Annotated in this window: 53 protein-coding genes and 1 pseudogene (1 of these 54 running past the window's edge); 31 read left to right on the forward strand and 23 right to left on the reverse strand. The window is 56.7% G+C overall.

The window, feature by feature from the left end:
- From B5F39_RS03230 to B5F39_RS03260, 5 genes and pseudogenes are all read left to right on the forward strand, one after another.
- Window positions 1-129: citrate lyase subunit alpha (locus B5F39_RS03230; RefSeq protein ID WP_087367049.1), on the forward strand; the 129-nt coding region annotated here is incomplete at its 5' end.
- A 990-nt stretch (window positions 130-1119) separates the two neighbouring features.
- Entirely contained in the window at window positions 1120-1410 is a 291-nt protein-coding gene (locus B5F39_RS03245; RefSeq protein WP_087363831.1) for a transposase, read from the forward strand.
- A gap of 35 nt (window positions 1411-1445) precedes the next feature.
- Window positions 1446-2306 (forward strand): IS3 family transposase, encoded by an 861-nt coding sequence (locus B5F39_RS03250; RefSeq protein ID WP_239391093.1) that lies wholly within the window; start codon window positions 1446-1448, stop codon window positions 2304-2306.
- Between the two features lie 31 nt (window positions 2307-2337).
- Window positions 2338-2982 (forward strand): annotated as a pseudogene (locus tag B5F39_RS03255) (IS256 family transposase); the annotation flags it as partial.
- A 130-nt stretch (window positions 2983-3112) separates the two neighbouring features.
- Window positions 3113-3562, forward strand: coding sequence for a branched-chain amino acid ABC transporter permease (locus B5F39_RS03260; RefSeq protein WP_255376005.1), 450 nt, complete (start codon window positions 3113-3115; stop codon window positions 3560-3562).
- 309 nt (window positions 3563-3871) lie between these two features.
- Here B5F39_RS03260 and B5F39_RS03265 read toward each other — a convergent pair whose 3' ends face one another.
- Together B5F39_RS03265 and B5F39_RS03270 are read right to left on the reverse strand one after the other, a co-directional pair.
- Window positions 3872-5617, reverse strand: coding sequence for a PEP/pyruvate-binding domain-containing protein (locus B5F39_RS03265; protein ID WP_087364362.1), 1746 nt, complete (start codon window positions 5615-5617; stop codon window positions 3872-3874).
- Window positions 5614-7350, reverse strand: coding sequence for a PEP/pyruvate-binding domain-containing protein (locus B5F39_RS03270; protein WP_087363843.1), 1737 nt, complete (start codon window positions 7348-7350; stop codon window positions 5614-5616). Before B5F39_RS03270 ends, B5F39_RS03265 begins: the two co-directional genes overlap by 4 nt.
- A 239-nt stretch (window positions 7351-7589) precedes the next feature.
- Here B5F39_RS03270 and ppk1 point away from each other — a divergent pair, with 239 nt between their 5' ends.
- Window positions 7590-9671: a polyphosphate kinase 1 gene (ppk1, locus tag B5F39_RS03275; protein WP_204245024.1), complete on the forward strand. Its 2082-nt coding sequence runs from the start codon at window positions 7590-7592 to the stop codon at window positions 9669-9671.
- Entirely contained in the window at window positions 9668-10570 is a 903-nt protein-coding gene (locus B5F39_RS03280) for a hypothetical protein (protein WP_087363846.1), read from the forward strand. The genes ppk1 and B5F39_RS03280 overlap by 4 nt, the downstream gene beginning before the upstream one ends.
- An 85-nt stretch (window positions 10571-10655) precedes the next feature.
- Here the strand turns inward: B5F39_RS03280 and mscL are convergent, their stop codons facing one another.
- From mscL to ftsZ, 3 genes are all read right to left on the reverse strand, one after another.
- Window positions 10656-11096 (reverse strand): large conductance mechanosensitive channel protein MscL, encoded by a 441-nt coding sequence (gene mscL / locus B5F39_RS03285; RefSeq protein WP_087363849.1) that lies wholly within the window; start codon window positions 11094-11096, stop codon window positions 10656-10658.
- 731 nt (window positions 11097-11827) lie between these two features.
- Window positions 11828-12328 carry a putative metallopeptidase gene (locus B5F39_RS03290; protein ID WP_087363853.1) on the reverse strand — a complete coding sequence of 167 codons (501 nt, stop codon included), beginning with the start codon at window positions 12326-12328 and terminating at the stop codon, window positions 11828-11830.
- Between the two features lie 349 nt (window positions 12329-12677).
- Window positions 12678-13922, reverse strand: a complete 1245-nt coding sequence (gene ftsZ, locus B5F39_RS03295; protein ID WP_087364366.1) for a cell division protein FtsZ — start codon at window positions 13920-13922, stop codon at window positions 12678-12680.
- Window positions 13923-14074: 152 nt separating this feature from the next.
- Between ftsZ and B5F39_RS03300 the strand changes: the two genes are divergently transcribed.
- Together B5F39_RS03300 and B5F39_RS03305 are read left to right on the forward strand one after the other, a co-directional pair.
- Complete coding sequence (locus B5F39_RS03300) at window positions 14075-15184, forward strand: AI-2E family transporter (protein WP_087363856.1); 1110 nt, start codon at window positions 14075-14077, stop codon at window positions 15182-15184.
- A gap of 6 nt (window positions 15185-15190) precedes the next feature.
- A complete protein-coding gene (locus tag B5F39_RS03305; protein WP_087363860.1) occupies window positions 15191-15745 on the forward strand; it encodes a manganese efflux pump MntP family protein in 555 nt (184 codons plus the stop codon).
- 302 nt (window positions 15746-16047) lie between these two features.
- Here B5F39_RS03305 and B5F39_RS03310 read toward each other — a convergent pair whose 3' ends face one another.
- Window positions 16048-16542, reverse strand: a complete 495-nt coding sequence (locus B5F39_RS03310) for a methylated-DNA--[protein]-cysteine S-methyltransferase (RefSeq protein WP_087363862.1) — start codon at window positions 16540-16542, stop codon at window positions 16048-16050.
- Window positions 16543-16913: 371 nt separating this feature from the next.
- Here B5F39_RS03310 and B5F39_RS03315 point away from each other — a divergent pair, with 371 nt between their 5' ends.
- The 3 genes from B5F39_RS03315 to B5F39_RS03325 all read left to right on the forward strand — a co-directional run bounded on the left by B5F39_RS03315 (window position 16914) and on the right by B5F39_RS03325 (window position 19790).
- Window positions 16914-17852 carry a M14 family metallopeptidase gene (locus B5F39_RS03315; RefSeq protein ID WP_087363865.1) on the forward strand — a complete coding sequence of 313 codons (939 nt, stop codon included), beginning with the start codon at window positions 16914-16916 and terminating at the stop codon, window positions 17850-17852.
- Window positions 17853-18087: 235 nt separating this feature from the next.
- Complete coding sequence (locus tag B5F39_RS03320; protein WP_087363868.1) at window positions 18088-19140, forward strand: inorganic phosphate transporter; 1053 nt, start codon at window positions 18088-18090, stop codon at window positions 19138-19140.
- A 26-nt stretch (window positions 19141-19166) separates the two neighbouring features.
- Window positions 19167-19790 (forward strand): DUF47 family protein, encoded by a 624-nt coding sequence (locus B5F39_RS03325; protein WP_087363871.1) that lies wholly within the window; start codon window positions 19167-19169, stop codon window positions 19788-19790.
- A gap of 270 nt (window positions 19791-20060) precedes the next feature.
- On the opposite strand, the gene B5F39_RS03330 is transcribed toward B5F39_RS03325, so the two are convergent.
- Window positions 20061-21038: an AraC family transcriptional regulator gene (locus tag B5F39_RS03330; protein WP_087363874.1), complete on the reverse strand. Its 978-nt coding sequence runs from the start codon at window positions 21036-21038 to the stop codon at window positions 20061-20063.
- A 144-nt stretch (window positions 21039-21182) separates the two neighbouring features.
- Here B5F39_RS03330 and B5F39_RS03335 point away from each other — a divergent pair, with 144 nt between their 5' ends.
- Genes B5F39_RS03335 through B5F39_RS03345 form a run of 3 tightly spaced genes read left to right on the forward strand, consistent with a single transcriptional unit; the run spans window position 21183 to window position 22656 of the window.
- Window positions 21183-21641, forward strand: a complete 459-nt coding sequence (locus B5F39_RS03335; protein WP_143330643.1) for a rhodanese-like domain-containing protein — start codon at window positions 21183-21185, stop codon at window positions 21639-21641.
- A gap of 48 nt (window positions 21642-21689) precedes the next feature.
- A complete protein-coding gene (locus tag B5F39_RS03340; RefSeq protein ID WP_087363876.1) occupies window positions 21690-22283 on the forward strand; it encodes a sugar O-acetyltransferase in 594 nt (197 codons plus the stop codon).
- Window positions 22267-22656: a MerR family DNA-binding transcriptional regulator gene (locus B5F39_RS03345; RefSeq protein ID WP_087363879.1), complete on the forward strand. Its 390-nt coding sequence runs from the start codon at window positions 22267-22269 to the stop codon at window positions 22654-22656. Before B5F39_RS03340 ends, B5F39_RS03345 begins: the two co-directional genes overlap by 17 nt.
- A 159-nt stretch (window positions 22657-22815) precedes the next feature.
- On the opposite strand, the gene B5F39_RS03350 is transcribed toward B5F39_RS03345, so the two are convergent.
- The 12 genes from B5F39_RS03350 to B5F39_RS03410 all read right to left on the reverse strand — a co-directional run bounded on the left by B5F39_RS03350 (window position 22816) and on the right by B5F39_RS03410 (window position 35559).
- On the reverse strand, window positions 22816-24084 hold the full coding sequence (locus B5F39_RS03350) for an amino acid permease (protein ID WP_087363883.1): 1269 nt from the start codon (window positions 24082-24084) through the stop codon (window positions 22816-22818).
- A gap of 223 nt (window positions 24085-24307) precedes the next feature.
- Window positions 24308-24991, reverse strand: coding sequence for a carboxymuconolactone decarboxylase family protein (locus B5F39_RS03355; RefSeq protein ID WP_087363886.1), 684 nt, complete (start codon window positions 24989-24991; stop codon window positions 24308-24310).
- A gap of 16 nt (window positions 24992-25007) precedes the next feature.
- Window positions 25008-26045, reverse strand: coding sequence for an aldo/keto reductase (locus B5F39_RS03360; protein ID WP_087363889.1), 1038 nt, complete (start codon window positions 26043-26045; stop codon window positions 25008-25010).
- Between the two features lie 26 nt (window positions 26046-26071).
- Window positions 26072-26611, reverse strand: a complete 540-nt coding sequence (locus B5F39_RS03365; RefSeq protein WP_087363892.1) for a flavodoxin family protein — start codon at window positions 26609-26611, stop codon at window positions 26072-26074.
- A 261-nt stretch (window positions 26612-26872) separates the two neighbouring features.
- The gene (locus B5F39_RS03370; RefSeq protein WP_087363895.1) at window positions 26873-28183 is read right to left on the reverse strand and encodes a Na+/H+ antiporter NhaC family protein; all 1311 of its coding nucleotides are present in this window, start codon (window positions 28181-28183) and stop codon (window positions 26873-26875) included.
- 519 nt (window positions 28184-28702) lie between these two features.
- Entirely contained in the window at window positions 28703-30448 is a 1746-nt protein-coding gene (locus tag B5F39_RS03380; RefSeq protein ID WP_087363901.1) for an NADH-dependent [FeFe] hydrogenase, group A6, read from the reverse strand.
- 31 nt (window positions 30449-30479) lie between these two features.
- Complete coding sequence (gene nuoF, locus B5F39_RS03385; protein WP_087363903.1) at window positions 30480-32270, reverse strand: NADH-quinone oxidoreductase subunit NuoF; 1791 nt, start codon at window positions 32268-32270, stop codon at window positions 30480-30482.
- Between the two features lie 24 nt (window positions 32271-32294).
- The gene (locus tag B5F39_RS03390) at window positions 32295-32675 is read right to left on the reverse strand and encodes a (2Fe-2S) ferredoxin domain-containing protein (protein WP_087363906.1); all 381 of its coding nucleotides are present in this window, start codon (window positions 32673-32675) and stop codon (window positions 32295-32297) included.
- Between the two features lie 20 nt (window positions 32676-32695).
- A complete protein-coding gene (gene nuoE, locus B5F39_RS03395; RefSeq protein WP_087363909.1) occupies window positions 32696-33169 on the reverse strand; it encodes an NADH-quinone oxidoreductase subunit NuoE in 474 nt (157 codons plus the stop codon).
- Window positions 33170-33431: 262 nt separating this feature from the next.
- Window positions 33432-33830: a hypothetical protein gene (locus B5F39_RS03400; protein ID WP_087363912.1), complete on the reverse strand. Its 399-nt coding sequence runs from the start codon at window positions 33828-33830 to the stop codon at window positions 33432-33434.
- 52 nt (window positions 33831-33882) lie between these two features.
- Window positions 33883-34431 (reverse strand): phosphoribosyltransferase family protein, encoded by a 549-nt coding sequence (locus B5F39_RS03405; RefSeq protein WP_087363915.1) that lies wholly within the window; start codon window positions 34429-34431, stop codon window positions 33883-33885.
- A gap of 15 nt (window positions 34432-34446) precedes the next feature.
- Entirely contained in the window at window positions 34447-35559 is a 1113-nt protein-coding gene (locus tag B5F39_RS03410) for a guanine permease (protein ID WP_087363918.1), read from the reverse strand.
- A 365-nt stretch (window positions 35560-35924) separates the two neighbouring features.
- On the opposite strand from B5F39_RS03410, the gene B5F39_RS03415 reads away from it, so the two are divergent.
- The 15 genes from B5F39_RS03415 to ilvA all read left to right on the forward strand — a co-directional run bounded on the left by B5F39_RS03415 (window position 35925) and on the right by ilvA (window position 51437).
- Complete coding sequence (locus tag B5F39_RS03415) at window positions 35925-36383, forward strand: MarR family transcriptional regulator (RefSeq protein ID WP_087363922.1); 459 nt, start codon at window positions 35925-35927, stop codon at window positions 36381-36383.
- A 33-nt stretch (window positions 36384-36416) separates the two neighbouring features.
- Window positions 36417-37145 (forward strand): L-2-amino-thiazoline-4-carboxylic acid hydrolase, encoded by a 729-nt coding sequence (locus tag B5F39_RS03420; protein ID WP_087363925.1) that lies wholly within the window; start codon window positions 36417-36419, stop codon window positions 37143-37145.
- An 18-nt stretch (window positions 37146-37163) separates the two neighbouring features.
- On the forward strand, window positions 37164-38972 hold the full coding sequence (locus B5F39_RS03425; RefSeq protein WP_087363928.1) for an FAD-binding protein: 1809 nt from the start codon (window positions 37164-37166) through the stop codon (window positions 38970-38972).
- Between the two features lie 15 nt (window positions 38973-38987).
- Window positions 38988-39296, forward strand: a complete 309-nt coding sequence (locus B5F39_RS03430; protein WP_087363931.1) for a 2Fe-2S iron-sulfur cluster-binding protein — start codon at window positions 38988-38990, stop codon at window positions 39294-39296.
- Between the two features lie 33 nt (window positions 39297-39329).
- Window positions 39330-40586 (forward strand): divalent metal cation transporter, encoded by a 1257-nt coding sequence (locus B5F39_RS03435; RefSeq protein WP_087363934.1) that lies wholly within the window; start codon window positions 39330-39332, stop codon window positions 40584-40586.
- A gap of 82 nt (window positions 40587-40668) precedes the next feature.
- On the forward strand, window positions 40669-41412 hold the full coding sequence (locus tag B5F39_RS03440) for an SDR family oxidoreductase (protein ID WP_087363937.1): 744 nt from the start codon (window positions 40669-40671) through the stop codon (window positions 41410-41412).
- A 9-nt stretch (window positions 41413-41421) separates the two neighbouring features.
- On the forward strand, window positions 41422-42588 hold the full coding sequence (locus B5F39_RS03445) for an amidohydrolase (RefSeq protein ID WP_087363940.1): 1167 nt from the start codon (window positions 41422-41424) through the stop codon (window positions 42586-42588).
- A gap of 13 nt (window positions 42589-42601) precedes the next feature.
- On the forward strand, window positions 42602-43447 hold the full coding sequence (locus tag B5F39_RS03450; RefSeq protein ID WP_158095916.1) for a nitroreductase family protein: 846 nt from the start codon (window positions 42602-42604) through the stop codon (window positions 43445-43447).
- Window positions 43448-43667: 220 nt separating this feature from the next.
- Complete coding sequence (locus B5F39_RS03455; RefSeq protein ID WP_087363945.1) at window positions 43668-44984, forward strand: L-serine ammonia-lyase, iron-sulfur-dependent, subunit alpha; 1317 nt, start codon at window positions 43668-43670, stop codon at window positions 44982-44984.
- Between the two features lie 220 nt (window positions 44985-45204).
- Complete coding sequence (locus B5F39_RS03460) at window positions 45205-46062, forward strand: DUF3737 family protein (RefSeq protein WP_087363947.1); 858 nt, start codon at window positions 45205-45207, stop codon at window positions 46060-46062.
- 299 nt (window positions 46063-46361) lie between these two features.
- On the forward strand, window positions 46362-47075 hold the full coding sequence (locus B5F39_RS03465; protein ID WP_087363949.1) for a helix-turn-helix transcriptional regulator: 714 nt from the start codon (window positions 46362-46364) through the stop codon (window positions 47073-47075).
- Between the two features lie 399 nt (window positions 47076-47474).
- Window positions 47475-47948: a hypothetical protein gene (locus tag B5F39_RS03475; protein ID WP_143330644.1), complete on the forward strand. Its 474-nt coding sequence runs from the start codon at window positions 47475-47477 to the stop codon at window positions 47946-47948.
- Window positions 47949-47973: 25 nt separating this feature from the next.
- A complete protein-coding gene (locus B5F39_RS03480; protein WP_143330645.1) occupies window positions 47974-49548 on the forward strand; it encodes a YadA-like family protein in 1575 nt (524 codons plus the stop codon).
- A 175-nt stretch (window positions 49549-49723) separates the two neighbouring features.
- Window positions 49724-50173, forward strand: coding sequence for a hypothetical protein (locus B5F39_RS03485; protein ID WP_087364370.1), 450 nt, complete (start codon window positions 49724-49726; stop codon window positions 50171-50173).
- 10 nt (window positions 50174-50183) lie between these two features.
- The gene (ilvA, locus tag B5F39_RS03490; RefSeq protein WP_143330646.1) at window positions 50184-51437 is read left to right on the forward strand and encodes a threonine ammonia-lyase IlvA; all 1254 of its coding nucleotides are present in this window, start codon (window positions 50184-50186) and stop codon (window positions 51435-51437) included.
- A 142-nt stretch (window positions 51438-51579) separates the two neighbouring features.
- Here the strand turns inward: ilvA and B5F39_RS03495 are convergent, their stop codons facing one another.
- From B5F39_RS03495 to B5F39_RS03510, 4 genes are all read right to left on the reverse strand, one after another.
- Window positions 51580-52038, reverse strand: a complete 459-nt coding sequence (locus B5F39_RS03495) for an Lrp/AsnC family transcriptional regulator (protein ID WP_087363961.1) — start codon at window positions 52036-52038, stop codon at window positions 51580-51582.
- 235 nt (window positions 52039-52273) lie between these two features.
- Window positions 52274-53416, reverse strand: coding sequence for a saccharopine dehydrogenase C-terminal domain-containing protein (locus B5F39_RS03500; RefSeq protein ID WP_158095917.1), 1143 nt, complete (start codon window positions 53414-53416; stop codon window positions 52274-52276).
- A gap of 26 nt (window positions 53417-53442) precedes the next feature.
- Complete coding sequence (locus tag B5F39_RS03505; protein WP_087363967.1) at window positions 53443-54867, reverse strand: amino acid carrier protein; 1425 nt, start codon at window positions 54865-54867, stop codon at window positions 53443-53445.
- Between the two features lie 485 nt (window positions 54868-55352).
- Window positions 55353-56093: a gamma-glutamyl-gamma-aminobutyrate hydrolase family protein gene (locus B5F39_RS03510; protein WP_087363970.1), complete on the reverse strand. Its 741-nt coding sequence runs from the start codon at window positions 56091-56093 to the stop codon at window positions 55353-55355.
- Window positions 56094-56680: 587 nt separating this feature from the next.
- Here B5F39_RS03510 and yedE point away from each other — a divergent pair.
- Window positions 56681-57671: the 5' portion of a YedE family putative selenium transporter gene (gene yedE / locus B5F39_RS03515; RefSeq protein WP_087363973.1), read on the forward strand. The gene runs 92 nt beyond the window's last position; 991 of the gene's 1083 nt are visible here — the first part of the coding sequence; its start codon is at window positions 56681-56683; the stop codon falls past the right edge of the window.

Here is a 57671-nt window from a genome sequence, read left to right on the forward strand (position 1 = left end):
GAGCTTGCCGCGCGCGCGAGGAAAATGTCCGGCCCGACAGACCCCGTAGCGACGACCGACAGAATAATCGGCGTCGTCGAATGGCGCGACGGCACCGTCATCGATGTCGTGAGACAGCTCAAAAAGTAAAAAAGTCCGAAAAAACGAGACAATCAGAACCACCGGCTAAAAAAGTGAAGTGAAGTGAAGCGAGTCTCATAACCTAGACAAATTTAAATAAGCCCTCCAAGTATGACAACGCTTAAAATTGAAGTAATACAAGGAGGGCTTATTCTATGGGCAAAAGAAATACTGAAAAACGAATCTAGGCGATTGATCTTCACAAGCAGGGATTTTCCAGAAAACAGATTGCGGAACAGCTCGGTGTGAGCCTAGATTCAATTAAAACGTGGACGGCTATGTACCCAAACGACCAGAAAGGCCTGCTGGCGGACAGGCCCAATTCGAAGACTTACAGCCGAGAGCAGAAGTTGGATGCTGTGCAGGCACATATCCGAGACGGCAGGACGATAGCAGAAGTAACGGCGTCATACGGCATATCAGATCCATCTATCTTAAAACGATGGTGCCACGAATACCGCGAGACAGGCTGTGTATCATCTTCCCGCCGCGGACGGCCTGCCAGCAAATCACGGGCAGACGACCCCGCCAAGAGGATCCGTGAGCTTGAAATGCAGGTAGATATATTAAAAAAGTATTGGAATTGCAAAGGAGGGGATAACACAGGAGAACAAATACAGAATCATATCAGAACTTACTGGCAAATATCCCGTAACGGCAATGTGCAGATACTTGTCCGTGGCGCGTTCCTCATATTACTACTGGATCGGCAGCAATGACAGTAACGGCGATAAAGACGCGCCGCTGATAGAATCGATCAGAGATGGACAGAGTGTAAGTCATGGCACATATGGATATAGAAGAATGACCATATGGCTCAGCCGGACATACGGAATTACAGTCAACAATAAACGAGTAAGGCGCATTATGAAAAAGGCCTGGCTTCAGTCTGCCGTTAGGAGGAGAAAGAAGAAGTTGGACTGCTATCATAAAAGTTGAGTCCTATAGTGCAAGGACGAAGGGTAAAATGACAACAATAAACAATAAGGAGGACTCGGCATGGCAAAAAAGTATACAGCAGAGGAGCGCTGTGAGGCGCTGAAACTGGCGGGAGAGATCGGTGCAGCATCAGCGGCGAGGAGGCTTGGTATCAACGTGGATACTATGTACAGCTGGCGGACTCGGGAGAAAGAACAGGCCGCCGTACTGGATGCCGCCATAGGAGGCCGGAGCGAAGCCGATCTTGTCAAGGAGAATAAAGAGCTCATGGAGCAGCTGAGGCAGGCGCGGCAGGATGTGGAGATCCTCAAGGAGGCGCTTGGTTTTTTCGCCAAGAGCCGGAGGCCGTAACCCCAAACCGGAAACACTGCTTCATCCGGACACATCTGGGCCGGTGGCCTACGGCAGTAATGTGCCGGGCGCTTGGCGTCAGCGAACAGGGATACTACCGCTCCCTCCGGCGGCCGGAAAAGGGCCGGCATGATAGGCGGCTCTTACAGCAGATATATGAGTGCCTTCGCGAGGATGAAGAGAACGGCGACAACTACGGCGTCAGGCGTATCACCGCCTGGCTCAGGCTGCACCGAGGCTATACCGGCGGCAGCCTGAGGATATACGGCATTTGCCATGAGCACGGCCTGGTCCTACGTCCCAAACGCAGCTCCAAGGGGGTCACGAAAGCCGACAGGCAGGCTGAAAAGTCTGAAAACCTCATCAAACGCGATTTCACGGCCTCAAAACTGAACACAAAGCTTCTGACAGACATCACAGAGATCCCGTGCCGCGGCGGAAAACTCTACCTCGCAGCGGTATTGGACTGCTTCGACGGCAGCATACAAGGCCTTCACATGGACGACAACATGAGGGCCGGGCTATGCGAACAAGCCCTGGAAAACGTCTGCCGCAGCAACGACGTGGCAGGGGCACTCATCCATTCCGACCGTGGCAGCCAATTCACCGGCCATACATTCCGCGCAGCCCTTACGCGTCACAAACTCATCCAGAGCATGAGCGGCGTCGGCCGCTGCTATGACAACGCCAGAATGGAGAGCTTCTTCGCCACGCTGAAAAAAGAGAAACTTTATCGAATTGATACAGCCATGATGGAACGTGAAGAAGTGAAGAGCGTGGTATTCCGCTATATCCATTACTACAACCTGCGCCGCATTTCATCCATCACCGGAGGCCTGCCCCCGCTGGTGTTCAGAGAGCGGTTTATGCGCTCGACCTGCCAGGAAGCAGCGTAGCTATGAACAACAGCAAAAATCCCTTGCATATGTGGACTCAACTGTTATTGACAACTCCAAAGTCCGTTCAGGCGGCAGAGTCGTGAGCATGGCGGTGTTGGTGATATGCGGAGTCAATGAAGAGGGGCGCAGGGAAATACTTGCTGTAGAACCAATGGCGGAAGAGTCGGAAGCGTCGTACACCGAAGTATTCAGGAAGCTGAAAGAACGCGGTATTGGTACGCCCAAGCTGGTCGTCTCAGACGCGCACAGCGGGCTGGTTTCGGCGATACGCCGGGAATTTCCCGGGGCGTCGTGGCAGAGATGCAAAGTACATTTCATGAGAAACATACTGGCTCACGTGCCGCAAAAAGGCAAAGAAACGTTTGCTGCGGAACTCAAAGAAATATGGCAGGCGCCCGACGGCGGGGAAGCGAGAAAAAGGGCTGAAGAATTTATCGCAAAGTATGAGAAGAAATATCCCAACGCGATAAAGTGTCTGGAGGACGGGCTTGAAGATTCCTTGTCCTACTACGCCTTTCCACAGACAGAGGCAAAGAAAATATCGTCGACAAATATGCTGGAACGGCTGAACAGGGAGATACGTAGGAGAACGAGAGTCGTAGGGATATTCCCGAACGAGGGTTCGTACACGAGACTCGTTACGATGCACCTGATAGAGTATTCGGAAGACTGGTCGGTAAACAGAAACGGATATTTCGGTCCAGGTTCGATACAAGCCATGTTGACGCAAGCCGGTGTATGAACGCGAGGCATATTTGTACTGAAAACAGATGTTTTTGCGAACATAGCTTGACACTAGGGGAGTGCCTCGTCCGTCGCCGATAAATATTCTTGGGCTTAACATAGTTTTTGAGTCGCGTATGCAGTATTACTATCTCGGTCTTGTGTTCGTTGCCGTCGTCGCGGCTTTTTTCTACCGCATTACGACGTTAAGGCTGGGCGATAATCTGATCGGCGTGCGCGGGAACGAAGAGCTTGCGGAATCGCTTGGCATTGACACTATGAAAAACAAGGTTTTTGCATTCACTGTCGGCGGCATGCTTGCTGGATTTGCCGGTTCTTTCTATGCGCACTACATTTTGTTTATAAGCCCGGTTACTTTTACTATCACAGAGTCTATCAACATTCTGGTTATGGTAATTTTTGGCGGAATGAGCACGATGCTCGGGCCGATTCTTGGTGCGATGGCTCTGACTGTGTTGCCGGAATTTTTGCGGACGGCAGGAGCGTTGAGGCACGTTATAGCGGATTAACTAAAACAGCAAACATTTATGTATGTCATTTCGGCAATCTTTTGGCTGGAGTCTCCATCCATAACACCGCAGCTGGATAGAACGGAATAGACGTGAAAGGCTGTTGAGTACTGAATGGAGGCTCCGCCTCACTGCGGGGCGATGTGCTTAAAAGAAGTGAATCGGGGATGTCTGTGAAGGGGCAGCTTGGAGAACTGGCGCAGAAATAAACGGCTTCCAATAAAAATTTGACAGATTTTTTCTAGCATAAGAAGCGGGGCGTTTTCACTAAGAAAACGCCCCGCTTCTTACTGTCTTATCCTATTTAGCCTATTTCACGTTTGCGCTTTTCTCCACTATAACCCCTCTGTTCTTCTCGCCGTCCATGTAGGCGGCGAAGTCGCCTTTGTAGACTCTTATGGTGTCGTTGCCCCAGGGGGTCCAGGGAGTGCGTTCGAACCATTTTAGGTTGAAGATGTTGCGGTCTTCGCCGGCGAAGACGGGCATGTAGAGTACGCCGTCCACCTCGAGGTCGGAGAAGAAGTGCGTGCCGTAGGAGAGTTCGGGCATGTAGCCGAGGCGCGGGATGCCGAGTTCGACCATGCCGCGGCAGTTGGTGAGCTCGCTGTACTGCACCGGGACGCCGAGTTCGGGGTTGCTTGAGCCGATGCGTCCGGGCGCTACGAGTATGTACGGCTCGCCGCCGGAGGCCTCGTTCAGCTCGCCTATGAGCCGCGCGGTGCCGTAGAAGTCGCGGCGCTCGAAGTAGAGGTTGTAGTCCACGTAGACGATTTTGTGTATGTCTGGGATCGCTCCGTGCGTGACCATGCGGTCGGCCTGGAGGATTATGCTTTTTTCGTCTATTTCGGGCATTCCCTCCATGTCGGAGGCGTTCGTCCAGAAGGGGCGCGACTGTATGAGGCAGAAGGAGTCTTCGGTCGGCTCGTAGGCGAATTCCATGTCGGCGGGGACGCCCATCTGCGCCTCGAGGAATTTCAGTATTTTTTTCGCGCGGCGGTAGAATATCGGGTATTTGCGCGGGAAGTTCTCGAAGGTGAAGCATATTTTGCTCCCGGGGCCGAGCTGCGCCATGTTCTTCATTATCGAGGTGAAGGCGCCTTCGCCGTCTTCGCGGCTGAAGAGCTGCGCGTAGGCGGAGAAGTCGGGGTGGTATTTGAGTAGCTGCTGCCATTCGTCGTTTATGTCGAGCGTCGTGAGGCTGTTCGGGTGCTGCGCGTCTATGACGTGGAAGTGTTCCTGCGCGATGCCCGATATTTTTTCGGGGGAGAAGCCCTCGGGGCGCAGTATCGGGTTGGTCAGCGAGACGGTGCGCGCGTAGCCGCGTTTCGTGCTCATGGTGCCGAGGCCGAATACCATGCGAACGAGGCCGTCGTCCTGACGCACGCGCGTCGTCCAGCGGCGGAAGTTCTGCGAGTAGCCGACGCCGCCCATGGTGGGGTAGTAGTATCGTCCTCGCCAGCGTCCCGCCATGCGGATGATTATTATCCCCATGTCGTCGCCGCCGAGCTTGTGGCGCTTTCTGTAGTCTTCTGCGGCGGGGAAGAATGTGCGCGAGTATATGCGGCGCACCTCGTCCTCGACGCCGCGCGCGCGCTCCTCGAGCGTGCCGGTGTTGTTGCCTAGGAAGGTGCTGAGGTACTTGCCCGCGAAGGAGTGCTTCACGTCGTCCTCGAGACGGCTGGAGCTCCTTATGACCACAGGGTCGTGCATGTCGGCGAGGAAGTTCCGTATATAGAGCGAAGCTTCCTCTGGCAGCGGCGTGCGCATGAAGGCGCACTCGATTTCGGACGGCTCGCCGCATTTGAGCAGGCTGTCGAGCGACGGCACGTTTTCGAGAAATTTATGAAATATTTCTATGCTAAGGTATATCGAGCGCGGCACTTTGACTCGGTTCATGTCCGGGTCGTCGCTGCCCCGCAGCCTGCGCAGCGCGAAGAGCAGCGACCGCCCCTTGCCTCCGATCGTCCCCTTGCCGCATATCATCGGCGCGAATTCGGGATCGTCGTGGGGCTGCCACGCGAAATATTCTTCCTTTGCCTTTTCGGCAGAGGTCATCGGCATTCACCTTCCCCGTCGGTTCTGTCTATAACAATTCCCGTTTCGGTGTCTCCGTCGAGGAGCACGTCGAAAAGACCCTCGTAGTGCCTTACGGCGGGGTGGGACGTCTTTTTCCATTTATGGCTCTCGAACCATTCCCTGTTGTAAACGTTGTTCTTCGCGCCGTCGAATACCGGCAGGTAGAGTATATTGTCGCAGTCGAGGTCGAGGAAGAAGTGCGTGCCGTAGGAGAGCTCGGGGGCCATGCCCTTCTGCGGTATGCCGAGCTCTACGAGGCAGCCTGAGTTGGACAGTTCGTCGTAGCGCACCGGGACGCCGAGCATCGGGTTCGAGCTTCCCCAGCGTCCGGGGCCGACGAGGATGTAGCGCTCTCCGTCCAGCTCGTCGTTCTCCTCGCCGACGGCGCGGGCCACGTCGGAGAAGTCGGCCTTTTTGCCGTATATCTCCGGGTCTACGTAGATTATGTGTTTCACGCCCTCGAGCCTGCCGTTGGCGACCATGCGGTCTCCGCGCAGAATCGTGCGCTCGAGCGGCACGTCGGGTATCTGTACGCGCCCCTTGTCGTCGTAGACGGAGAGCGGGCGCATCTGGACGAGCGTGAAGCGGTCGTCCGAGGCCTCGTAGGCGAATTCCATGTCCACGGGGAGCTGCAGCTCCTTTTCGAAGAGCGGCAGCAGCTTCCGTATGCGCGCGAAGAGCTTCGGACAGCGGCTCGGCAGCTCCGAGAATGTGAAGACGGGGCGCGGCGCGTTCATGTTGCTGGTGTCTGTGTGTATCCAGTGGAATGAGTTGTCGTCGAACCACTGGAGGTAGGTCTGCGCCATGCGGTGCTTTTTGATGATGTCTTTCACCGTGTAGGCGACGTGTTCGGAGGCGAAGCCCTGCTTCTCGAGGTCCACGTAGTCGTAGTGTTCCTGCGAGTGCGTAACTATCTCGTGCGGCTTCGTCCCCTCCGGGCGCAGATTCGGGTTCGTCAGGTAGAAGGTGCGCGCGTAGGCCCTGTCCACCGTGCGCGTGCCGAGGCCGAAGCATATGCGCACGACGCCGTCGTCCTTCTTTATGCGCGGCGACGGGCGGCGGAAGACCTTCGAGAAGGCCGTGCCGGCAAGCTCGGGATAGAACATCTTGCCGTACTGCCGTCCCGCGATGGGCTGGATCAGCACAGCCATCCGCTCTCCGCCCCATTTGATGCCGTGCTTGCGCTTATATTCGCGCGCGGCGGGGTTGTAGGTGGAGGCGTAGACCTCTTTTATAGCGGCTTCGAGCTGGCCGCGGCGCTGCTCGCGCGAGCCGGAGTTGGACGAGAAGCATGTCGCGTACTTGCCGGCGAAGGAGAGCTTCACGTCGTCTTCGAGCGTCGAGGACGAGCGCACGCAGAGCGGAGCCTGTATCAGGTCGAGAATTTTTTCGAGAGGCTCGTCGAGCGAGTGCGGCAGCTTCGCCTCGGCGCAGGCCTTGTAGATGATGGGGCCGTCCGTGTGCGCGCGCAGGTTTTCGAGCTTTTCCCAGAAGTTGTTGATCTCCATGAACTCGTTGAAAACCGAGGTCGTTATAACGAAGGAATAGTCCGGCAGATGCACGTCGTCCGACAGCCCGTTTTTCTCGAGGACGAAATTAGCGAAGGAAAGGCCCTTCGCCTTTCCGCCGATGCGTCCGTCGCCTATGAGCCAGCCGCGCTCCTCATAATAGGGGTAGGGGTCGAAGCTCTTGTAATACTCGCCGTAATCCATAAAAACACCCTCCTGCCTCCGGGCCTTCGCCGCGGGCCGAATCAAAACATATTTTTTTAATTATATAACTTTTTTAGGCGCTTTGGAGCGGCCTGCCGCGCATGAAGCCCGCCGGGCGCGGCGCGATTTTGTTACAAAACTGTAACAAACGTTTATGCAAAAATTGCACAACTCCGCCCGTTAGCTGTTAGTATTTATGCGGGATATAGTAACCTGACGAACTTACGGGGGAGAACGATATGATAATGAACAACAGAGAGCTGAGCTGGCTCGTTTTCAACGACCGCGTGCTCCAGGAGGCGCAGGACAAGAGCGTGCCGCTCATGCAGAGGCTCCGGTTCCTAGGCATATTTTCAAACAATCAGGACGAATTCATAAAGGTGCGCGTCGCGAAGCTCATCCGCCTCGGACAGCTCCGCGGCCTCAAGCCCTCGCAGCAGGCGAAGCGCCGCGAGGCCGTCGAAGTGCTGCCGCAGCTCTACGCGCGCATGGCTGAGTCGCAGGAGAAATTCGACGCCACATACAACAGCATCCTCGCCGAAATGGCGCAGGCCGGCATCAACGTCGTCAACGAAACGAAGCTCACCGAGGAACAGCAGAAATTCTGCCTCGACTATTACTCCTCGGTCGTCAGCGAGCGCATGGTGCCGTTCCTCGTGCGCAAGACGACGAAGATGCCCTTCCTCAGCGACGGCGCGATATACCTCGGCGTCAAAATGACGGGCGAAACGCCGAAAAGCACGCGCTACGCTATAGTGCAGATACCGGTCAGCAGCGCGTGCCCGCGCTTCGTGGAGCTGCCGCCTTCGGCCCCCGGCCGCCGCGACATAATCTACCTCGACGACATCATACGCCTCTGCCTGCACGAGATATTCTTCATGTTCAAGTACGATTCCATCAGCGCGCACACGCTGAGAGTCGTGCGCGACGCGCAGATAGACATGGACGACGACATCTCGAAGAGCCTGATGGAAAAGATGGAGGAGGGCATAGTCAACCGCAACTACGGCGACCCCGTGCGCATAATTTACGACAAGGAGATGCCGGAGGACCTTCTCTCGCTCATCGTCACCAAACTGACGGCTAAGAAGGGGCACGGCCCTTCGCTCGACCCTGGCCGCCGCTACCACCTCAAGCGCGACCTCATGAAATTCCCGCGCGTCCGCCCCGACCTCGAGGAAAAGCTTCCCGCGCCGCTGCGCCACCCGCTCATCAAGCCGTTCGCGAGCATCCTCGAAGTCGTATCCGGCCGCGACATAATGCTGCACTTCCCGTACCATACATTCAACCACGTCATAGACTTCCTGCGCGAAGCCGCGATAGACCCGAAGGTCGAGAGCATCTTCATCACGCTCTACCGCACCGCGGAGCACTCCAAGGTCATCAACGCGCTCATAGGCGCGGCGAAAAACGGCAAAAACGTCACCGTCGTCATGGAGCTGCTCGCGCGCTTCGACGAGGGGCAGAACATAGAATACGCCGACATCCTCCAGCGCGCCGGCGTGCGCGTCATTGACGGCGTGGCGGGGCTCAAAGTCCACTGCAAGCTCATACTCGTCGAGCGCCGCGAGCGCGGGGGCACGCGCGGCTACGCCTACGTCGGCACAGGCAACTTCAACGAATCGACGGCGAAGATATACTCCGACTTCGGCCTGCTCACCTGCCGCCGCGAAATAGTCGCCGACGCGCGCGGCGTATTCGACTTCATATCCTCGCACAGGCCGCTCGAATGCCGCGAGCTGCTCGTCGCGCCCTACAACATGCGCTCCTCCTTCGAAAAACTAATAGAAGACGAAATAAAGAACGCGAAAAAAGGCAAAGAAGCCTACATCAAGGCGAAATTCAACAGCCTCACCGACGAGGATATGATAAACTTGCTTTACAAGGCCAGCCGCGCCGGGGTAAAAATAAGCCTCATCGTGCGCGGCGCCTGCTGCCTCCAGCCGGGAGTGCCGGGCCAGAGCGAGAATATCCGCGTGATCAGCATCATCGACATCTACCTCGAGCATGCCCGCATGGCGATATTCTGCGCGGGAGGCCGCGAAAAGATATACATAATGAGCGCGGACTGGATGACGAGGAACCTCAGCCGCCGCATAGAGGTCGGCACGCCCGTCTACGACGAGGAGATACGCGGACAGCTCAGAAAAGTCTTCGAGCTCCAGTGGAACGACAACGTAAAAGCCAGAGACATGGAAGTATTCGGGGCCAACAACTACTCTTCGGGAAACGGCGGAAGCGAAAAATGCCGCTCGCAGCTCGCGCTCCACGAATTCTACAAAAAAGCGGCGGAGGAAGAAAAGGAAGAGAGCGCGAAATGAAAAACATGAACACCATCGCGGCGGTAGACATCGGAAGCAACGCCGTAAGATTCCTAATAAGCAATATCGAAGAAGATTCCGACAAAAAATGCCGTAAGGTAGCCTTCCTGCGCGTTCCCGTGCGCCTCGGCGAAGATGCCTTCACCAGCGGCGCCATAAGCCCCGAGCGCCGCTTCAAGCTCTGCGAGGCGATGCAGTCCTTCGAGCATCTGATGAAAGCCTTCGGCGTGCGTGCGTACCGCGCCTGCGCCACCAGCGCCATGCGCGAGGCCTCAAACGGAGCGGAGGTTATAGCCGAAATAAAAGAAAAAAGCGGCATCGACGTCGAGATAATCTCCGGCGAAAAGGAAGCCGAGATAATCTACGCGGCGGCCCAGCCGTTCATAGCTTCGTCCGGAGGCGGCGGAGAAAAGAACGCGCTCCACGTGGACGTCGGCGGCGGCAGCACCGAGGTCGTCGTCTACGCCGAGGGCCGCGTCGCCGAATCGCACTCCTTCCCGCTCGGCACCGTCCGCCTGCTCAACAAGGCCGTCTCCGGCGAGGAAAAGGACGCCTTCAAGGCCGAATTGCGCGAGATAGGCGGCAAATACTCGATACAGCGCATAATAGCCTCGGGCGGCAACATCAATAAGGCGCAGAAGCTGCTCAACAAGCGCGAGGGCGAGCCGGTAAGCTACATCGAGCTCAAGATGCTCTACGACATGCTCAAAAAAATGACCTTCGAAGAGCGCATCAAAAACTTCAAGCTCAATCCCTACCGCGCCGACGTCATCATCCCGGCGCTCAAAATATTCCTGACGATAAGCAAGCTCTGCGGCGCGCCGAACCTCATAGTCCCGCAGGTCGGCCTCGTAGACGGCATAATAGCCAAGCTTTACGCCGAAAGAGCCTGCCGCTGATCCCAACCCGCTAAAACCGCACAACGCAAGCCGCCGCGCCCAAAACGCGGCGGCTTTTTCGTTGTTTCTCTCTGTTGAGCCCGCTTTACAGCTCCGAGGTGCAGTGCGGGCATCGCGTCGCCTGTTCGGGGATTTCCGTGCAGCAGTAGGGGCAGAGGCGAGGGGCGGGCTTCGGCGGTTCGGGGGTGGGTTTGCGCAGTCTGTTGGCGAATTTCACGACGAGGAATATCGCCCACGCCTGTATGAGAAAGTTTATGACCGTGTTGACGAACACCCCGTAGGCTATTACCGGCAGGTTCTGCGCCTTCGCCTCCGCCAGCGTCGCGGCGGGCGTTCCGGAGAGGTTGATGAAGAGGTTTGAGAAGTCTATGCCGCCTGCGAGCAGCCCTATCGGCGGCATCAGTATATCGTTTACGAGCGACGTCACGATTTTTCCGAAGGCCGCGCCTATTATGACGCCGACCGCCATGTCCATAACGTTGCCGCGTACCGCGAATTCCTTAAATTCTTTGATCCATCCCGTCATGTCGCGCCTGTCTCCCGTCTTTTGGTTTATGTTCGGTTCCCGACGTTATTATAAGGTAAAAAGCCGCGGCGGTCACACGGCGTGCCGCTTTTGCTCCGCGTCCGACGTACGGTGAGACGGAGCGGGCTTCGCCGCGGCGTTTCTCGGCTGACGCGGCGTCCGGCGTCCTCGGATACCGCTGCGCAGCGCCGGTTTTAAGTTAAACGGCGCCGCATGACGGCCCATCGATGCGAAGCATGGGAATGAGCAAATCCATGCCGCCGGCTGTCTTTTATTTTCGCAGCGAGTATATAGGCCGCCGGGCGCGCGGCGCGGAAACGCGGAGCTCCCGGCTTGCGTCGGGAGCTCCGCGTTTCCTTAGGGTCGTATTGGCAGCAACGTTTCACAGATTTTCGCGTCGGGCTGCTTTTTTCCGCTTCGCGCAGCGCTTTGCAGGGCGCCGGCTTCGCCGGCAGCGCGGCGTTTCGCTTGTCTGCGCGCCCGACGCCGCGCTTCGCGCGGCGGGAGGGTCGGTCTCACGTCCTTTCTTTCGGATTTATCGGCGTTACTCGGTTCCTTCTATGGCTAACCCGAAGGCTTGGCCTTTCGGGGAGTTTCTTGCGCGCCCCGGCGGGTATAAAAATTACCTTCACTCGCCCGCCCTTTCTGGGTAAGAGTATAACGTGCGGGTGTGAAGGTATTGTGATAGTTTTATGAGGTTTATGTGGGTGAAATGTGTGTTTTTTGTGGCGCTACTGTCCGTCGTGTATCTCCTCGTAGTAGGTTCCCATGAGCTTTTTCCAGTCTACGTTGTCGTCGAGGAGGTTGGGGCACGTCGCGTCCGGGTAGAACCACTTGCGCCCGAGGCCCATGAGTATCTGCCACCAGTCGTGTACGTCGGGCGTGAGCAGCTCTCCCTCTGGGCCGATGCGGCGCAGCTCGCGGTAGACGAGCGCCACCATCTGGCTTTCGTCCATCGCAGCCGTGGTCTTGGCGTAGAACTCTATCATGTAGAAGTATGAACACGCGCCGAGCTGGTAGAGCAGCTCCGTCCATTTCGGCGAGATTTTCGTCGTTTTCGCCAGAGTCATCTGTTTTTTGCTTCCGGCGCTCTTGTGGTTCACGACAAAGAGTATTTTGTCCGGGTCTATGTGGTGTAGCTCGTCGTATTTCTTTATCAGGGCCTCCGCTATGGGCCTGATTTTGTTTGAGCATATTTCGTAGTCGAATTCCGCCTCTGTTCTCGCGGGCATTTTGTTTTATTCCTCCGTTTTCCGTGGGCTTCCGCAGTCTTTTCCTGCCGCTTTTCATTATACCATTACGGCGCGCCGGGCCGCGAGGAGGCATGGAAAGAGCATAAAAAGAGCGTTATTCTTTTGATTTTAACTGACCTTTAGCGCGCGCGGACTGACGGCGGAGGAGCCGTTAAGTCCCACGCGCGCTGACGGCCTGCGGTGCCGGATACACGCCGGGACGACGCGCATGGTCGGGCGCGGCGCTTTTGCCAGTGCGGCTGACGCCAGTTATAAAACGAGGGACGCACCGTTTTTCTTCGGCGCGTCCCTGTCGTTTTCGGTTTTGTTGATTTTTTCCGGCCTGCGGTTATTTTTTCAGCGAGCGGCCTTTTCTTTCGAAGGCGGGGCGTTCGTAGGCGTCGTAGGCGCTGCGGCGTCTGCCGGCGTAGGGCTCTTCGCTTTCGCTCTCTTCCTCTGCCGGGGCTTCTTCGAGCAGCCACGCGGGGGTGCGGACTTCGGCGTGCGGCGTGAGGTGTTCGCGCTGGGCCGGCGCTGCTTCAGGCTCCGGCGCTTCTGCGGCGCGCGCTCTCTCTTCGTGTCCGCCGCGTTCGGGAGCGGCGTTCTTTGCAGCCGCGCACTTAACGGCCCCGACTTCGTCGAAGCCGGCCGCGACGATTGTGACTTCGACTTCTTCTTCTATCGACGGGTCTTCGGCGCAGCCCCAGATGAAGTGCGCGTCGGGCGATTTCACGTCCTCGATGATGTCGGCCGCGAGCCCGACCTCGTAGAGCGCGAGCTCTTTTCTGTGCGTGATGTTCATAAGCACGCCCTTCGCCCCCTGCATGGAGCATTCCATGAGCGGGCTTTCGAGAGCCATGCGCACGGCCTTTTCCACGCAGTCCTCGCCGCTGGCGGCCCCGACGCCCATGACGGTGCGTCCCGCGCCGCGCATGACTGTGTTGAGGTCGGCGAAGTCCACGTTGACGAGGCCGGGGCGCGTAACGAGGTCTGTGACTCCCTGCACGGCCTGGCGCAGAACTTCATCGGCGAGCGAGAAGGATTCGGTCAGCGGCGTGTTTTTCTGCGCTATCTCGAGCAGCCTGTCGTTCGGCACGACGATGAGCGCGTCCACCTCGGGGAAGAGCTTTTCTATGCCCTCTTCGGCGTAGCGCCGGCGCCGCTTGCCTTCGAACGTGAACGGCTTCGTCACGACGGCGACTGTCAATATCCCCATTTCGCGCGCGGCGCGCGCTATGACCGGCATGGCCCCGGTCCCTGTGCCTCCGCCCATTCCCGCGGTAAGGTACACCATGTCGGCGCCTTTCATGTAGCGACGTATCTCGTCGAGCGATTCCTTCGCGGCGCGCTCGCCGACCTCCGGCATAGCTCCGGCGCCGAGCCCCTTCGTAACGCTTTCGCCGAGGACTATCTTCGACTCGCAGAGCGAGCTTCCGAGCGAGCGCACGTCGGTGTTGACGGCGAGGGTGTCCACGTCCTTCAGGCCGTGGGATATTATATGGTTGAGGGCGTTTCCGCCGCCCCCGCCCACCGCTATGACTTTTATGGCCTTGCGGAATATTTCCTGAGGCGCGGCCTCTTTCGTTTCCGCCATGTCTTCGTCCGACCGCCCGGAACGGGCTGGGCGGCCGATGTACTGTTCGTAATATGCAAATTCCTCTGCCGGCACGGAGCGACACACCTTCTTTGACTGTTGATGTATAATATTCCGTATGTTTTATTATAGCATCGAGAGGTGTTAATTTTATGGCTTCCGGCGGAGGATACGCCAATTTTTTCAGCGGCAACGTGCCGTTTATGATTTTCTTCGCGTTCTTCGCGCTTCTCGCGTGGGACATAACCTCGCCTATGGCTACGTCCATCATCTGGGCCGGGATGCTGTCGTTCGTGGCGTCGCCGCTGAACAGGAGGATTATGAAACTGCTGGGGAACGGACGCTATCCGAGCGCCGCCGCCGGGATAACTCTGACGGCGCTGCTGCTGCTCTGCTTCGTGCCGGTGCTTTGCGCGCTGTCCACGCTCGGCAGCGAGGTCGCGAGCCTCGGCAGGATATTCGCGCAGCTCTTCGTCAAGATACAGCACGTCGCTCACAACGGCGCTGCTATAGAATTCCCGGATTGGATGCCGAAGTGGATAGCCGATAACATCAGAAGCTTTATGGCGGACTCCGACTCGCTGCGCAGCGCCGCGCAGAACGTCGTGCAGTGGGCGACGCGCTTCCTCAGCTCCATATCGGCGCGGCTTATCGAGCAGGGCTCGTCGTTCCTGCTGAACTCGGTCATCACTCTTATGGTCTCTTTCTTCTTTATACGCGACGGCGAAAAGATAGTAAATTACGTCATGAGCGTAACGCCTCTTGAAGACGGCGAGAAGCAGCGTTTTTTCAGCCAAATTTCGGGGATTCTTAACTCCATAATATACGGTATAATTCTCACCGTCGCCGTCCAGGCCGTGCTCGGCGCGGTCGGCTGGTGGTTCGCCGGGCTCGGGAACCCCGTTTTCTTCGGGATGCTGATGTTCTTCTTCGGGATGTTCCCCGCGGGGACGGCGGTCGTCTGGGTGCCCGGGGCGATATATCTCGCCTTCACCGGCGACCTTAAGCACGCGGCTATCCTTTTTGTGTGGGGGGCCGCGATAGTCGGAACGATAGACAACCTGCTGCGCCCCTACCTGATAAGCGCGGGCGGCAGGGGCGGCGTCGAGATATCGACGCTCGTCATAATACTGGGGCTCTTCGGCGGCGTGATGAAGTGGGGATTTCTCGGCGTGTTCGTGGGGCCGTTGCTGCTGGTGCTCTTCATATCGGTCTGCGGCCTTTACAGAAAGCGCTGGCTCGAAAGTGTTGGAGGAAGATGATATTCGATGCTCGCAGAATTCATAGCAACCGCGGCCACCGGGGCTTCGCTCGCGATGGACGCCTTTTCCGTCTCGATCTGCATAGGCCTCTGCCATGACCGCATAAGCGCGAAGAACGTGCTCACCGTCGGCGGGGCCTTCGGCCTGTTCCAGTTCTTCATGCCGCTCGCGGGCGGCGTGATAGCTGGACGCCTTTCCGGATTTTTCAACTCATGGACGCCGTGGCTCGCCGCGGCGCTCATCGTCTGGGTCGCCGTGAATATGATACGCGAGGCCGGCAAGGAGGGCGAGGACTGCTCCATGACGATAACGCTCAAAAGCATGACCGTCCTCTCGTTCGCGACCTCGCTCGACGCGCTCGCCGTCGGCTTCTCGATAGAGAGCACAGGCGGCTCCGCTATGTCGCTCGCCGTGCTCGCCGGGATAATCACCTTCGCGCTCTCCGCGACGGGGACGCTCGTCGGCAAAAAGCTCGGCTCGCGCTTCGGCAGAAAGGCCGAATACGCCGGCGGCGCGGTGCTGCTCGCGATAGCTGCGCGCATAATCTGGCAGTCGCTGTAAAAGAGGCGCGAACTCGGCCGCGCGCCGCTGACGAATCAAACTCCGCGTATCCGCGCGGAGATTTTTTATGCGCGAAGGCCGCGCTTATCCAGGCCGCGGTGCAAATGACGGCGATAACGCGGCGAATTTAGAGGACGACATAACGCGGCCTTCCTGCGGATATTCCGCTAATGACGGAGAAAACTGCGTCCGCCCCTCGCCTTCACGCCTCCCCTTATAACGTTCGGTACGGAAATCCCTCGTGCCGCCGCGTTTCATCGGACGCGGGAAAATTCGTAAAACTCCGGCGCGCCGCCTGCTTATTAGCCCTCTTCCTGAGCGCCCGGCTGCTCCTCCACCGTCATCGCGGCCTCGAAGCGCAGCAGGAACGCCTTCACGTCCAGCCCCCCGCCGAAGCCGACAAGCCTCCCGTTGGAGCCTATGACCCTGTGGCACGGGATGATTATCGCTATCGGGTTACGGTTGTTGGCGAGCCCAACGGCGCGGAAAGCCTTAGGCGAACCGACGGCGCGCGCTATATCCGCGTATGTCGCCGTCCTTCCGTAGGGTATCTTGAGCAGCGCGTCCCAGCAGCGCAGCTGAAACGGCGTCCCCATCGGCGCGAGCGGAATATCGAAGCCGCGCCGGCTCCCGTCGAAATATTCCTCAAGCTGCCTCTTCGCCTCAAGCAGCGTCTGCGTCTCGCGAAAATTCAAATCCTCCGGCGCGGGACGTCCCTTCAGGAAACTCAGCCCGGTCAACCGCCCCCCCTCCTCGGAGAGCAGAAGGTTCCCGACCCCCTCAAAACACAATTTCATGAAATTTCTCACGCCGTCACCCGCATTTGTAAAATAATGTCAAATATTTATTTCTCTTTATTATATCAGCAGGCGCGCAAGTATGTAATACTCCGCTATTTTGGCAATAGCTGATTGACTTCTCTGGAAGATTTGTTAGACTATAGTAGTTTTCTTCGGACGAAAAATTTTTTCGTTATTATATGCGGCTTTCTCCTTTGAAACTGGCGCGGCAGCGTTAGAAATCAAACCAAAAGGAGAATTGTTATAAAAAAACCATTATTATCAGTCATCTGATAAGTTGTGGAAAGACACACGGAGACGGTCTGCGCCCGAGGAGGCGCCGGACGGAACGGCGGAAAGCACTGACAGAATAAAAGAGGTTGTTTGGAATGGGCGGTAAAAAAACAGAGATACTTCGGTTTGAGAGCGGCGACGGGCATGCGATCAACATCCCCGTCGCCGTCGTTGTCGGCGAGACGGGAGGCCCTGACGCGGTAATAACGTCCGGCATCCACGGCGGCGAATACGGCTCGATATTCGCCGCGCTGAAACTCTTCCGCGAGCTTTCGCCTGCGGACGTAAAAGGCAGCGTCAAATTCATCACGGTCTGCGACATGTCGGTGATCGAAGGGCGGCGCACTCACCTCTCGGCGGACGGCGAGAACCTCAACCGCAGCTTCCCCGGACGCGCGGGCGGCGGATACGCCCAGGCGCTCGCGGCGAAAATAATAGACGAGATAAAAGGTGCGGATTATCACATGGACCTGCATTGCTGTCAGCCTCTCTGTTCCTCTGTGCCGCTTTGTACCTACCACCGCGGACGCAGCGGCGCGCTCAACGACGGTTCGCACGAGATCGCCTACTATTACGGCCTGCCGAACATCGTAATAACGGAGAGCGAGGGACGCTGGCAGGACAAAGGCACATGCTACGCGAGCGTCTACGAGAACATCGGGATACCGTCGGCCCTCGTGCAGACCGGCACGCCGTGCGCCAACGACGACGAGAACACTCTGCGCCACATCGCGGGCATGAAGAACGTCCTCCGCCGCTTCGGAACGCTGAAGGGCGCGACGGCCGCGGTAGGCCGCCCGCAGATATACGAAAACATGGAATGGGTCTACGCGAAGAACTCCGGGCTGTACCGCCGCGTCGCGTCCGCCGGCGACAAAGTGCGCCGCGGTCAGATGATAGGTTACGTCATGGACTGCTTCGGCACGCCGGTGGAAAAAATACTCTCTCCGATAAACGGGCGCGTCCTCTTCCAGACGGAGAATTCCTCCGTCGCAAAGCATGGCTTCGTCGCCAGCGTCGGCGTGACGCGGTAGATGGAGGGGCGGGATGTGAAAGATACGCGCCGCGCTGACTGTATGGGCGGCGCGGTTTTTTGTGCCGGAGGAGCGCCTCTTTTGCCCGGCGCAACGGTTGATTTACATTGACGGAACGAATGTTTAATGTTATTGTTACAGTGCCGTAACCTGTGCCGCGCGTGACGGCGGCGGCGTTTTTTTAATCGAACGCGGCGACGGCGCTAAAAAATATAAACGGAAGCGAGCGTGTCGGATGGACGTATCGTTCTTGTACTTTGTGAAGGAAATGGGCTCAAGCGCGATTTTGACTCTCACAGTGCTTCTCACTCTCGGAGTCATCTTCGTCAACGGATGGACCGACGCACCCAACGCCATAGCCACATGTATAACGACGCGCTGCATGGAAGCGCGTTCCGCGATAATCACCAGCGCCATATTCAATTTTCTCGGCGTACTTGTAATGACGCATATAAACAGCTCCGTAGCCTCCACCATAAGCAATATGGTGGATTTCGGAGGAGATACCGGCGCCGCGCTGACTGCACTCTGCGCGGCGCTGTTTTCTATCGTCGTGTACAGCGTCGGCGCGTCGTATTTCGGCATACCGACGAGCGAGAGCCACAGCCTTATAGCGGGGCTGACCGGCGCGGCCTTCGCGATACAAAACGGCTTCGACGCGGTCAACATGGCCGAATGGGTCAAGGTCCTTTACGGCCTCGTACTGAGCCTTGCGCTCGGCTTTATCAGCGGCTGGTGCATGTGCCGCCTTATTACGATAATCTGCGCCGGCATGGACAGGCGCAAGACGAACGTATTTTTCAAATACGCGCAGATATTCGGCGCGGCGGCGATGAGCTTCATGCACGGCGCGCAGGACGGGCAGAAATTCATCGGCGTCCTCTTCCTCGGCATGGCGTTCTGCGGCGGCGAGACTAGCGTGGCCGGCGTTGCGATCCCGGTCTGGCTTATGCTGCTGTGCAGCACGGTTATGGGGCTCGGGACGAGCGTCGGCGGCGAGAAGATAATCCGTTCCGTCGGCATGGATATGGTGCGGCTGGAAAAATATCAGGGCTTCTCGGCTGACCTCGCGGCGGCCGCGTGCCTGCTGATTTCCAGCGTCTTCGGCATCCCCGTATCTACCACGCACACCAAGACGAGCGCGATAATGGGCGTCGGCGCGGTCATGCGCCTGTCTGCGATAAACTTCGGCGTCGTCAAGGATATGATGCTGACGTGGATATTCACCTTCCCGGGATGCGGCCTCATCAGCTACGCGATGGCGAAGCTCTTCATGGCTTTCTTATAATCCGTTAAAAGGAGAGACTGGACGATATGGGCAGAAAGCACGATTCATTCTATTTTGAGAACTTCACGACATGCGCGGATTTCGCGTGCCGCGCCGCTCACATGCTGCACGACGCGCTGAGCGATTTCGACCCGGACGACCTCGTCGCGCGGCTTGACGAGATACACAAGGAAGAACACGGGGCGGACGAGAAAAAGCACGAGCTGATGAACGTCCTCGCCCACGCCTTCATCACGCCTATAGAACGCGAGGATATAATCCAGCTCAGCCAGAATATAGACGAAATAACGGACAAGATAGAGGACGTGCTGCTGCGCGTCTACTGCAACAACATCCGCTCGATACGCCCGGACGCGCTCGAGCTTGTGGACGTCGTGATACGGAGCTGCGAGGAGACTAAGCACATGCTCGCGGAATTCGCGAACTTCCGCCACTCGAAGACGCTCCACACCCACATCGTGAACATCAACAACATGGAGGAGGAGGCCGACCGCCTCTTCATCGCGAGCCTGCGCGCGCTGCACACGACATGCGACGACCCCGTTGCGATAATTTCGTGGCGCGAGATTTACGTCTACCTGGAAAAATGCGTTGACGCCTGCGAGCACGTAGCCGATACGGTCGAAGGCGTCGTTATGAAAAATTCGTAGGATTTATTCATAGGATTTACAGGAATGGGAAAAACCCCCGCCGCAGGCGCGGCGGGATTTTTTATACTTTTCAGGCGCGGCGCAGCCTGTTGCGCGGCAAAGCGCGGCAAGCCTGTTGGGCCTTGTGCGCGGAGCATTGGAGGCGGCGTCGGGACCCAAAGGCCGCGGTTTCAGCCGCCGCGCTCGCATGTAGATTTTGACCGGCGGATTGTCTGAATGACATAAATGTTTGTTGTTTTAGCCGCACCGCGCGGCTTCCGCCGTACGCGCTTATGAGGACGGGCCGTTGTTTTTTTTCTTTGCGCGCATGTATTCTCTCGGCGGGCTTCCGAAATAGCTGCGGAAGGCTTTGTAGAAGTTGCTGCTGCTTCCGTAGCCGAGCATTCGCGCGATTTCTTCTACCGGGAGATCCGTACTTTCGAGCAAACTTGCCGCGCGCGTCATTCTCCGCTCCGTTGATATTTCCGAAAAAGTCCGCCCCGTCTCGCGTTTCAGCAGCCCCGATACGTAATTCGGATTGTACGAAAAATGTACCGCGACGGCTTTGAGCGACGCGCCGTCGGGATGCCCGGCTATGTAGCGTATTATTTTATCCGCCGTCCTTTCTCCGCCGGGCGCGCCGGGCGAGCGGCGATATTCGCGCGCGACGAGTATCATCAGGGCGAGCGTCAGCGACTTCAGCATTTCCTGCGTGTCCTCGCACGGGTACGCGTATTCCTCCGCCATCATCTCGAGAAGCGCCCGTACATGGCGCGTGTCGCCGAAGCGCAGATGTATGAAATCGCTCGCGTATTCGTCGGTCTCGGGCGTCAGAAAAAAGCGGAAGAGATTCGTGTCGGAGGAGAGCAGCGGCAGGAACGTCCTGAAAAATCTGTCTTTGCGTATCAGCACGCCGATAATGACGCTCTCCTCGCCGTCGGCGCGCAGCGCGTAGCCGGCATGCGGCTGCCCGATGTAGCACTCGTTCTCACGCACCGTGATCCGGTTGTCGCTGCGGCTGCTCAGCGCGCCGTAGTCGCCGCGGTAGGCGAAATCGAAAAAGAAAAAGTCCTGGCGGTGGAAGTCCACGTGAGCCCGCGGCCCCATGTGTACGCATATCATTATGTCCTCGTCCGGCGCTCCGGGCCATTCGTAGGTCTTTTCCCCCGGGCTTCCGGGCGGCGCGTCTATGTAGTATTTCCAGTCGCGTTTATCGAACTGTTCGCAGAGCTTTTTCAGAGCGCCCTCAAGTAAACCACCGCCGTCCATGCGCCTCACCTCCCGTAAAAAAATGAGAATTTGCCATATTATATATTAATATCTGGCGCTGATAACAGGCCGGGCCGGGCGCATAATCTTTCAAAAGGTATGCGCCCGGCATACAAAAAAGATAAAACGACGGAGGCTGAAGATATGAGAGAAATTTTTGACCGCGGCAGGACTGCGCGGACGGCGGGCGCGATAGCGGCGCTTCTGATGCTGGCGGCGCTGTTCGCGGCGTCCTGCGCCTGCGCCGCCGCGCCGGAACGGAGAGGCGCGGCGCTGACGCCGGAGGCCGCGTTGGAATACATGAAGAGCGCGGAGAATATCCTGATCGTGGACGTGGCGTCGAAAGCCAACTATGAGCGGAAACATTTCGACGGCGCGGTGAATATTCCGATAGAGGATTTGAGCGGCGCGGAGGAAGACGAGCTTTACAAGAAGCTCCCGGCGGGCCGCCCCGTGCTCATGCACTGCCGCCTCGGCATGATAGTGCCAGGAGCCTGCGAACGGCTGGCGGCTCTGCGCCCCGACATAACGGAGCTCTCGTATATAGACGGCGCGCCGCTCTTCGACGAATATAACGAATGGCTTGCGGAGCGCGGAAAATAGCCGGCGCGCCTCCGGCTTGCTGATCCGATTGAAATTGGAGGAAAGACTATGACTGAACTTGAAAAACTGGACGCGGGACTTGAATACGATTTTTACGACGAGGCGGTAAACGCGAGGAAGCTGCACGCGGCTGAGAAATGCGTCCGGCTCAATTCGATAAACCCGTCCGAGACGGAAGAGATAGAAAAGGCGGCGCGGGATCTGTTCGGCTCCGCCGGGCGCGGTTTGACGGTGCTTCCTGGATTCTGCTGCGACAACGGCAAAAATATCCGCGTCGGCGACGATTTCCTTGCGAACTACAACGTCACGATACTCGACATAGCGCCGGTAAAGATAGGCGCGCACGTGATGATAGGGCCGAACACGCTTATCACGACGGTGAACCATCCGCTTTCGCCCGCGAAACGCCGCCGCCACATCGGAATAGCGAAGCCCGTGACGATAGGCGACGATGTGTGGATAGGCGGCGGCTGCACGATACTGCCGGGCGTCACGATAGGGAACAACGTAGTGATAGCCGCCGGGGCCGTGGTCACGAAGGACGTGCCCTCCAACTGCGTCGCCGGCGGAGTCCCTGCGCGCGTGGTAAAAGAGATACCCGACGACGTGGACGGGCGCCGCTCCTGTGGCGGAGAACGATAGCCCGCGCGGCGCGGCGATAAGCGAGGCCGCGAGAAGGACCGGGCTCTCCGCCGACACGCTGAGATATTACGAGAGTATAGGCCTGCTGCCGCCTGTGGCGAGAGACAAGGGAGGGCGGCGTCTTTACGGGGACGATATGATCAGACGCGCCTCCTTTATAAAAGAGTGCCGCGGCTACGGGCTTTCGCTGAGCCGTATACTCGGCTGCCTGCCGCCGCGCCAGGACGGAGCTGCCGAAGCGGAGGCTGAGGCGGCGTTGCTATCCGAGGCGCGCGCCTCGACGGAAGCCATGATAGAGCTGCTTCGTATCCGCCTTGCAAGGATTGACGGCAGGCTGCGGCAGCTCGCCCGAGAACGCGGAGGGCGCGGATAGCTTTTATGCCTGCTTAGCCGCCGAAGAAACACATCCGGCTCTGCCGTCGTTCCTTCGCGCTTGACGCAGTGCGCTGTTCCGTATGAGCGGACATAAAAATCGCCTTTGAGCACGGCGTCAGAGCGCGGCATGACGGCGGGGCCGTCTTCCCTCACTATATTACGCAGAGCCGCCGCGCCGGACAAACTCCCGTCTGTACCTGACGACGAAGAACAGCGCAACGGCCAGCGGGAATAGCATGTAGCGGCCGGAGCAGGCGAAGACGGAGAACGAGAGCGCGCCTGAGAGCAGGCCGCATATTTTGCCGCTTTTCGTATCGAGCACGCGCGCGGCGGCGAACATGCCTATCGTGTAGACGAGCAGGAAGGTCGCGCTCGGCAGCCCCATCAGCGGCTTCAGGTCGAGCGCGAGGGCCCAGCTCACGAAAAGCAGCGAGAGGTTCACCGGCACGAAGAAGCGCAGCGCGCGGTAGGGCGTCTTGTATACGGGGTGGAGCTCGCCGAAGCGCGCGGGGAAGTAGCCCTCGCGCGCCTGAGCGTAGAAGAGGCGCGAGAAGCCCGCCGTGTAGGTGTGGACGGGGCAGTAGCATATCACGAAGCCCAGCATCCCGACGGCCGCGGCGGCTCCCTCGCCCCACCGCGCGCGTATCAGCGTTATCATCGCAGCGTTAGCCCCGCTCCGGTACACGCCGCTGCCGACTATGACGAAGGCGACGGCGAGATAGACGGCGTTCACCGCGGCGAAAGCCGCGCCGAGGCTCAGCGGGAGGTCGCGTCTCGGGTCGCGGAACTCCTCGGCGAGGTGGCCTATCATCTCCCAGCCGAGAAAGGCGAAGAAAAGCAGCGACATTATGTGAGCCGCCGCGCCCCAGCCGTCCGGCGCGAATGGGACGAAATTCTCCGCGCGCACCGAGCCGAGCGACGAGACGACGGCGAACATGAGCACCGCGAGTATCGCGCCGACGACCGCGAGCTGCGTCCTGCCGGAAATCTCTATCCCGCGCATGTTCAGCGCGATCGCGAAAAGTATCATGACTCCCGCCGCAGCGTGGGCCGCGCCCGCCCCCCAGCCGAAGACGCCACATAGATAGTGCGCGCCTATGAGCGCCGTCGCCGGCATCCCTACGGGCATCGCCGTGAATATCAGGAAGCCCGTCAGCCGCCCCATGCCGGAGCCGAACGCCTGCTGAGCGTAGGCCGCGATGCCGCCCGAGTTCGGGAAGCGCGAGGACATCTGCGCTATCGCGGCGAGCATCGGCAGAGTGAAAAGCCCCATCAGCCCCCACGCCGCGAGCGACGCGGGGCCCGCCGCCTCGGCGGCGACCGCCGGCAGCGCGAGAATACCCGCGCCGATGACCGCGCCTATCGTCATCGCCGTGCCCTGTAGCCACGTTATTTCCCTTTTGAGCTTTTCACGTCCGTTTTCCATATCAGTTCACGGGAATAGTATATAACAGCGCCCGCGCGGTTCAAAGCGCGGGCACGGAGAAAAGAGGCGCGCGCCGGTATGCAGCGTTGGTTTTACCGCGCTTGACTTCGGGTATGACGCGGCACGACGGAATAAACGTATTTTCAAATTACTGCATAAAGCCCGGAAAAATAAGCGAGCGGCCCGCATGGGGCCGCCTGTGAAAAATCTATACGCGCCGGCGTTATTCCGCCGCTTTGTTGACGCAGGCTATCGCGTTGAGGCTGCGCGGATAGCCGATGTAGGGCAGGCACTGCGAGACTACTTTTATCAGAAACGCTTTGTCGTTGCCAATGTTCATGTTGCCCTTCGCGTGCGCGGTGAGCTGCGGCTCGCATCCTCCCTGCGCCATGAGGAAGCAGAAGGTTATCATCTCGCGCTGGGCGAGCGTCAGCCCGGTGCGCGTGTAATAGTCGCCGAAGCAGTTCGCGGCGAGCCAGCGGTTGACGTGGCCGTTCTTCCATACCTCGCGCATCTGCGCGCCGAATATCTCGGCCTGCGCCTCTACGCCTTTTTCGAGACGGTCGCCGAAAGTCGTCGTAGCCTTGCCGCTCGCTGGCAGCTCTATGCCGCGGTCCGTGAATATCTCGTTCGTCGCGCGCAGGAAGGGCCACATGCGCCCCATGCCGAGGTAGTCCACCGACTGATATACGGTCTCCTTCACGGCCTCGGGGCGCAGCCCGTCGTCGAGCGCCCTCGGCAGTATCTCTTTATAGGCGTCGAGCCCCTGGCATCCTATGAGCGCCGCGAGCACGGCGAGCCAGCGCGTAGGCGCGTCGAGAGTCTGCCCCTCTTCGTTCGGGACTTCTTCAAAGGCGAAATGTTCGAATCTTTCCATAAACTCTGGGTCTGTCTCACGGTAATCCATAATTTTCGTCCTCCTTTTAGAGTTTCTGGTCTCCGGCGGACCAGACGTGCTTTTCGCCCGAGGCCGCCGGGGTGTTCTGCGCCATTACGCCGGCGAGCTTGTGCGGCGTGTAGAGCTCTTCGAGATAGCGCGTCTCGTCAGCGTCGAGCGTCAGCTCCGCGGCGCGCGCCATCGCCTCTATCTGCTCTTTCTTCGTCGCGCCGGCGACGGGAGCGGCGACCTTGGTCAGAAGCCACGCGAGCGAAATTTCCGTCATCGACGCGCCGCGCTTGTCCGCGAGCTCCGCTACACGCTCGATTATACGCGCGTCCTGCGCCGCCGCCGCGTCGTACTTGAATTTAGCGTATTCGTCCTCGCGCAGCCGCTTCGTGCTCTCTCCCGGGCGGCGCGAGAGCCGTCCGCTCGCGAGCGGGCTGTAGGGCGTCATCGCGATGTTTTCCTCGGCGCAGAACGGGGCCATCTCGCGCTCCTCCTCGCGGAAAACGAGGTTGTAGTGGTTCTGTACGGAGACGAACTGCGCGAAACCCTCGCGCTCCGCGAGCCCGTTGGCCTTCGCAAGCTGCCACGCGAAGCAGTTGGCTATGCCTATGCAGCGCGCCTTGCCCGCGCGCACCGCGTCGTTCAGCCCTTCCATAATTTCGGCCAGCGGCGTGCGGTAGTCCCACATGTGGTAGATGTACAGGTCCACGTGGTCCATGCCGAGGTTTTGCAGGCTCTTGTCGAGCGAGCGGCGGATATGCTCGCGCCCGGAGACGCCGGAGGCTATATCCTCGTCGGTACGCGGCAGGAACTTCGTCGCGACCACGACGTCCTCGCGCTTTGCGAAATCGCGCAGCGCGCGCCCGAGATACTGCTCGCTCGTGCCGCTCTGGTAGGCTATCGCGGTGTCGAAGAAATTCACGCCGAGGTCGAGCGCGCGGCGGATTACCTCGCGCGAATGTTCCTCGTCTATCGTCCAGCTGTGCTGCCCGCGCGAAGCGTCGCCGAAGCCCATGCAGCCGAGGCAGATGCGCGATACGTTAAGGTCTGATTTTCCGAGTTTTATATATTTCATCGATTTTCCCTCTGTCGAAGTAAATGTCATATAGATTTGCCGAGTTCGTAAGCGCGGCGCATGAAGGGCGAGCGCGAGGTCATTGAAACCGTGCCGCAGCCCGTCGCAAGAATCATGCCGCGGTCCTTGAAGCGCAGGTAGCGGCAGAGCTTTTTGTAATGCGCCGCTATTTCGTCCATCATGTCCGCGTTATCGTCCCACGCCGCCGTTATCAGCGCCGTGTGCAGCCCCTTCGCGGCGAGCGCGCCGTTGAAGGCGTAGAAGCGGTCTATCACCGCCTTGAGCTGCGCAGAAAAGCCGAAATAATAGAGCGGCGTGACGAAAACCGTCATATCGCTCGAAAGTATCAGCCTCCGCAGCTCCGTCATGCCGTCGTCCAGCGCGCACGGCCCGCTCATGCCGCAGTAATTGCAGCCCGCGCACGGCGAGATTCCCGCGTGGCCCGCGTCGAATACGCCGGTTTTATGCCCCTTCTCCCGCGCGCCGTCCGCGAACCGCTCCGCGAGCAGATTCGACGAACTTTCGCCGCGCGCGTGCGGGCTGCTCTCTATTATTAAAATATCCAACCATCCCGCCTCCCGTGTCGGTTCCCTCTATTCAGGCGGTTTTCGCGCCGGCCCGCGCGTATCTGCCGTATCGCGCTTTCTCGCCGCCTTTTACTTTCTTCCGCGGATATTATCGTCCGCCGCAAATCGCGCGGCAAATACTTTCGGTTTATGATTTCACGATGCTTTAAGGGCATAGAGCCGGCGGCGCGAAGGCACAAAAAGCGCGCGCCGGAGCGTATCCGGCGCGCGTCTCTGCGTTTGATGTGGTTTCTGCGGGCTTTAGTATATCAGCAGCGCGCCTATCATCGCGGCTACGAATATCGGGATGTTGTAGTGCAGGAAGGTCGGAACGCAAGTATCCCAGATATGGCTGTGCTGTCCGTCGGCGTTGAGGCCCGAGGTCGGCCCGAGCGTCGAGTCAGACGCTGGAGAGCCCGCGTCGCCGAGCGCCGCAGCCGCGGCGATGAGGCAGACCGTCGCGCCGGCGGAGAAGCCGAGCTGCGCCGAGAGCGGGCAGTAAATAGCGGCTATTACTGGAATGGTGCCGAAAGAGGTGCCTATCCCGAGCGTCACGAGAAGGCCGACCGTCAGCATGAAGAACGCGCCCCAGAAGCGGCTGCCGCCGACGAGGCCGACGACGCTGGAGACGAGCGCGTCCACCGAGCGCGTTTCGCGCAGCACGTTGCCGTAGCCGGCGGCTATCAGCATGACGAAGGCGATGAGCCCCATGATCCGCAGACCGTCCATAAACGCGCCGTCCACGTCCTTCCATTTAAGAGTCCTCGTGGCGATCATGACGGATAGCGCCGCCAGCGCTCCTAGCGGCAGCGAGGCGGAGGCGAGCTGCACGCCGAAGGCGGCGAGGACGGCGATGAAGGCGAGCGCGTGCTTCGTCTCAAACTTTTCCTCGCAGGATTCGTCATGAGAGGCGCCCATCACGGGAAGATTTTCATAGGAGCGCGGCTTCGCGTAGCTCAGGTGCAGCGCGGCCAGCAGCCCGGCCGCCATGCCGAGGCCGATTATCCACGTAAAGCGGAAGACGGAGCAGGCCGCGACCTCCATGCCGTTGCGCCCCATCTCGCTCGAGATTATGCCCTGAAATATGAGGCCGAAGCCGACGGGCAGAGTGATGTACGGCGCTTTGAGGCCGAAGGTCAGCGCGCATGCTGCCGCGCGGCGGTCTATCCGAAGCTCGTTGAAGAGCGGAAGGAGCGGCGGTATCAGTATCGGGATGAACGCGATGTGGACCGGTATGAGGTTCTGGGACATGCAGGATATCGCCGTAATAAGATAGAGCAGCACGAACCTGCGCCCCTTCACCAGCCGCGAGATTTTTTTACAGGCGATGTCGGCGAGTCCGGTGCGCCCTATCGCGGCGGCGAAGGTTCCGAGCAGAAAATAGGAGAGCGCCGTCTCCGAGTTGCCGCCCATGCCGGCGATGAGCGTGGACATAGTGTCGTTGATTCCCATTCCCGCGCTTAGCCCGGCGGTCAGCGCGGCGGCGAGCAGAGCGAGCACGATGCTCAGGTTGCAAAGACACAGAACCGACATCACCACGACGGAAATAACGACAGGATTAGTCAGAACCATTACGTATGACCCCCTAACGGATATTTATTATTTATATTGAAGCAGTATGGATAATATAGCACTGTTTTATGAAAAGCATATAAAAAACACATAAATGCTCTTTTTATGATTTTTTTGTTTTCATAAGGTCGTCGTATATAAATATTTTGAGCGTAAACGGTTATATTTTTAAGATGTATATATTTTGTTTAAATCTGCGAAACGGTGCGGTAAGATATAAAATGTTCCGCACCGGGCGTCCGGCCGCCTGCGCCGTATAGACGCAATGCACGGTATCGCGCTTCGCTTTGTCCGGCCCCGGCGGATTAAAATCACGTTGAATTTTGGAAAGTACGGTATGCAGCGGCGCATTAGGCTGCGGACGGCGAAGCGTGCCGCTTTTCTGCTGCAGCCGTACGGCCCGCGGCGCCGGCTCACATGGCAGATTGCGCCCGGAGGCTGCGCGTTTTACGCCGGCAAAAAACGGGAGAGGCTGCGCCTCTCCCGTCCGTTTTGCGTAGTTTTCCGCTTCGCGCGGATTTAGAACTCTCTCGGCTGGGCTTTGTAGTGCGTGTGGAGAAGGTGGTGCGCCTTCTCTCCGAGCGGCTTGCCGAGCCAGTTTTCGTAGAGCGCGATGATGTCGGGGTTCTTGTGCGACTGCCGCAGCGTCTTGAGCTCGTCTACGCTGTAGAGGGCCGCCGTGCGCGCCGCGCGGATTTCCGCGTTGACGGGCTGCGGCTGGCCGCCGCCTCCGATGCATCCGCCGGGGCAGGCCATGACTTCGATGAAGTGGTAATCCGCTTCGCCGGCGCGTACTTTGTCCATAAGTATCTTGGCGTTTTTGAGCGTGTGGGCGACGGCTATCTTGACCGTCACGGTTTTGCCGCCGACGGGCACGTCGAGCGAGGCTTCTTTGATGCCTTCCATGCCGCGCACGGGCTGGAAGATTATGCCGGGGATGTCGTCGCCGTCGTTGAGTACGGCGTAGACGGTGCGCAGAGCCGCTTCCATGACGCCGCCCGTGACTCCGAATATCGCGCCGGCTCCCGTCGAGGTGCCGAGCGGGCTGTCGTAGTCTTCTTCTGGCAGGTTCTTGAAGTCGATTCCCGCGTTTTTGATCATGCGCGCAAGCTCGCGAGTCGTGAGCACTGTGTCGACGTCGGGTATGCCCGGGTTGCTCTGGAGCTGCGGGCGGACGCATTCGGCCTTTTTCGCGGTGCAAGGCATGATGGATACGCTGTAGATGTCCTCGACCGGGATGTTCTGCGTCTCGGGCCAGTAGGTTTTGGCGAGCGCGCCGAACATTCCCTGCGGCGACTTCGCGGTGGAGAGGTGCGGCAGGAGGTCTGGGTATTTGATTTCGATGAAGTTGATCCAGCCCGGCGAGCAGGAGGTTATCATCGGCAGGACGCCGCCGTTCGTCACGCGGTCGAGGAATTCGTGTCCCTCTTCCATTATCGTGAGGTCGGCTGAGAAGTCCGTGTCGAATACCTTGTCGAAGCCGAGGCGGCGCAGAGCCGCGACCATCTTGCCTGTGACGACCTCGCCCGCGGGCAGGCCGAGGGCTTCGCCGAGCGCGACGCGCACGGCGGGGGCGGTCTGGACTATCGTGTATTTCTTCGGGTCGGCGAGGGCCGCGAAGACTTTTTCCGTGTCGTCGCGCTCGCATATCGCGGCGGTCGGGCATACCGCGGCGCACTGTCCGCAGTAGGTGCAGGCGACCTGGTCGAGGCCGAGGTTGAATGCCGGGCCGACGATGGTCTTAAATCCGCGGTTGATGTATCCGTAGACGTCGAGCCCCTGGCGTTCGTGGCAGGCTCTTATGCAGCGCCCGCAGAGTATGCACTTGTTGGGGTCGCGCACGAGGCTAGGGTTGTTTTCGTCCTTCTGGGACGAGCGCTTTTCGCCGGTGTAGGGCACTTCGCGCACTCCGAGGTCCGCCGCGGTCTGCTGAAGCTCGCAGTCCTGGTTCTTCTGGCAGAAGAGGCAGTCCTGCGGATGGTTCGCGAGCAGCAGCTCGACGACCGCCTTGCGCGTCTCGCGCACCTTGGGCGTGTTGGTGTGTACGACCATGCCGTCGGCGACGGGATAGACGCAGGCCGCGCCGAGGCCGCGCCCGCCGACTATCTCGACGACGCAAACGCGGCACGCGCCCTCTTTGGCGAGCTCGGGATGATAGCAGAGCTGAGGGATGCGTATTCCGGCTTTGGCAGCGGCCTCGATTACGGTGAAATCCGATGGCACTTCTACTGTTTTGCCGTCTATTGTAACCTTAACGAGTTCCATGTGTGTTTTACTCCCCTTCCGTTAGCCGAAATTAGCCGCGCACGATCGCCTTGAACGGGCACTTCGTGATGCACGCGCCGCACTTGATGCACTTCGCCTGGTCGATGACGAATTTCTTCTTCGGTTCGCCGCTGATGGCGTCGACCGGGCAGTTCTTCGCGCAGAGGCTGCATCCCTTGCAGGCGTCCGTTATCCTGTAGCTCAGCAGGTGGTGGCACTGGCCCGCGGGGCATCTCTTTTCCTTGATGTGCGCCTCGTATTCGTCGCGGAAGTAGCGCAGCGTGGAAAGTATCGGGTTCGGCGCGGTCTGTCCGAGCGCGCAGAGGGCTCCGGCCTTGATGGAGGCGGCGAGCTTTTCAAGCTTTTCGATGTCGCCTTCCTCGCCTTTGCCGTTCGTTATTTTTTCGAGGATTTCGAGCATGCGCTTCGTACCCTCGCGGCACGGCGTGCATTTACCGCAGGATTCCGACTGTGTGAAGTTGAGGAAGAATTTCGCGACGTCAACCATGCAGGTGTCCTCGTCCATGACGACGAGTCCGCCCGAGCCCATCATGGCTCCGGCCGCGATGAGCGAGTCGTAGTCTATCGGGGTGTCGAGGAGCTGCTCCGGCATACATCCGCCGGAGGGGCCGCCTATCTGCACGGCCTTGAACTTCTTGCCGCCGATGATGCCTCCGCCGATGTCGAAGATTATCTCGCGCATCGTGATGCCCATCGGGACTTCGGCGAGGCCCGTGTTGTTTATCTTGCCGGTGAGCGCGAAGACCTTCGTGCCCTTGGATTTCTCAGTCCCGAGCTTCGCGTATTCTTCCGCTCCGACGCGGAAGATGTAGGGGACGTTGGCGAAGGTCTCGACGTTGTTGATGTTCGACGGTTTGCCCCAGAGACCCTTGACCGCCGGGAAAGGAGGACGCGGGCGCGGCATTCCGCGGCGTCCTTCGATAGAGGCCATGAGCGCCGTTTCTTCGCCGCAGACGAAGGCTCCGGCGCCTTCCTTGATGTGGATGTGGCAGCTGAAGTTCGAGCCGAGTATGTTCTCTCCGAGCAGTCCGGCCTCCTCGGCCTGGGCGATGGCCGTCTTCAGGCGCTTTATCGCGAGCGGGTATTCGGCACGGCAGTAGATGTAGCCTTCGTCGGCCCCTATCGCGTATGCTCCGATGAGCATTCCTTCGAGTATCGCGTGCGGGTCGCCTTCAAGCAGCGAGCGGTCCATGAACGCGCCCGGGTCGCCTTCGTCGGCGTTGCAGATGATGTATTTTTTCGGGCCGGGCGATTTCTGGCAGAAGCCCCACTTGAGCCCGGTCGGGAATCCGCCGCCGCCGCGTCCGCGCAGGCCGGTCTTTTTCATTTCTTCGACGACCTGCTCCGGCGTCATGGTCAGAAGAACCTTCGCGAGCCCTTCGTAGCCGTCCGCGCCTATGTATTCCTCAAGCGAATCTGGGTTGATGTGTCCGCAGTTCTTGAGGACGAGGCGGTGCTGCTTTTTATAGAAATCTATGTCTGCGTAATCGGGGACGCGCTGCGCCGTGAGCGGCTCTTTGAATAGCAGGCGGTTGACGATGCGTCCCTTGATAAGATGTTCTTCGACTATTTCCGGCACGTCCTCTTCGTGGACGTGAGTGTAGAAAGTCCCTTCCGGGTAGATGATGACGAGCGGCCCCTGCTCGCAGAAGCCCTGGCAGCCGGTCTCGACTATCTTTACTTCCTTCTCGAGCCCGGACTTTTTAAGTTCTTCGTCGAGCTTGGCGATGACCTTCCTTGAGCCGGAGGCTACGCAGCCCGTTCCGGTGCATACCAGTACGTGCGCCCTTACGAGAGCCATTATAAGTCTCCTCCCTTCGGCCTGTTACGCCTGCTTGTTCGGGATCTTGGCGACGACAAGATCCTCGACGACCACGCCGTTGATGAGATGGTCGGCGATTATGCGCGGAACGTCCGTCGGCTTGACCGGGCCGTAGGTGACCCTGTCTTCGCCGGGGCGCACCACGTCGAGGAGCGGCTCCTTCTGGCACATGCCTATGCAGCCCGTCTGGAGGACGGCGACGTCGTGAATGTTGCGCTTCGCGAGCTCTTCGAGGACCGCCTTCATCACCTCGCGCGCTCCGGCCGCGATGCCGCACGTGCCCATGCCTATGATTATCTGCTTTTCGTTGAGTTTTCTGGCCTCGGTGTGCTCCTTGGCCTGCGCCTTTATCCTGCGGAGATCTTCAAGACTCTTGATTGCCATGTTCAGTTCCTCCCGTCGGCCTACGCGTACTTGTCGAGGATCGGCCCGACCGATTCCGGCGTGAGCCTTCCGTGAGTGTCGTCGTTGATCATGAAAACCGGAGCCAGTCCGCACGCGCCTATGCATGCGACCGTCTCAAGCGTGAACTTGAGATCCGGGGTAGTGGTCTGCCCTTCCTTAAGGCCGAGCTTGTCCTGCACTGCCTTGAGGACCGCCTTCGCCCCGCGCACGTGGCAAGCGGTGCCCTGGCACGACCGGATGATGTTTCTTCCGCGCGGCTCGAGATGGAACTGTGCATAAAAAGTTACAACGCCGTAAATCTGGCTGATCGGCACGTCAAGCTTGTTGCTGATTTCAATCAGCACGTCCTTCGGCAGATAGCCGAAAATTTCCTGCGCCTGCTGAAGCACAGGAATGACGCTTCCCTGAGTGCCGCGGTATTTGTCGAGGAGCGCACTAAGCCGCTCCCACTGCTCCGACGCTTTCTCCACCATAAAACGCACCCTCCTTGTCGTTTTCCGCGGGCCCTCCCGCCCGAAGAAAAAATGTAACCCCTCAGCGGTTACAGTTATGACTTTTCATTGCCGTCCGGCGCGGCCTTTCCTACGGGACGTACCGCCCGGCTGAAAGCGCCGCGTTCGCGGCACTTGAGAAAAAGTACACAAAGCAAAATTATTATATATCTTGATATAGAGTTGCCGCAACAATTTTTTTGTTCGGCGCGAGCGTAAAAACCGGTTTTGTTCATTTTTGTTTTTAGATATGGAACAAAGCGCGAAAGAAAAATAAAACGCGCGCGCCGAAAATTCCCAAAACCGAGCGAAAAAGAGAAATTTTCGAAATTTCCGAAAGACGGGCGAAAACAGGGGGTGGACGCGCCTGCCGCGAGCCGGACCGCGTGCCCGGCGGGTTTGCGTTTGCGCGCAGCGGGCCGGATGCGTTTTCAGTGAAGCCGGGACGGCGCGGCGGCCCGCGCCGCGAGCACGCCGTGCGGTGGAAACGCGCCGCTTGCGGGAAACACTTCTGCGTGCCGCAAGCGGCCGGGGCGAGGCGTGCGTTTATGAAGAAGCGCGGGAAAATCCGCGTCGTATGTTTTTTACGCTGTCCCTCACGTGGAGCGAAAACTGCGGCGGCGCGGCCGCGTAACGCGCGCATACGAAAAAAGGCCGCGCAAGCGCGCGGCCCCGTGCGTTCTGTGAAAGCTCCGCTAGTCCTTGAAGACCGGCAGCCTGTCGAGATAGATCAGGTCCTTCCCGTCGTAGCCGCCCTCCTCGAGAAGCACGGCTACCTTGCTGACGACTGTGCAGCCGGTCTTCGCGAGCACGGCCTCGAGCGAATGCAGCGAACCGCCCGTCGAGACCACGTCGTCAACGACGCAGACGCGTTTGCCGTCGAGCTTCGCCGCGTCGGTCTCGTCGATGACGATTATCTGTTTCTCCGAAGTCGTTATAGATTTCGTCTCCTCTACGATAGGATGCTCCATATAAGCCTTCACTGACTTGCGCGCGACGACGTAGTCAACGCCCATACGCACGGCCAGCGCGTGCGTCAGCGGGATGCCCTTCGCCTCGGGGCAGACGAGCATGTCTATCTGTCCCAGCGCCCTGATCTTTTCGAGAAGCGCGTCCGCCGTCCTCTCGATGAGCTGCGTGTCCCCGAGCATGACGAACGACGCGATAGTGAGATGCGGCGCGACGCGCACCTTCTTCAGCTCGCGCGTGAGGCCGCAGATGTTAAGAGTATAGTGTTCAGACATTTTACGATTCCTCCGTTAAAGTCCCAGCAGTATTTTGATCGCGACGCCGGCCAGCAGCCCGTAGAACGGATTCCAGCGCGCCGTCGCGATTACCGTAGCGCCTATCACCATGCCCCACGGCGAAAAGCCGAAAGGCCCCTGCGCCGCCGGAGCGCTCGCGATAGCCGCCTGAATGTTCGAGATGAACGTCACGAAAACGCCGAGCACGAAAAGGAAACCCGCGATGGACGAGCTGTGCAGGTAGCGCCCCATGACCGGAAGCAGCTTGAGGAACAGGATGGCCGCCATCATCAGCATCATCAGCACGGAAGCGCCGACCGGATGCGGAGCCGTCGCCGTACCGGATATTATAGCCTCGACCGGGCCGCCGCCGAAAAACGAGGAAACCATGTCCGCGAGCGAGGAATATATCGCGAGATGGTCGATGTTCGCGTCAACGCCCGCGATGCTGCCCGTCACCTTGCCGAAGCTGATGTTCGCGCCGATGTTGAGGCACATGAGGCCGAGGCCGCCAGCGATTATCTTCGGATGCTTCCATATCTTCCACTCGATATTGCCGGTCGTCAGCTTCTCGTTCGACATGTCGAAGTTGATATGCTGCTGCTCGACCTTGCCCATCTTTTTGAGGATGTTGAACGCGGCGGTCGCCACTATGACGGATATTATCACCGTCTTCGCGAGGTCGAGCGTGATGAACCACACGGCGAGCGCGGAAATCATCGATACGCCGCCCGAGAGCCTCTCCGACTCGAAAAGGTCTACAGAAAGATAGGCCAGCATGACGCCGACGCCCGCCATCATCGAGGTGACTATCGTCGGGCCGACGATATCCACTATCTTTTCGTTGAGGCCGAGCAGCGACGGAACAAGGACGAACACGCCGCCCCAGAACACCGTGCTGAGACGCTCGCGCCGCGACTGCGCGATCTTCCCAGTGACCGCTATCGTCTCGGCCTGGAACGAGACCGTAGCCACCGAGTCGAAAGCGAACGACCCCGCCGCGCCGACAAGAAACGCAAGCGCCGTCGGGAACGCGGCGAAGCCCAGCGAAAGAGCGAGAAGCCCCTGCGGAACGCCGTTGAGCACAACCGCAATCGCAGCAAGCAGGTCTGTCATATACGCATCCATTAAAAGTTTCCTCCCACAAAAATTAATTCAACAACCTATCGAAAGTACTCCACACGGATGGTTTTGTCAAGAATGTAAATGAACATATATGTGTAATGAATAATTTATGTTAACATACAGCTCTAAAAAAAGAAAACATTTCAATTATATTTATTATAATAAAGATAGGATATATTTTTTATTTATTACGCAACAATAATTATATAAAATGCTATATAATAAAAGTATTTAATTAATATATTGCATAAAAGGTTGTTAGATAAAATATGTAACAACCTTAATAAAATCTCAATATTAACTGGATTGACACGCAATAAATCGCGTGCTATATTTTTGTTAGCCAGGAAACAAAAAATAAAAATAGGATGAAAATTATGCAAAATTTATATCAAGAAACCGAGGCCATCATTGTTCGCATACTTAACTGCTATACCAACTTGCAGCGGTCGAAGCATGAATACTGTCCAGGAGTCAGCTTATATCCGTCAGAAATACACGCGATAGAGTGTATCGCAACAATTAAGAAAATAAACTTGACAGAACTTGCGAACCAACTTGGTCTGACAAAAGGCGCTACTTCAAAGCTTGTTGCCAAGCTTGAAAAAGAAGGCCTATTACGTAGGTATAGATATGTCGACAACCAAAAAGAAATATATTTCCATTTAACTGATACCGGTATACAGGCCTACAACGGACATAAGCTGTATCACGCGGATATGGCACGTGTTATGGAAGATTATTGCAGTAATGTCCCGGACGAAATTGGATATGAAATCGTAAAATTTTTGAATATATATTTGGAGCAAATGCAAAAACTATCATAAATTCATGAAAATTAGGATTAAGGAGGAATTTCTATGAGTAAAGTTATTTCGTCTGCGTCTCATCATGCTATGTTATTTGCTTTTATTGCGAAGAGGACGATCGACAAGTTCGGAAAGGACGGCGAAAAAGCGGTTACGGACGGAGTGCGCCATTACGGTGAGCAGAGGGGGCACCGCATGGCGCTGCGCACGCTGGCTGACGGAAATCAGCTGGATGTAGAAAATTACCTGATCTATGGAGAATGGAGCGCCGCCCCCGGAGAGATGGATCTTCGTTTCCCGCAGTATTCTCCGGAAGTACGCATGGAAAATCATAAATGTCCGTGGTACACGGAATGGGAGAAGCGCGGGTTGCTGAAATATGGAGCGTATTACTGCAGAGACGTCGATGCATCTCTTGCAAGAGGATATAACGGCATGGAACTCAAGCTCTTAGCGAACAGGACTCTAGGCGACGAACTCTGCGATTTTGTGTTTGCTGGATGCTCCATTCCTGATGAAAGAATGGCGGAATTTGCTGCAAAGAGAGAGAAAATCGGCGATAAAGCGAGAATGCCGTGGGAATATCATATTGGTCATTTGTACAGCGCTATGCGCGAAGTCATCATAAAAGCTTTTGGCGATGAAGGCGATATGGCTGTCCATGAAGCCATGGATGATTATAAAAATGAATACGGACAGGAATCATATGACCTTGTGTTGCAGTATGCCGATATCGATTATAACGCAATGCCCCAATACGAGGGTATAGATAAGAAGTAGTCAATAGGAGGTGTGTACATGCGTCACGGATTTGAACGAGTTATTGAAACGGATGTACTTGCCATAGGCGGCTCCGGCGCAGGAATAACAGCTGCGATTTATGCTTCACGGAATGGCGCCCAAACGGCTCTAGTTTCTAAAGGCAAAATCGGGGTCAGCGGCAATGCAATTATGGCAGGCGGAGGATTTGGCGTAGATGGAGAAAGCGGGAAAAATATTCTTCATTTGGACTATGCCGATCCGTCTTTTACCAAAGAACGGTTGTTTGACTGCATTGTGAAAGAGTCTTTTTATTTATCGGATCAAAATATGGTTCGTGAGTATGTAGACGACGGACCTGTTGTAATGAAAGATTATCTGGAGTGGGCTAAACGGTCCGGACAAGATTTTTTCTGCTGTCCGCCGGCTAACTGGATCGCTTCAGGTTTGAGCTTTACTAAGGCATTATCGCAAGGGCTGAAAGAAACGCCGGATATCGTGTGTCTTGAAGACGTAATGATCGCCGAGGTACTTACGGATGGGCAAAAAGTATGCGGCGCGGTTGGCGTAGATATTTACAGCGGTGAAATCATATTATTTAAGGCAAAAGCGGTCATAATAGGAACGGGAGGATATATGCCGTTTTCAATGAATAACACCGTAACTGATATGACCGGCGATGGCCCCGGGATGGCGTATCGCGCTGGGGCTCGTCTAACAGATATGGAGTTTATTCTTTCATTTCCGACAGCTGTTGTCCCCAAAGAAATGCGTGGATCGATATATCCGTATGTATTTGAGTATAACATGCGGAGTTTAAAGTACACTATAAGAGATAAAAATGGGAACCCCCTTCCGATACCGGAGCAAGTTATCAAGCTTTCACGCGGCGGAAAGTTAAGCAAACTGGTAACTTCATACTATTTCGGTTATGCTGCGGATAGCGGACTTGCCGGTCCTAACGGAGGCTTTTTCTACGACTATTCCGATAACAGTAAAGAAGTAAAAGACGAAAACTTTAAAATCTTCTACGACCGCTTCGACCGTTGGCACAAGCACGGTTACTATAAAGGCGAAAGCTTAGCCGAAGTTGAACGCATGATTTATAACAATGAGCCGCTCGAAGTCGGAATCGGCGCTGAATATTGCATGGGCGGCGTGGAAGTAGATGAACGCATGCGTACGTGCGTAGACGGCCTGTATGTGGCTGGAGAGGCCAGCAGCGGAGTATTTGGCGCATGTCGTGTCGGCGATGGCATGGTTGAAATGATGTGCCAGGGAATGCGTGCCGGTATTGATGCTGCCGCTTATGCTCAGGCTGTCACATCGACGACGCAGGCCGAGAAGTTGATCGAACCTGTGTTGGATAAAATCCTTGGCGTCTTTGAACACAAAGGCGGAATTAACCCTATTGCCTTGTATTCTGAGATACAAAGCTCATGTGATCGCGGATTTGGACTTATTCGCAGCGAAAACGGGCTCCAGCGTTCTCTCATCGAGATGAATCAGTTAGGTGATGCGTGGAACTGTGTGACGCTTAACAGTAAAAGCCGGTGTTACAACATGGAATGGCTCATGGCGCTGCAGGCTGAGAACTTAATTACATGCTGCAAGGCTGGCATAGTCGCTGCGCTGTCAAGAAAGGAAAGCCGAGGGTGTCATATACGCAAGGATTATCCTGAGGTTGATCACGACAACTACTTGATCAAATATGTGCATCATAACGAGGGCGGTGTTATGAAGACAGAGACACGAAAACCTGTTGTGCAAACGATGCCGCTGCCTCATGGGAAAAAAGAAAATGTAATCGAATATTTCCTTGATCCAACATTGAATTATAAACGTTAGAAAGGAGGAGCATTCATGAAAGTTCTTATAGACAGATATGATCCTGACACGCAGATAAAAAAGACGGATGAATTTGTTGTCGGAGATGATGTCTGTGACGGGATGACGGTGATGGGGCTGCTGAATTACATTGCACTCCATATTGACCACACGCTGGCCTATTATCGTCATAGTGTATGTGATCATGGAATATGCGGCAGATGTGTATTAGAAGTAAACGGCAAAGTACGGCTGGCTTGTATTACGCCCGTTAGCGGCTGCGGGCAGATACATCTTGCGCCGGTTTCAAGCCGTACTTTGGTTCGTGATTTAGTCACAAAATAATTTCAAGGAACACATTAAAAGGAGGACAATCGAATGGCTAATGCACAGCAGAGGAATGTCGATGAATTTCAGCTTCCAAAGGGCGGCCTGATTAAAAAGCTTATGTATATAATGGCTTTTATCGGGCCGGCATCTATGCTTTGTTCCACTTCAATGGGGCCTGGTACGGCATCTTCATGTATACAGGCCGGCTCAATGTTCGGTTATGACTTGTTATGGGCTATCGTATTGAGCGGGATTATGTGCGGCGGAGTTGCATACATTGGGGCTAAGGCGACGGCGCTTTCCGGGAAGGATGTATTTGAATTAATTCGGGAAAGAATCGGCAATGTTGCATGTTCGATTCTTTTTGTCGTCGTGCTGATCACATGGTATATGGTAATTTACAGCCAGGGCTCAATTATGCGCCATCTCAATGACATAATGTTTGGTGAACAGGCTGCTGCTGTGGCATACGTTGTAACCATTTTGCTTATTGCATATTTGTACTACGCCAGCACAAATAACCGCATTATCAAGATGGCTTCGATAATGTGTACTGTGATGGCGATTATATTTTTTATTAATGTGTTTTATGTACGTCCAAATATCGGTCAACTGATAGGCGGTATGGTGCCGAAACGCTTCTCCCTTGACGAGGCGATTATCATTGCCGGAGTTATCGGAGGATCCGCGCCGGGAACTTCTGCACTTTGGTATTCGTATTCTGTGAAAAACCAGCAATGGGACAAGCCTTCGGCGCTGGGGTTCATTAAATGGGACCAGATTGTATTTGCAGCAATGTTTACAATCTTCAGCCTCGGTATTTTCCTTTCCGGCGCTGCGGTACTGTTCCCTGCGGGCATAAAGGCCATGTCAGCGGTGGAGGCGGCGAAAGCTCTTGAGCCTCTGGCCGGAGTTTTGGGGACATATATTTTTATAGCGGGACTCTGGGGTGCTGTGTTTACCACTATAGGAGGCATGAGCACGTTAGGTTCATACTGCTTGAATTCGCTGTTCCATATCAGCAAAGACAACTCGGATGTAAAAGTCCGCCGGTTGATCTTGATAGGTATCGTGATAAGCTTGTTCGGAGGCATGTCCGGTGGAAACGCAATGAGTCTGCTGGTAAACTTTTTGGGGCTGCTCAACATTGGCGGATTAGTGATAATAACTATCCTTACTTATCTTACCAGCAATTCGAAATTTTCCGGACAGTATAAAAATAAATGGTATACGACCCTTATGGGACTTATCATTTTGGGATTCAACGCCTATTCGACTTGGACATATATTGCAAGATTCCTATAGGTTCGGTTGCACACTTTTAACTGACGCGTCCTTGGCGGCGAATGCCGTCAAGGACGTCTACGAAACGGAAGGGTGATACATTATGGAATTAGAAAATCGTGTAGCAGTTGTCACCGGAGCGAGTTCCGGCATCGGAGAAGTAATAGCTAAGTTTTACCTGAAAGAGGGAGCGTACGTATATGGCTGCGGGTTAGAGGAACAGGCCGCAATTGTTAATGAAAGGTTCCATTACCACAGAGCAAATATATGCGATCTGGCACAGGCAGACCTTGTAGCCAAGGGATGTATTGAAAAGTTTGGCCGGATGGATATTTTGGTTAATTGCGCCGGAGTGACTGGAATCGGCACAATAGACGATACATCCGTCGCAGAATTTCGTCGCCAATTCGAGATAAACGTCTTCGGCGTATATACGATGACGAAGGCTGCGATAGATTTGATTCGCCAATCAGAGCATGCCGTTATTATCAATATTGTGTCCGAACTTGGGGTAAAATGTATACCGGCACGCGTCGCTTATTGCCCGTCTAAAGCCGCTGTCGAAATGCTCACGAGATGTCTTGCCGTTGACTGTGGGCCGCGTGTGCGTGTGAACGGTATCCTCCCCGGGCTGACCGAAACTCCGATGACGAAAATGCGTTACGAAAACGCACTTGATCCGGAGGCAGAGAGACAGAAAACACGTAACCGGTATATCCTCAAGCGTATGTGTACGCCGGAAGATGTTGCAAACGGCGCCGTTTTCCTCGCCTCAGACCGCGCGTCTTTTATTACAGGAGATATGCTCGCTGTCTGCGGCGGAGGACAGTTTATTACTATGCAGTGAGGCGCGGTCATGGATGCGTTGAACGAAGCTAAGAGCTGCGAAGCTTCATTAATACAGCTGCGGCGCGATATACATAGGCATCCTGAACTCGGGTGGAAGGAACAACGAACACAGGATGTTATCTGCAAAGAGCTTGACGATATCGGATTGCCGTACGAGAAAGTCTGCGGTACCGGCGTTATCGCAAAACTTGAGGGGGATTTGCCTGGGCAAGTAATCGGAATTCGCGCAGATATGGACGCCCTGCCGATATCTGAAAAAAATAACTGCGAATACGTCTCAGAAAATCCAGGCGTTATGCATGCATGCGGACATGACTGCCATGTGGCGATGCTTCTTACTGCGGCTAGAATTTTAACCCGTCATAAAGATATTATACACGGCAGTATAAAATTCATATTCCAACCGGCAGAAGAAATAATCGAAGGCGCACATGAGATGTACAGGCTGAAACAAATGGCTGATATAAAACGCATTTTTGGAGCACATGTCTGGAATGCGTTAGATGTTGGGACTTTTTCTGCGGAATCAGGGGCGCGATTTGCAAGTGCGGATAATTTCTATATTACGGTCCGCGGGACAAGCGCGCATGGCGCGCAGCCGCATAATTCGGCCGACGCGATAGTATCCGCCTGCAGTATAGTTGGAGCGCTGCAGACGATAACGAGCCGTAATGTTGATCCGCTTGAACCTGCCGTTGTTACCGTCGGAACGATTGAAGGCGGCTCATCGCCGAACATAATTGCAAATCAGGTAAAACTTTCTGGAACGGCTAGGTCGTTCAGTCCGCGAGTGCGCGATTTCGTAGAAAAACGTATAGGCGAAATTTCAAGCGATGTCGCCAAGGCGTACGGGACGGAATGTGAATATGAATACCGCCGCTGCACTCCTGCGACGATAAATGATATTGCATCTACTGAGATAGTACGGGACGCCGTCATATCGCTCTTCGGCGATGCGAAGCTTGTCCACCTGGAGAAAACGACTGGAGGCGAAGATTTTGCCTGGTATCTAGAAGACATTCCGGGGGCATATTTATTTATTGGATCCCGGAATGAAAAGGCTGGCAAATATTCCCCGCATCACCACGAATGCTTTGACATTGATGAACAAGCGCTGGTAAACGGTACGGCGGTGTTGGTGCAGATCGGTTTAACTGCCGGACGTGAAGGCTGAAAGGAGAATGACAATGAGCGACAAAATCAACTTTGCGGCCGAGTTTAATAAATCTAAAGAAGAACTGCTGGCTATGGACGAGGTCGAGTTCCGCGCCAGATTTAGAGAACGTTGTCATCATACATTAGAAATACAGTTATATTCGGCCGCATACCGTGGGAAACCTCTTAACCCCAAACAAACCAAAACGACAGAGCTTTTCATGGAAGTGTGGCAAGAGCGCGGAATGCCGGAGACACTGCCGGAATATGTGTTTGCGTCTAGGTTGTTGTCTTTTGCACAGAAATTGGTACGCGGTGAAACGCTTGACCTCTCGCCATATGAAGTTTCGCCGCTTTCGCCAAGCGAACTTTCCGGGTTTGAACGTACTGTGTACGAACGCCGTTCGGTACGGGAATGGAGCGCACGTAAAGTTCCTGACGATATTATCGAAAAGGTTTTGAAAGCCGGTCTTTGGGCGGCACATGCTTGTAATCTTCAGTCCATTCGGTATCTGGTAATGCGTGAAGAACATTGTCCCGGTTTGTTTAGAGGCAGTGATATCCCAGGCGGTCCGCTGCACGTTGTAGTGCTGCAGGATATGCGAGTCTATAAAGCCAATCCGGTGATGCCGGAGAGCAATCAATTATTGGACGCCGGCGCCGCCGGACAGAATTTGGTGTTGGCGGCTCATGCGTATGGGCTCGGCGCTTGCTGGCTGACCTTTACAAGCGAAGAAATGAAACAGAGAATTCGTGACTATGTCAACTTGCCCGAATATATGCGCATGACGACTTATGTAGATATGGGCTATCCGGATCAGTCTCCATATCCGCCGCAGCGAATCTCTGTAGATGAAGCGGTGTACTATTGGAAGTAAAGCATAGCTGCGGTTTACGGCCGCGATATTCAAGATCTATGTCAAAATAGGGCTTAAATAAAATAAATGCATGTTTATATACCAAAGCCTTGTAGGTGTATGAATTGATAAAAGCAACATCTTTGCATAAACATATTTGATTTTAAGCTATAATCTGACTGTGTTGAACCATCGGCGGTAAACGCAGGACGAACCGAAAATCTGTCAAGGGGGAAAGATTATGCCCACATTGAAGGAATTTTTGCGCAGCGAAGTAAAACCGGCGCTCGGATGTACCGAGCCGGGGGCTGTGGCGCTCGCGGTTGCGCGCGCTTGCGCCGAGCTTCCGGACAGGGAGAACGTCGCGGCGGTGCGCGTCACCGTCAGCGCGAATATTTATAAAAACGGGATGGCGGTCGGCATTCCCGGCGCTGGAGGAGCGCGCGGCAACGCGATAGCCGCGGCGCTCGGCGCGATATGCGGCGACTCTTCGCGCGGCCTCGAGGTGCTCGCGGGGACGGCGCCGGAGGATGTGGCGAAGGCTGAGGCGTGGGTGAAGGAGAAGCGCGCGACTATCTACTGCGACCAGGACAGAGGCGGAGTCTACGTCCTCGCCTCGGTCTTTACGCCTGAACACAAGGCGATGTGCCTGATAGAGGGCAGCCATTCAAATATAGTCAAGGTTACGGCCGACGGGGAGACTGTGTTTGAAAAGGAGCGCGTCTCCGGCTCTTCGTCGGGCTTCGCCGACGACGGTTTCCCGACGAAGTTCGCCGACGTGCTCAAGATGGCGGACGAGATGGACGCGGAGGATGAAGATTTCATCTGGGAGGGCGTCGAGATGAACGACCGCATAGCGGCCGCGGGCATCAAGCCGGCAGGCGGAGGCAGCCTCCAGAGCAGTAATTTCGCGCTCGTCCTGCGCGACGACGAAAAGGTCGGCGATTTCGTGCCGGTGTCGCTCGAGATACGCACGACGGCTTCGGCGGCGGCCGAGGCGCGCATGTCGGGCGTGCAGCTTCCGGTCATGAGCAGCGCCGGCAGCGGCAACCACGGTATCACGGCTATAATCCCCATAGCGGTGCTGGGCCGCCGCACGGGCAAGAGCCGCACGGAGATAGCGAAGGCGATAGCCGTCAGCCACCTCGCGACGAGCTTCGTGAAGCGCAACCTCGGGCGTCTCTCGCCGGTCTGCGGCTGCTCCGTCGCGGCGGGCGCGGGCGCGGCGGCCGGCATGACCTATCTCATGGGCGGGAATTACGACCAGATATGCGCGGCTATGAGCCTGCTGCTTTCCGATATAGCGGGGATGCTCTGCGACGGAGCCAAGGAGAGCTGCGCGCTCAAGGTCGGCTCCGCGTCGTCGGAGGCCTACTGCGCGATGGAGTGGGCGATGAGCGGGCAGCATCTGGCCGTACCGCAGGGTGTTTTCGGCGCGTCCATCGAGGAGACTGTGGCGAACGTGGGCCGCGTCTCGCGCGAGGGCATGAAGACGGTGGACCGCGTCATGATAGATATTCTCGACGAACGCCACAGGCCGAACGAGGAAAATTTTTAGACGCCGGGCTTCGCCAGTAAATCTTCCCGCGCGGCGGAAGGCGTTCCCCGCGCGGTTTTTTATTGCCCGCAGCTTCCATGCCCGCGAGGCATTTTGTTTTATTAAAACGAAGTATTTGTCATAACCTTCCTTCAGGACTACATTTAACCGTGAAAATTACATGCGGCGGAGAGATTTTTTATCGCGCCGCCGTAAAAGGTCTTGGAAGGATGTGTCTGCTATGACTGTTATAGAGAATAAAACTTTCGACGAGGAACGCGCGCTTTACGGCAGCAGGGACGTGACGGTGAAGAACTGCCGTTTCGACGGCCCGGCGGACGGCGAGAGCGCGCTCAAGGAAAGCTCCGGCGTGCGCGTCGAGGGCTGTTTCTGCAATCTGCGTTATCCGTTCTGGCACGACCGCGGCCTTACGATACGCGGCTGCGAGCTGACGGAGCTCTGCCGCGCAGCAATATGGTATTCGGAGGACGTGGATATATCGGATACGAAGCTGCACGGTATCAAGGCGCTCCGCGAATGCGGAAATGTGACCGTGCGCGGATGCGACATAGTCTCGCCGGAGTTCGGCTGGTCCGTGCGCGACGTCACGATGGAAAACTGCACGGCCGAGAGCGAATACTTTATGATGCGCAGCCGAGACCTGCGCTTCACCGGAGTGACATTCAAAGGCAAATATTCGTTTCAGTACATTGAAAACGCCGTTTTCGAACGCTGCTCATTCGACACGAAAGACGCGTTCTGGCATTCGCGCGGCGTTGTGGTCAGAGACAGCGTAATTAAAGGCGAATACCTCGGCTGGTACTCTGAAGGGCTGACGCTCGTAAACTGCAAAATCTCCGGGACGCAGCCCCTCTGCTACTGCAAAGGGCTGAAGCTGATAAACTGCGAGATGGAAAACGCCGGCCTCTGCTTTGAAAAATCCGAAGTCGAAGCCGTCGTCACAACGCCAGTGACAAGCGTCAAAAACCCGCGCTCCGGCGTGATAGCCGTCCCGGCCGTCGGCGAGATAATCATGGACGACCCGGAGGCCCGCGGCGCGGTCGTCGCCGGCGGCGCTGTGAGCTGCGCGGCGCTGTGATAAAGGCCCGGCTTTCCGCGGAAACGGCGCGCGTAAGAAGCAAATGGCGGCGTCCCCTACGGGACGCCGCTTTTCGTATGGAGAAACCGCCGGCTTGCACGCGGCTTCACATAATAACGGGACCGTTGATATAATATTTTCGGTAAGCACATGCGCAACATTATGCCGAAGCATGATTCTATGCGGATATGGCAAAAGAGCTTCGGTATACAGCTTAAAAAACACAAGCCGGCGTGAGGACGCGCCTTTTGCGGCGCACCCGCGCGGGCCGGCGGGCCACAGCGGAAAGGCGGGAGGCAATGACTCAGGTAAGCGAAGCTCTCGGACAGAAAATCAGAGAGATAAGGAAGAACAGGCGCTGCACGCTCGAGGAGCTGGGGCGGGCCGTACATAAGAGCAAGGCGACGCTCTCCAAGTACGAGACGGGGGACATAGTCATAGACGTGGAGACTCTATGCGAGATAGCGCGCGCGCTGCGCGTGTCTGTGTTCAGCCTTATGAATCTGCCGGTCGGGGAAAGCCGCGCCGAGCCGCCGGAGGCCGCGGCGCCCGGCGGCCTGTTCGCCTCGCCGCTGGTCTATCTCTATTATTACGGAGGCGAAGAGAAGGCCGTCCACAGGAGCGTCATCGAGCGCTGCGAGGACGGCGGCGCGAAGCTTTACCACGAGGTCGCCTCCTTCGAGGATTACTGCCTCTGCTCGAAAGTCTACAAAGGCACGGTGCAGGAGTATTCGTTCTACACGCGTCTCCCTTTCGAGAACGAATTCTGCCGTCTCGACAGAATAACGATGATCTTCCCGTCGATGCTCAACGGTCAGAATTTCCTGCTCGGGCATCTGCTCATGATGAACCTTTCCAATCAGCCGGTCGGGGTGAAGGCGCTTGCGGCGAACCACGTCATGGCGGAGGACAGGCGTTTCCGCTCCATGCTGCAGGTATCGCGCGAGGAGCTGCGCCGCGTCCGCCGTACGAACTACTTCACTATAGACAGGGTCTCCGAGGCGGAGGCGTAGCGCTCCTCCTCCGCCACGTACAGCCGCCGCACGCCGCCGCGCGTGACGGCGGCTTTTTTATCGCGCGCCGCCGCGACAAGTTTCCGTGCCCGATGAAGCGCGGAACGGCCGCGCGTTTTATATAAATAGACCTTTTCGTGCCGCCGCGCCTCCGCTCGCGTGCAAGCGCGCATAAAAATCGCGCATACGGCGATTTTGTATATTGTTAAGAAACAAATCGCCCGTCCGTTTTATTTATATGAAAATTATCCAATTTGCTGCAAAGCCGCGCCGCGTCTATATTTCTCAACAGCTTCGCCGCAAAGGGAAAGCCGCGGCGCCGCGGCGGAGCGGGAAGAACCGCGCGTCCCGGCGCGCCTCGCCGCCGGAAGCTGGACCGGGGCGCGAAGGGGGGATGTTATGGCGGAACCAGGAATAAGACGCGGCCTCCTATTGTGGACGGCCGTCTGCCTTATGTTCGCCGCTTCGGCTGCGTCGGGCGAGGTTGCGGTGGCGGATGTGGCGCGGGTGATAGAGTCGAGCCGCCCCGGCATAGCCGGGCGGGCTGTCCTCGACGAGCTGAGGGGCCGGCTTGCGGACGAGCTTGTGCGTTACGCGGAAAAGCTCGGCGAAACGCCCGAAGCCGAGGCGGAGCTGTCGCGCAGATACGCCGAGGCGCAGGCGGCATACAGCGCCGAAGTGCGGCGGATTTCGGAGATACTGACGGACGTTCTGCGCGGCGCCGCGCAGAAATGGCTGAAGAACAACAAGCGCGGCGTCACGGTAATCATACCTGCGGACTCGGCGCTGGCCGCTTCGGGCGGCGCGGACGTCAGCGACGAGCTTCTGCGGCAGATGGACAAAATAATGGTGGATTTCACGCAAAAGCGATGACGACAAACGACAGGAGTGATATATGATGTGCGGAGATGATAAGAAAAACGGCCCGCCAGTGCCGGAGGCCGGGGAAGTGCGGCTTTCTTACGTGCTTTTCCTGGCCATACTGATACTGATGCTCGTCCTCTGCGCCCTGCTTATGGGCTCGGCGGAAGCGAGCGGCGCGGAACGCGGGCAGACGGCGGGGCCCGGTTCGCCGGTCAAGGTGATAGTGGGTCGGGGGCCTTTCTCCATCACGGTCACGGATGATAACAAGGTCACGGCCGCTGGCGCTGCAAATACCAGCGTAGATAATGCCAGCAACAACGCCGGCGATATAAAAAGCGCCGCCGCGCCAGGCGCAGATCGCGGCTCCCTCTCGGTCGAATACGACGACGATGAGAAATATTCGGTCACGCTGGGCAAAAAACGATCGAACGGCACGGTGGGTCAACCGGTCCGCCTGAAGAACGTCAAAAGAGGCGTCTCTGCGCTGGACGCCGTGAACTACTCGCAGCTTGAAGGGGTCGGGACGGCGCTCTCAAACAGAATCGCGAGGGCGATGCTGCGCTCCGTGAACTACGACGACAAGGATAAGAGGGATTCCGTGACCTTAGGGGACGGCAGCGTTCCCGTCAAACTCCGCAACGTCGCCGGCGGCGAAGTCAAGCAAGGCGGGCTCGAGGCCGTGAACGGCGGCCAGCTCTGGAAACTAGGCGAATCGGTCGGGAAGGCGCTCGGCGGCTTCTTTAGTACGAGCAATTACGTAGACGGGGTCGCCTTCGGAGGCTTCGACATAAACGGAGAGAAATTCGCTAGCGTTGAGGAAGCCCTTCAAAAAATCGCCTCTTCCCCCGCTCCAGCCCCCTCTTCGGAGCCGAAGAAAAGCGAATGGACGCTTTCCGTCAACGGCGAAGAGACTAAAATAACCGACGGAAGCCGCATCGCGATAGCCGAAGGCTCCAACATAAATATAAGCAAAGACGGCAAAAGCGGCGAATACCGCATAAACGTCAGCGACGCGCCGTCCTTCGGAAGCCTCCGCGCCGGCGGCGTGCGCATAGACGGAAACGGCATAGAGATGGGCGGCAGGCGCGTGACAGGCCTCGCGGACGGGCGGATCGTCCGCGGCGGAAGCGACGCCGTGACGGGCGGACAGCTGTGGGAAACATATCGCAGAATAGACGAAATAGACAAGCGCGCGAAAATGATAGGCGCGCACGCGGCGGCCCTCTCCGCGCTCCACCCCGTGCCCTACGACCCGTACGCTCCGACGACCCTCAGCGCCGGCATAGGCGCGTACCGCGGCGAATACTCGGCGGCCGTCGGCGCGTTCCACTACGTCCGCGAAAACCTGCTCGTCAACGCCGGCCTCTCGCTCAACAGCGGCGGAGACCTCATGGCCCGCGCCGGCGTAAGCGTAGCCGTGGGCCGCGGCGGGACGCGCGTACAGCCGCCCTCCGCGGACGCTGAAAGCATGCGGCGTGAGCTCGCCGAGCTGAAACGCGCCGTCGCGCAGCTTAAAAAGGAAAACGAACGCGGCAAACAAAAAATACGCAGACTGGAAAAACTGGAAAAGACATCGGACGCGCGGCAAACGACGCGCCGGGACGGCTGACCTTCCTTCCTCCTTGCAGCGCTCCCTCCCGTGTGACGGGCGGCCTTCGGGCCGCCCTTTTTACCTTACGCCCGCGGCGGGGCGGCGCTATTTAGTGTATAATTCGGAGAAGGAGGCCGAAGGGCGAAGCTCCCGGCCCCGCTTGAAAACCGGAAGAAAGGGAAGTGTCATAAAAATGAAACGCAACATTAAAAACGCCGCCGCAGCGCTCGCGATATGCGCCGTCTTCGCGATGGCCGCGCCCTCTGCGCGCGCACTCGACTTCGGAGACATACTCAAAAAAGGCGCGATAGGCGTAGCCGGAGGCTGGCTCGTCACCGCCATATCGCCGCAGATGAACGACTTCATCAACACAATAACCTTCAACAAAGGCGTCGCCTACGACGGATTCACCAAAGTCGTCCCAATAGTATCCATAGGAGACGGCGCGCGCATCGGCGCGGCGCAGGTCGGCGCCAACACGCAGGACGCGATAGACCGCACGCAGGCCGTCGCGCAGCTCGAAGGCGAATTCAGCAGCGTCCGCGCCACCGCCCTCATCCCCATAGACTCGCTCAACCCGCTCAAACAATTCCGCCGCGTCAAAGGCGTCGGCGTAACAGCGATAATCAACGTCAAGCTGTAGGTGGGATAAAATGTCCGACTACCGCCCGCAGCTACACGACATACAGAAAGCCAAGCAGCGCATCAGCGGCGTTGTGGTAAACACGCCGCTCACCCTCAACGTCCCGCTCTCCGAGCGCTACGGGGCCAATATCTGGCTCAAGCGCGAAGACATGCAGATAGTGCGCTCCTACAAAATACGCGGCGCGTACAACAAAATAGCGGGCCTCTCGCCCGAAGAGCTCGCGCGCGGCGTCGTCTGCGCGTCGGCGGGCAACCACGCGCAGGGCGTCGCTCTCGCATGCAGCAAACTCGGCATCATCGGCACGATATTCATGCCGAAACCCACGCCGAACCAGAAAATACATCAGGTCAAAATGTTCGGCAAGGACAACGTCAATATAGTCCTCACGGGCGACACCTACGACGACTCATGCGCCGAGGCGCTCGCCTGGTGCCGCGAGCACGACGGGACCTTCATCCACCCGTTCAACGACCCTCAGATAATCGAAGGCCAGGCGACCCTCGGCCTCGACATCCTCAGCGAAGCCTGCTGCGACTTCCACTACATCCTGCTGCCCATCGGAGGCGGCGGCCTCATGTCCGGCGTCGGCAGCGTATTCAAAAACCTCAGCCCCGACACGTGCGTCGTCGGCGTCGAAGCCGCGGGAGCCGCCTCGATGCGCGCCGCCTTCGACAAAGGCGAGCCCGTCGCGCTGCCGCAGATAGACAACTTCGCCGACGGCATAGCCGTGCGCAAAGTCGGCGACATAACATACGACATCTGCCGCGAAGTCGTGGACAAACTCGTAGCCGTCCCAGAAGGCCAGATATGCACCACCATACTGCGCCTCTACAACGAAAGCGCCATAGTCGTCGAGCCGGCCGGCGCCGTCTCCGTCTCGGCGCTCGAAAACATAAAGGACGAAATACGCGGCAAAAACGTCGTCTGCGTCATAAGCGGCAGCAACAACGACATAACGCGCATGGAAGAGATAAAAGAGCGCTCGCAGCTCCACGAGGGACTCCAGCACTACTTCATAGTCCGCTTCCCCCAGCGCGCCGGAGCCCTGCGCGAATTCCTGGAGCACGTACTCGGCCCGGACGACGACATCACATTCTTCGAATATTCTAAGAAAAACTCGCGCGAACGCGGCCCAGCCGTAGTCGGCATCGAACTCCAGCGCGCCGAAGACTACGCCCCGCTCGTCAAGCGCATGAACGAACGCAACATAGTCTACGAATACCTCAACGACAAACCGGACCTGTTCCAGTTCCTGGTGTAAATATGGACGCCGGACGACGCGGAGAAGATAAACCTACGACCGGCATCATCATGTTATAAAAGCGGCGGGCCTTGAATCGCCGTTTTTATAACATGGGCGGCGGACATCGTGTATGAAAGAAGGATAACCGGGCTGCCTATTTTTAGCCGCCGTCCGAGTTTTCCATGCCTGTTATCTCCCTCATGACAAGCAGAGTATATGTCCTGCCGACGGTTTTATATAAATAATCCATGAAAGAGCTCAGTTCGTCTTTATTTGCTATATGCACTTCAAGCATATAATCGTATTCGCCTGAGACCATATAGATATTGAATACTTCGTCCCTTTCGATAAGAAAATGAGGCACGTCTCCAATGAATTTATCGTCCTTTAATAAAATGAAGGCGTGTATGGCATATCCGAACTTTCCCCAGTCGATTTTTGCGTTGTAAGCGATTATGCCTTTCTTTTCCTCCATCTTTTTCGTGCGGTCGTAAACTGATGAAGCCGAGAGCGCTATTTTTTCGCCGAGCTTTTTATATGATATTCTGCAATCCCTATGCAGTTCATATGCGATTTGAAAATCTACATCGTCCATCTCAAGTCTGGTCGGTTTGATCATACATATCAGCCCCTTTTCGCTATAGTATTCATTGCCATGTTGCTGCAGTTAACGGCATAAAAATAAGGCATACCTATGTGTATGTTGTATATATTCTCCATAATTATAAACAAAAAATTTTTCTGCAACAATCGATTTACCATAGCAAAATAGCAAAGGGCGTCTAAAAAATAATTTTTTCAGACGCCCTTCCGGCGTAGGCGGCTTTACGTACGGTACCGGCCCAGCCGTCTGTCTAAATCTCTTCGACTAATACGCTGTGCTTGAATACTATGCCGTGTTCGGCGAGCTGCGGCATGAGGTAGCTATAGAATTTGTCGTCCGCCGCGAGCGATTCCGGCGCATGGAATCCGGGCTCTGAAATGATGCCGTAGGCGATCGCCCTCGCCGTAGCCGCGCACGGATATCCGGTCGTGCGCGCCATTGAATGCAGCATCTGCTCTTCGTCGAATTTGTCAACTAGGTCCCAGGTGTTTGTAACATACTTTCCGTCTTTGGGGCCTTTTGCGACGACGCGCATGACGGTTAAGTCGCGGTCGCCTTTTTCAGGTCTCAGCGTCCATAGCGGACGGAAAAGCTCCGTTGTAACGTTGAACGGGATCACATCTTTTCCGTCGACGACGACCGGCTCTTTGCTGAAACATCCTGCCGCCTTAAGTATATTGATAGTATCTACGTATCCAGGCCAGCGCATCGTCTTTTCTGCTACGAATTTTCCTTTGACGTTTTCAGAAGCTGAACGAAGCCCGTCGGTGAAGAACGCTTCAAGTCTGCCTACGCCGGGGATATCTATTTCTTCAAGGCCGCTGAGCGCAGGTGTTTCGGTGATTTTGTTGTCCTTCACGTATCTGGCGGGCCAGCAGTATTCGTTCATCGTATCTTCAAGGCAGAAAACGGTTCTGTAATTGAACGGGGGGTCAAGCTTATCCGGGATTCCCCCGACATATATGCATCCAAAATCAAGCTCGTCCACCATCGTCCCGCCTCTTGCCACAAGATAGTTCGACATGCCGGGGGCTATCCCCATATCGAAGACGGCTACGGAACCGCTTTTCTTTGCTATCTCGTCCATCCCGCTGCTATGCAGATAACCGCTTGGACTTACGTAGTTTTTTCCCATTTCGAGTATCTGCTTCTGTGAGGCCTCCTCGAGATGGCTCGGAAGGAGCCCGCATATTACATCGGCGTCTTTTGCCGCTTCAGCGAGGGCGGCGGCATCGTCGGCGGATTTCTGGATCTTTTTGATGTCGTTTCTGTCTCCGAGCGAAGCCAGTGCTTTTTCAAACGGATCCATTACCGTGACCTCGAAATCCTTCGCGAGGTCTATGGCGACGGTTTTCCCTATGAGGCCGCATCCTAATACCAATGCTTTTTTCATTGTCATCTGCTCCTTTTATTATTGGATTATTTATCTACGTCAACTTTGCTGTATTCCTCCAGTCCCCACAGCTTACGCGGGCCTTCATAGTCCTTCAATATAGATATAAACTTTTTGGACAGGAGGAGTATCACGACAAGGTTCACGTAGGTCGGTACCGACGACGATATATCGACGATAAGCCAAGCGTAAGATACGTCAGTATGCATGACGTCGACCATGTAAGCCATAATCAGGCCGAAGAACGGCGTTGAGATCCGAAGCATACGCAGCGCGGTCTTTCTGACACGGGCGTTATTTTTGAATGCGTATTCCAGAATGGAGTGGAAGTAAGAAAACCAGCCGGTAACGGTAGTCCATGAGAACAGGAACAGTGAAAACGCTATGAAATAACCGGCGAACGTTTTACCTAGACCGTGGGCGAAAGCATTTATAGTAAGCGTAGAGCCGGAAAGGCCTGAGCTCCATTCGCCAGTGATGACTATTACGAGCCCGGTTGTAGAACAGACGAGCATGGTGCTCATGAATACTTCCATAATGCCCCACATCCCCTGTTCCACGGGATGGTTCTGCTCGGCCGTGGCATGCACCATAGGGCTTGTGCCCCAACCTGCTTCATTGCTGAAGAGGCCGCGTGAAATGCCGGTTCTTGCTATGAGCATAAACGAAGCTCCGGCGAAGCCTCCCACCGCGGCAACCGGCTGGAAAGCGGACTCCACGATCAGTGCTATCGCAGACGGAAGACTCGTTATATTAGTAATGATGATGTAAAAGCCAAACACCATGTACATAATTGACATGAACGGCATCATAAACGACGCGAAATTAACGACGCGATGCATGCCGCCCCAGATGACGACGCCGCACATGAAGCAGAAGAAAGTCGACAAATACATCACCCTGACTCCGGTGATTTCATGAAGAGCCTCGCCTACCGTATATGCTTCGGGAGCCAAGATAAGCTGCAGGAACAAGCTGCCGCCGAATAACACTGCGAATATTTTCCAGCACTTGATTTTTTTGCCAAGCCCCTGTTCTATGTAAAATAGCGGGCCGCCTACTTTCTTGCCGTCTTCTTGTTTTCTGTAATATACGGCCAACGTCACCTCGGCCATTTTAGTCATCATACCGACGAGAGCCGTCATCCACATCCAGAACAGCGCGCCGGGGCCGCCGAGTGCGATCGCGCTGGCTACTCCGCCTATATTGCCAGCGCCTATACATCCAGCGATGCCGACCGCTGCCGCCTGATACGGAGAGATTTTGTTCTTATCGCTGGGCAGCATCTCTCCAGAACCTTTGCCGAGAAAGCAGAAGCGGAATGAATCCGCGAAATGACGCAACTGCCAGAATTTTGTTATGATGGTGAAATACAAACCGGTACCCAACAGGCCTATAAGAAGCGTTGGCCCCCACAAAACGCCGACAACCTGGTTTAGGAACTGTTCCATGCAAGGAATCCCTCCCTGGTTTTTTATGATAATTTGTCCGGTACCGAATGATATTATTTTATTCCATTTAATTTAATATTATCAACAAATAATATATTATAATGCAATAAATATTCGGATAATTTCTTATTTTAGGGTGCATAATACAAATACTATCCAGCACCGCACATATTTGAGGTGTGGAAAAAGCTAATATAAAGGAATGTTTTGGATGCGGCGGGCAAATATATTTTTTTAGAAAAACGACGTAGCCTGTGGGTTTCTCTGCTTGTGGCGATGCTAATTTTTGATGCAGCAGCCGTCAGAGTATTCCTGCGGGCACATGGTACAAGCAGACGGCGGCGTGTATGGTTAGCTGCGCTATGTTTGACGTGATATGCCGTCTTTTATGCCATGTAAAACTAATTTATATACTTACAGTAAGTTTGCGGCGTCAGTAGATGCTGGCATCGCAGTTGGACGCTCTTTAACGCCTCTGTATATTTTTATCGGTGCGAGCGTCCCGCGCACCTTTCGCAGAAGTCTCTGAACAGCGCCGCCATGTCGGGGCCTTTTTCGTCGTAGCGGACGGCTCCGGTCATGCGTTCTGGGTGCCACTGGACGGCGAATATCGGGAGCGTTTCGTGCTCGAGGGCTTCTATCACGCGGCCGTTTTCGGAGAAGGCCGAGGCTTTCAGCCCTTCGCCGGGTTGTCCTGCGGCCTGATGGTGGTAGCTGTTAGCGGTGAAGGAGGGAGGGAAGAGGCAGCGCAGCCACGAGCCCTCTGCAATTTCGACGGCGTGCGTTCCTGGGTCTGGATGGCTTATGCCGAGACATTTTTCGATGTCGCGCACGAGCGTGCCGCCGAAATATACGTTTATCATCTGAAGGCCGCGGCATACTCCGAGTATCGGCTTGCGAGCGGCGGCGAATATCTCGCAGAGCGCAAGTTCCGCGCCGTCGCGCCATTCGTCGGGCCGTCCGCAGAGGCCGCCGTCCTCCATGCCGTAGCGCGCGGACTCTATGTCCTCGCCGCCGGTGAGGAACAGCCCGTCCGCCGCGTCCGCGAGACGCGCGAGGTATTCTTCGCCGCAGCCGCATACGATTGCGGGGACGCCGCCGTTTTCCTCTATCGCCGTGCAGTAGTTCTCAAAAAGGTGAAATTGCATCAGATTGCGCTCCATGTTTTTCTCGAGGCCCGCAGTGACCAGTATCAGCGGCCTGCGTCCGCCGTGTCCGTTGTTCATGTGCCCGCCCTCTCCCCTCAGTCGGTCTTCGGAAGCCGCGTGTTTCAGCGCGCTTCGTAATTTCCAGCTATTATCCCATATATGCGTCGAACGGCGCGCGCTGCGCGTTTCTTTCGAGCGGCGTGTACGGCGCAGGAGCTGGGCTTAATGTCCGTCTTTGCCGGGGGCCGCGCCGTTTTTCGCGCCCGCTCCGGCTTTTTCACATATATTATCCCGTTCGCCGCGCGGCGGCGGCATTTATATGCCCGCGCACAAGCGTATTTTTCCTGAAATCGTTGCTAAATGCGCGGCTTGTGGCTATCATAACAATGTGGCCCGCTTTCGGGCCGGAAAGGGGAGTGCGCCAGATGACGTGATCGTTTCGGTTCGGCTCGTGTACCGGGTCTGTCGTCAACCGCGGCGCGCTCTCGCAGTTTTTTCCCCGTTCTCTTTAAGCGAAGGACTTTTCGTTCGTTTTCTCCTGCGTTCGCTCGGACGGGCGCCTGAGCGCGGGTCTGCCGCACGGCGGCTGGCGCAGCTTCGGCCCGCGCGTTTTATCCGTAGTTTTCGATTTTATAATCCAAATATAAAACGGAGGTAAAAGGACAATGGATCGTATGCTCATGTCAAAGAACGGCCCCGCGATAGCGGGTCTGATTCTGGGCGTAATCGCCGCGTTTCTCGTGAATTTCGGGAATCCGGGCAACATGGGGTTCTGCGTCGCCTGCTTCACGCGCGACATCGCGGGGGCCTTCGGGCTGCATCGCGCCGCGATAGTCCAGTATCTGCGCCCGGAGATAGCGGGCTTCATCCTCGGGGCTTTCGTCTCGGCGCTCGCCTTCTCGGAGTATAGGCCGCGCGGCGGCTCGTCGCCGATGGTGCGTTTCGCGCTCGGCTTCTTCGCGATGATAGGCGCTCTCGTTTTCCTCGGCTGCCCGTGGCGCGCCTATCTGCGTCTTGCGGGCGGCGACTGGAACGCCGTCGCCGGTATCGCCGGGCTCATCTGCGGTATAGGCATCGGCGTCTGGTTCCTCTACGGCGGATTCAGCCTCGGCCCGTCGCGCCCGACGCCTAAGGCGGCCGGGCTCGTGATGCCGCTGTTCGCGCTCGTCGTGCTGATTCTGCTCGTGGCGCGTCCGCTCTTCGGCGCCAAGGGCACCGGCCCGATATTCTTCTCGGAGAGCGGCCCGGGGGCGGCCCACGCGCCGATTCTGATTTCGCTCGCGGCGGGGCTCATCGTCGGCTGGCTCGCGCAGCGCACGCGCTTCTGCACCATCGGCGCGGTGCGCGACCTTATAATGATAAGGGACTGCCACCTGTTCAAGGGCATCGCGGCTTTCATAATCGCCGCGTTCATCACGAACTTCGCGCTCGGCCAGTTCAAGCCGGGATTTGAGGGACAGCCGGTCGCCCACACTATGCAGCTCTGGAACTTCCTCGGCATGGTGCTCGCGGGGCTCGCCTTCACGCTCGCGGGCGGCTGCCCCGGACGTATGCTGATTATGTCCGGCGAGGGCGATTCCGACGCCGGCAGCTTCGTGATGGGGATGCTTCTCGGCGCGGCTTTCGCGCACAACTTCTCGCTCGCCAGCTCCACGT

It is taken from the genome of Cloacibacillus sp. An23 (assembly GCF_002159945.1).
Lineage (GTDB): Bacteria > Synergistota > Synergistia > Synergistales > Synergistaceae > Caccocola.

What these genes read in the sequence shown, in the direction of transcription:
- B5F39_RS03330 (WP_087363874.1), bottom strand. Translation starts at nt 21,038, where the DNA reads ATGGACGGCGGTGGTTTACTTGAGGGCGCTCTGAAAAAGCTCTGCGAA.
- B5F39_RS03245 (WP_087363831.1), top strand. Translation starts at nt 1,120, where the DNA reads ATGGCAAAAAAGTATACAGCAGAGGAGCGCTGTGAGGCGCTGAAACTG.
- B5F39_RS03420 (WP_087363925.1), top strand. Translation starts at nt 36,417, where the DNA reads ATGAGTAAAGTTATTTCGTCTGCGTCTCATCATGCTATGTTATTTGCT.
- B5F39_RS03500 (WP_158095917.1), bottom strand. Translation starts at nt 53,416, where the DNA reads ATGAAAAAAGCATTGGTATTAGGATGCGGCCTCATAGGGAAAACCGTC.
- B5F39_RS03340 (WP_087363876.1), top strand. Translation starts at nt 21,690, where the DNA reads ATGACTGAACTTGAAAAACTGGACGCGGGACTTGAATACGATTTTTAC.
- B5F39_RS03400 (WP_087363912.1), bottom strand. Translation starts at nt 33,830, where the DNA reads ATGCGCGCGTTACGCGGCCGCGCCGCCGCAGTTTTCGCTCCACGTGAG.
- B5F39_RS03390 (WP_087363906.1), bottom strand. Translation starts at nt 32,675, where the DNA reads ATGGCAATCAAGAGTCTTGAAGATCTCCGCAGGATAAAGGCGCAGGCC.
- B5F39_RS03430 (WP_087363931.1), top strand. Translation starts at nt 38,988, where the DNA reads ATGAAAGTTCTTATAGACAGATATGATCCTGACACGCAGATAAAAAAG.
- B5F39_RS03485 (WP_087364370.1), top strand. Translation starts at nt 49,724, where the DNA reads ATGAAACGCAACATTAAAAACGCCGCCGCAGCGCTCGCGATATGCGCC.
- B5F39_RS03475 (WP_143330644.1), top strand. Translation starts at nt 47,475, where the DNA reads ATGGCGGAACCAGGAATAAGACGCGGCCTCCTATTGTGGACGGCCGTC.
- B5F39_RS03290 (WP_087363853.1), bottom strand. Translation starts at nt 12,328, where the DNA reads ATGCCCGCGAGAACAGAGGCGGAATTCGACTACGAAATATGCTCAAAC.
- B5F39_RS03305 (WP_087363860.1), top strand. Translation starts at nt 15,191, where the DNA reads ATGCTCGCAGAATTCATAGCAACCGCGGCCACCGGGGCTTCGCTCGCG.
- ftsZ (WP_087364366.1), bottom strand. Translation starts at nt 13,922, where the DNA reads ATGGCGGAAACGAAAGAGGCCGCGCCTCAGGAAATATTCCGCAAGGCC.
- B5F39_RS03450 (WP_158095916.1), top strand. Translation starts at nt 42,602, where the DNA reads ATGAGCGACAAAATCAACTTTGCGGCCGAGTTTAATAAATCTAAAGAA.
- B5F39_RS03325 (WP_087363871.1), top strand. Translation starts at nt 19,167, where the DNA reads ATGGGCAGAAAGCACGATTCATTCTATTTTGAGAACTTCACGACATGC.
- B5F39_RS03510 (WP_087363970.1), bottom strand. Translation starts at nt 56,093, where the DNA reads ATGAACAACGGACACGGCGGACGCAGGCCGCTGATACTGGTCACTGCG.
- B5F39_RS03440 (WP_087363937.1), top strand. Translation starts at nt 40,669, where the DNA reads ATGGAATTAGAAAATCGTGTAGCAGTTGTCACCGGAGCGAGTTCCGGC.
- B5F39_RS03480 (WP_143330645.1), top strand. Translation starts at nt 47,974, where the DNA reads ATGTGCGGAGATGATAAGAAAAACGGCCCGCCAGTGCCGGAGGCCGGG.
- B5F39_RS03265 (WP_087364362.1), bottom strand. Translation starts at nt 5,617, where the DNA reads ATGACCTCTGCCGAAAAGGCAAAGGAAGAATATTTCGCGTGGCAGCCC.
- nuoF (WP_087363903.1), bottom strand. Translation starts at nt 32,270, where the DNA reads ATGGCTCTCGTAAGGGCGCACGTACTGGTATGCACCGGAACGGGCTGC.
- B5F39_RS03270 (WP_087363843.1), bottom strand. Translation starts at nt 7,350, where the DNA reads ATGGATTACGGCGAGTATTACAAGAGCTTCGACCCCTACCCCTATTAT.
- B5F39_RS03435 (WP_087363934.1), top strand. Translation starts at nt 39,330, where the DNA reads ATGGCTAATGCACAGCAGAGGAATGTCGATGAATTTCAGCTTCCAAAG.
- B5F39_RS03405 (WP_087363915.1), bottom strand. Translation starts at nt 34,431, where the DNA reads ATGTCTGAACACTATACTCTTAACATCTGCGGCCTCACGCGCGAGCTG.
- B5F39_RS03410 (WP_087363918.1), bottom strand. Translation starts at nt 35,559, where the DNA reads ATGGATGCGTATATGACAGACCTGCTTGCTGCGATTGCGGTTGTGCTC.
- B5F39_RS03300 (WP_087363856.1), top strand. Translation starts at nt 14,075, where the DNA reads ATGGCTTCCGGCGGAGGATACGCCAATTTTTTCAGCGGCAACGTGCCG.
- B5F39_RS03460 (WP_087363947.1), top strand. Translation starts at nt 45,205, where the DNA reads ATGACTGTTATAGAGAATAAAACTTTCGACGAGGAACGCGCGCTTTAC.
- mscL (WP_087363849.1), bottom strand. Translation starts at nt 11,096, where the DNA reads ATGACGGGATGGATCAAAGAATTTAAGGAATTCGCGGTACGCGGCAAC.
- B5F39_RS03355 (WP_087363886.1), bottom strand. Translation starts at nt 24,991, where the DNA reads ATGGATTACCGTGAGACAGACCCAGAGTTTATGGAAAGATTCGAACAT.
- B5F39_RS03505 (WP_087363967.1), bottom strand. Translation starts at nt 54,867, where the DNA reads ATGGAACAGTTCCTAAACCAGGTTGTCGGCGTTTTGTGGGGGCCAACG.
- B5F39_RS03320 (WP_087363868.1), top strand. Translation starts at nt 18,088, where the DNA reads ATGGACGTATCGTTCTTGTACTTTGTGAAGGAAATGGGCTCAAGCGCG.
- B5F39_RS03335 (WP_143330643.1), top strand. Translation starts at nt 21,183, where the DNA reads ATGAGAGAAATTTTTGACCGCGGCAGGACTGCGCGGACGGCGGGCGCG.
- B5F39_RS03455 (WP_087363945.1), top strand. Translation starts at nt 43,668, where the DNA reads ATGCCCACATTGAAGGAATTTTTGCGCAGCGAAGTAAAACCGGCGCTC.
- B5F39_RS03380 (WP_087363901.1), bottom strand. Translation starts at nt 30,448, where the DNA reads ATGGAACTCGTTAAGGTTACAATAGACGGCAAAACAGTAGAAGTGCCA.
- B5F39_RS03495 (WP_087363961.1), bottom strand. Translation starts at nt 52,038, where the DNA reads ATGATCAAACCGACCAGACTTGAGATGGACGATGTAGATTTTCAAATC.
- B5F39_RS03350 (WP_087363883.1), bottom strand. Translation starts at nt 24,084, where the DNA reads ATGGAAAACGGACGTGAAAAGCTCAAAAGGGAAATAACGTGGCTACAG.
- B5F39_RS03425 (WP_087363928.1), top strand. Translation starts at nt 37,164, where the DNA reads ATGCGTCACGGATTTGAACGAGTTATTGAAACGGATGTACTTGCCATA.
- B5F39_RS03465 (WP_087363949.1), top strand. Translation starts at nt 46,362, where the DNA reads ATGACTCAGGTAAGCGAAGCTCTCGGACAGAAAATCAGAGAGATAAGG.
- nuoE (WP_087363909.1), bottom strand. Translation starts at nt 33,169, where the DNA reads ATGGTGGAGAAAGCGTCGGAGCAGTGGGAGCGGCTTAGTGCGCTCCTC.
- ppk1 (WP_204245024.1), top strand. Translation starts at nt 7,590, where the DNA reads ATGATAATGAACAACAGAGAGCTGAGCTGGCTCGTTTTCAACGACCGC.
- ilvA (WP_143330646.1), top strand. Translation starts at nt 50,184, where the DNA reads ATGTCCGACTACCGCCCGCAGCTACACGACATACAGAAAGCCAAGCAG.
- B5F39_RS03370 (WP_087363895.1), bottom strand. Translation starts at nt 28,183, where the DNA reads ATGGTTCTGACTAATCCTGTCGTTATTTCCGTCGTGGTGATGTCGGTT.
- B5F39_RS03415 (WP_087363922.1), top strand. Translation starts at nt 35,925, where the DNA reads ATGAAAATTATGCAAAATTTATATCAAGAAACCGAGGCCATCATTGTT.
- B5F39_RS03445 (WP_087363940.1), top strand. Translation starts at nt 41,422, where the DNA reads ATGGATGCGTTGAACGAAGCTAAGAGCTGCGAAGCTTCATTAATACAG.
- B5F39_RS03360 (WP_087363889.1), bottom strand. Translation starts at nt 26,045, where the DNA reads ATGAAATATATAAAACTCGGAAAATCAGACCTTAACGTATCGCGCATC.
- B5F39_RS03315 (WP_087363865.1), top strand. Translation starts at nt 16,914, where the DNA reads ATGGGCGGTAAAAAAACAGAGATACTTCGGTTTGAGAGCGGCGACGGG.
- B5F39_RS03280 (WP_087363846.1), top strand. Translation starts at nt 9,668, where the DNA reads ATGAAAAACATGAACACCATCGCGGCGGTAGACATCGGAAGCAACGCC.
- B5F39_RS03310 (WP_087363862.1), bottom strand. Translation starts at nt 16,542, where the DNA reads ATGAAATTGTGTTTTGAGGGGGTCGGGAACCTTCTGCTCTCCGAGGAG.